At 65.1% G+C, this 57,671-nt stretch carries 39 protein-coding genes and 1 pseudogene (2 of these 40 cut by a window edge); 21 read left to right on the top strand and 19 right to left on the bottom strand.

Annotation, left to right across the window (positions count from 1 at the left end; translation table 11 throughout):
* Nucleotides 1-484, top strand: partial view of a hybrid sensor histidine kinase/response regulator gene (locus ACZ9GA_RS15185; protein WP_457361898.1) — the 3' end only. 701 nt of this gene lie to the left of the window's left edge; the window shows 484 of its 1,185 coding nt (coding positions 702-1,185); its start codon lies beyond the left edge, outside the window; the stop codon is at nucleotides 482-484.
* A 79-nt stretch (nucleotides 485-563) separates the two neighbouring features.
* The gene (locus ACZ9GA_RS15180; protein ID WP_027977629.1) at nucleotides 564-941 is read left to right on the top strand and encodes a response regulator; all 378 of its coding nucleotides are present in this window, start codon (nucleotides 564-566) and stop codon (nucleotides 939-941) included.
* Between the two features lie 123 nt (nucleotides 942-1,064).
* Here ACZ9GA_RS15180 and ACZ9GA_RS15175 read toward each other — a convergent pair whose 3' ends face one another.
* The 3 genes from ACZ9GA_RS15175 to ACZ9GA_RS15165 form a co-directional block, all read right to left on the bottom strand.
* Nucleotides 1,065-2,780 (bottom strand): ATP-binding protein, encoded by a 1,716-nt coding sequence (locus tag ACZ9GA_RS15175; protein WP_457361899.1) that lies wholly within the window; start codon nucleotides 2,778-2,780, stop codon nucleotides 1,065-1,067.
* The gene (locus tag ACZ9GA_RS15170; protein ID WP_457361900.1) at nucleotides 2,777-4,282 is read right to left on the bottom strand and encodes an ATPase domain-containing protein; all 1,506 of its coding nucleotides are present in this window, start codon (nucleotides 4,280-4,282) and stop codon (nucleotides 2,777-2,779) included. The genes ACZ9GA_RS15175 and ACZ9GA_RS15170 overlap by 4 nt, the downstream gene beginning before the upstream one ends.
* 86 nt (nucleotides 4,283-4,368) lie before the next feature.
* The gene (locus ACZ9GA_RS15165) at nucleotides 4,369-5,427 is read right to left on the bottom strand and encodes a tetratricopeptide repeat protein (RefSeq protein WP_457361901.1); all 1,059 of its coding nucleotides are present in this window, start codon (nucleotides 5,425-5,427) and stop codon (nucleotides 4,369-4,371) included.
* 514 nt (nucleotides 5,428-5,941) lie between these two features.
* On the opposite strand from ACZ9GA_RS15165, the gene ACZ9GA_RS15160 reads away from it, so the two are divergent.
* Complete coding sequence (locus ACZ9GA_RS15160; RefSeq protein ID WP_457361902.1) at nucleotides 5,942-7,210, top strand: hypothetical protein; 1,269 nt, start codon at nucleotides 5,942-5,944, stop codon at nucleotides 7,208-7,210.
* Between the two features lie 663 nt (nucleotides 7,211-7,873).
* On the top strand, nucleotides 7,874-8,140 hold the full coding sequence (locus tag ACZ9GA_RS15155) for a DUF3077 domain-containing protein (RefSeq protein ID WP_457361903.1): 267 nt from the start codon (nucleotides 7,874-7,876) through the stop codon (nucleotides 8,138-8,140).
* Nucleotides 8,141-8,672: 532 nt separating this feature from the next.
* On the opposite strand, the gene ACZ9GA_RS15150 is transcribed toward ACZ9GA_RS15155, so the two are convergent.
* The 4 genes from ACZ9GA_RS15150 to ACZ9GA_RS15135 form a co-directional block, all read right to left on the bottom strand.
* Nucleotides 8,673-10,094, bottom strand: a complete 1,422-nt coding sequence (locus tag ACZ9GA_RS15150; protein WP_457361904.1) for an efflux transporter outer membrane subunit — start codon at nucleotides 10,092-10,094, stop codon at nucleotides 8,673-8,675.
* Complete coding sequence (locus ACZ9GA_RS15145; RefSeq protein ID WP_455925952.1) at nucleotides 10,091-13,270, bottom strand: efflux RND transporter permease subunit; 3,180 nt, start codon at nucleotides 13,268-13,270, stop codon at nucleotides 10,091-10,093. The genes ACZ9GA_RS15150 and ACZ9GA_RS15145 overlap by 4 nt, the downstream gene beginning before the upstream one ends.
* A 13-nt stretch (nucleotides 13,271-13,283) precedes the next feature.
* A complete protein-coding gene (gene mexE / locus ACZ9GA_RS15140) occupies nucleotides 13,284-14,519 on the bottom strand; it encodes a multidrug efflux RND transporter periplasmic adaptor subunit MexE (protein ID WP_457361905.1) in 1,236 nt (411 codons plus the stop codon).
* Between the two features lie 629 nt (nucleotides 14,520-15,148).
* Nucleotides 15,149-15,979 (bottom strand): oxidoreductase, encoded by an 831-nt coding sequence (locus ACZ9GA_RS15135; RefSeq protein WP_457361906.1) that lies wholly within the window; start codon nucleotides 15,977-15,979, stop codon nucleotides 15,149-15,151.
* Nucleotides 15,980-16,284: 305 nt separating this feature from the next.
* Here ACZ9GA_RS15135 and ACZ9GA_RS15130 point away from each other — a divergent pair, with 305 nt between their 5' ends.
* The 5 genes from ACZ9GA_RS15130 (at nucleotide 16,285) to ACZ9GA_RS15110 (ending at nucleotide 23,705) form a co-directional block, all read left to right on the top strand.
* Nucleotides 16,285-17,475, top strand: a complete 1,191-nt coding sequence (locus ACZ9GA_RS15130; protein ID WP_457361907.1) for a GGDEF domain-containing protein — start codon at nucleotides 16,285-16,287, stop codon at nucleotides 17,473-17,475.
* 495 nt (nucleotides 17,476-17,970) lie between these two features.
* Complete coding sequence (gene lexA / locus ACZ9GA_RS15125) at nucleotides 17,971-18,585, top strand: transcriptional repressor LexA (protein WP_027977640.1); 615 nt, start codon at nucleotides 17,971-17,973, stop codon at nucleotides 18,583-18,585.
* Nucleotides 18,585-19,202 carry a translesion DNA synthesis-associated protein ImuA gene (gene imuA / locus ACZ9GA_RS15120; RefSeq protein ID WP_457361908.1) on the top strand — a complete coding sequence of 206 codons (618 nt, stop codon included), beginning with the start codon at nucleotides 18,585-18,587 and terminating at the stop codon, nucleotides 19,200-19,202. Before lexA ends, imuA begins: the two co-directional genes overlap by 1 nt.
* 7 nt (nucleotides 19,203-19,209) lie before the next feature.
* Complete coding sequence (locus ACZ9GA_RS15115; protein ID WP_457361909.1) at nucleotides 19,210-20,625, top strand: Y-family DNA polymerase; 1,416 nt, start codon at nucleotides 19,210-19,212, stop codon at nucleotides 20,623-20,625.
* Nucleotides 20,601-23,705 carry an error-prone DNA polymerase gene (locus ACZ9GA_RS15110; protein WP_457361910.1) on the top strand — a complete coding sequence of 1,035 codons (3,105 nt, stop codon included), beginning with the start codon at nucleotides 20,601-20,603 and terminating at the stop codon, nucleotides 23,703-23,705. Before ACZ9GA_RS15115 ends, ACZ9GA_RS15110 begins: the two co-directional genes overlap by 25 nt.
* A 1,035-nt stretch (nucleotides 23,706-24,740) precedes the next feature.
* Here ACZ9GA_RS15110 and ACZ9GA_RS15105 read toward each other — a convergent pair.
* From ACZ9GA_RS15105 to moaA, 6 genes are all read right to left on the bottom strand, one after another.
* Nucleotides 24,741-25,724 carry an ABC transporter substrate-binding protein gene (locus tag ACZ9GA_RS15105; RefSeq protein ID WP_457361911.1) on the bottom strand — a complete coding sequence of 328 codons (984 nt, stop codon included), beginning with the start codon at nucleotides 25,722-25,724 and terminating at the stop codon, nucleotides 24,741-24,743.
* Nucleotides 25,721-27,844, bottom strand: a complete 2,124-nt coding sequence (locus ACZ9GA_RS15100) for a TonB-dependent receptor (RefSeq protein ID WP_457361912.1) — start codon at nucleotides 27,842-27,844, stop codon at nucleotides 25,721-25,723. The genes ACZ9GA_RS15105 and ACZ9GA_RS15100 overlap by 4 nt, the downstream gene beginning before the upstream one ends.
* 10 nt (nucleotides 27,845-27,854) lie before the next feature.
* Nucleotides 27,855-28,625, bottom strand: coding sequence for an ABC transporter ATP-binding protein (locus ACZ9GA_RS15095; RefSeq protein ID WP_457361913.1), 771 nt, complete (start codon nucleotides 28,623-28,625; stop codon nucleotides 27,855-27,857).
* Entirely contained in the window at nucleotides 28,622-29,641 is a 1,020-nt protein-coding gene (locus tag ACZ9GA_RS15090) for a FecCD family ABC transporter permease (RefSeq protein ID WP_457361914.1), read from the bottom strand. The genes ACZ9GA_RS15095 and ACZ9GA_RS15090 overlap by 4 nt, the downstream gene beginning before the upstream one ends.
* 657 nt (nucleotides 29,642-30,298) lie before the next feature.
* Nucleotides 30,299-31,189, bottom strand: a complete 891-nt coding sequence (locus tag ACZ9GA_RS15085) for a LysR family transcriptional regulator (protein ID WP_457361915.1) — start codon at nucleotides 31,187-31,189, stop codon at nucleotides 30,299-30,301.
* A 198-nt stretch (nucleotides 31,190-31,387) separates the two neighbouring features.
* Nucleotides 31,388-32,386 (bottom strand): GTP 3',8-cyclase MoaA, encoded by a 999-nt coding sequence (gene moaA / locus ACZ9GA_RS15080; RefSeq protein WP_457361916.1) that lies wholly within the window; start codon nucleotides 32,384-32,386, stop codon nucleotides 31,388-31,390.
* 208 nt (nucleotides 32,387-32,594) lie between these two features.
* On the opposite strand from moaA, the gene ACZ9GA_RS15075 reads away from it, so the two are divergent.
* From ACZ9GA_RS15075 to ACZ9GA_RS15060, 4 genes are all read left to right on the top strand, one after another.
* Nucleotides 32,595-34,919: an FdhF/YdeP family oxidoreductase gene (locus ACZ9GA_RS15075; RefSeq protein ID WP_457361917.1), complete on the top strand. Its 2,325-nt coding sequence runs from the start codon at nucleotides 32,595-32,597 to the stop codon at nucleotides 34,917-34,919.
* A gap of 225 nt (nucleotides 34,920-35,144) precedes the next feature.
* Nucleotides 35,145-35,642 (top strand): sugar dehydrogenase complex small subunit, encoded by a 498-nt coding sequence (locus tag ACZ9GA_RS15070; RefSeq protein ID WP_457361918.1) that lies wholly within the window; start codon nucleotides 35,145-35,147, stop codon nucleotides 35,640-35,642.
* Nucleotides 35,635-37,233 (top strand): GMC family oxidoreductase, encoded by a 1,599-nt coding sequence (locus ACZ9GA_RS15065; protein ID WP_457361919.1) that lies wholly within the window; start codon nucleotides 35,635-35,637, stop codon nucleotides 37,231-37,233. Before ACZ9GA_RS15070 ends, ACZ9GA_RS15065 begins: the two co-directional genes overlap by 8 nt.
* Before the next feature lie 87 nt (nucleotides 37,234-37,320).
* On the top strand, nucleotides 37,321-38,502 hold the full coding sequence (locus ACZ9GA_RS15060) for an acetyl-CoA C-acetyltransferase (RefSeq protein ID WP_457361920.1): 1,182 nt from the start codon (nucleotides 37,321-37,323) through the stop codon (nucleotides 38,500-38,502).
* A 187-nt stretch (nucleotides 38,503-38,689) separates the two neighbouring features.
* On the opposite strand, the gene ACZ9GA_RS15055 is transcribed toward ACZ9GA_RS15060, so the two are convergent.
* Nucleotides 38,690-40,036 (bottom strand): MFS transporter, encoded by a 1,347-nt coding sequence (locus tag ACZ9GA_RS15055; RefSeq protein WP_457361921.1) that lies wholly within the window; start codon nucleotides 40,034-40,036, stop codon nucleotides 38,690-38,692.
* Nucleotides 40,037-40,449: 413 nt separating this feature from the next.
* Here ACZ9GA_RS15055 and ACZ9GA_RS15050 point away from each other — a divergent pair, with 413 nt between their 5' ends.
* Together ACZ9GA_RS15050 and ACZ9GA_RS15045 are read left to right on the top strand one after the other, a co-directional pair.
* Complete coding sequence (locus ACZ9GA_RS15050; RefSeq protein ID WP_457361922.1) at nucleotides 40,450-40,908, top strand: REP-associated tyrosine transposase; 459 nt, start codon at nucleotides 40,450-40,452, stop codon at nucleotides 40,906-40,908.
* A gap of 540 nt (nucleotides 40,909-41,448) precedes the next feature.
* Entirely contained in the window at nucleotides 41,449-42,528 is a 1,080-nt protein-coding gene (locus ACZ9GA_RS15045; protein ID WP_457361923.1) for a hypothetical protein, read from the top strand.
* Here the strand turns inward: ACZ9GA_RS15045 and ACZ9GA_RS15040 are convergent.
* On the bottom strand, nucleotides 42,525-44,147 hold the full coding sequence (locus tag ACZ9GA_RS15040; RefSeq protein WP_457361924.1) for an NADP-dependent glyceraldehyde-3-phosphate dehydrogenase: 1,623 nt from the start codon (nucleotides 44,145-44,147) through the stop codon (nucleotides 42,525-42,527). The genes ACZ9GA_RS15045 and ACZ9GA_RS15040 overlap by 4 nt on opposite strands.
* Nucleotides 44,148-44,510: 363 nt before the next feature.
* On the opposite strand from ACZ9GA_RS15040, the gene ACZ9GA_RS15035 reads away from it, so the two are divergent.
* Nucleotides 44,511-45,449, top strand: a complete 939-nt coding sequence (locus ACZ9GA_RS15035) for a site-specific integrase (protein ID WP_457361925.1) — start codon at nucleotides 44,511-44,513, stop codon at nucleotides 45,447-45,449.
* Nucleotides 45,450-45,649: 200 nt separating this feature from the next.
* On the opposite strand, the gene ACZ9GA_RS15030 is transcribed toward ACZ9GA_RS15035, so the two are convergent.
* Nucleotides 45,650-47,218, bottom strand: coding sequence for a DHA2 family efflux MFS transporter permease subunit (locus tag ACZ9GA_RS15030; RefSeq protein ID WP_457361926.1), 1,569 nt, complete (start codon nucleotides 47,216-47,218; stop codon nucleotides 45,650-45,652).
* Nucleotides 47,215-48,330 carry an HlyD family secretion protein gene (locus ACZ9GA_RS15025; RefSeq protein ID WP_457361927.1) on the bottom strand — a complete coding sequence of 372 codons (1,116 nt, stop codon included), beginning with the start codon at nucleotides 48,328-48,330 and terminating at the stop codon, nucleotides 47,215-47,217. Before ACZ9GA_RS15025 ends, ACZ9GA_RS15030 begins: the two co-directional genes overlap by 4 nt.
* A 171-nt stretch (nucleotides 48,331-48,501) precedes the next feature.
* Here ACZ9GA_RS15025 and ACZ9GA_RS15020 point away from each other — a divergent pair, with 171 nt between their 5' ends.
* The 4 genes and pseudogenes from ACZ9GA_RS15020 (at nucleotide 48,502) to ACZ9GA_RS15005 (ending at nucleotide 54,321) form a co-directional block, all read left to right on the top strand.
* On the top strand, nucleotides 48,502-49,803 hold the full coding sequence (locus tag ACZ9GA_RS15020) for a cation:dicarboxylate symporter family transporter (RefSeq protein ID WP_457361928.1): 1,302 nt from the start codon (nucleotides 48,502-48,504) through the stop codon (nucleotides 49,801-49,803).
* Nucleotides 49,800-50,675: an NAD(P)-dependent oxidoreductase gene (locus tag ACZ9GA_RS15015; RefSeq protein ID WP_457361929.1), complete on the top strand. Its 876-nt coding sequence runs from the start codon at nucleotides 49,800-49,802 to the stop codon at nucleotides 50,673-50,675. Before ACZ9GA_RS15020 ends, ACZ9GA_RS15015 begins: the two co-directional genes overlap by 4 nt.
* 992 nt (nucleotides 50,676-51,667) lie before the next feature.
* Nucleotides 51,668-53,314, top strand: a complete 1,647-nt coding sequence (locus tag ACZ9GA_RS15010; protein WP_457361930.1) for an arylsulfatase — start codon at nucleotides 51,668-51,670, stop codon at nucleotides 53,312-53,314.
* Nucleotides 53,311-54,321: pseudogene (locus tag ACZ9GA_RS15005) on the top strand (formylglycine-generating enzyme family protein). The gene ACZ9GA_RS15010 and the pseudogene ACZ9GA_RS15005 overlap by 4 nt, the downstream one beginning before the upstream one ends.
* 7 nt (nucleotides 54,322-54,328) lie before the next feature.
* Here ACZ9GA_RS15005 and dctA read toward each other — a convergent pair.
* The gene (gene dctA, locus ACZ9GA_RS15000) at nucleotides 54,329-55,627 is read right to left on the bottom strand and encodes a C4-dicarboxylate transporter DctA (RefSeq protein ID WP_457361931.1); all 1,299 of its coding nucleotides are present in this window, start codon (nucleotides 55,625-55,627) and stop codon (nucleotides 54,329-54,331) included.
* Nucleotides 55,628-55,696: 69 nt separating this feature from the next.
* Entirely contained in the window at nucleotides 55,697-57,052 is a 1,356-nt protein-coding gene (locus ACZ9GA_RS14995; RefSeq protein WP_457361932.1) for a class-II fumarase/aspartase family protein, read from the bottom strand.
* A gap of 115 nt (nucleotides 57,053-57,167) precedes the next feature.
* Between ACZ9GA_RS14995 and ACZ9GA_RS14990 the strand changes: the two genes are divergently transcribed.
* Nucleotides 57,168-57,671 carry the 5' portion of a GntR family transcriptional regulator gene (locus ACZ9GA_RS14990; protein ID WP_457361933.1) on the top strand. The gene runs 237 nt beyond the window's last position, so the window shows 504 of its 741 coding nt (coding positions 1-504); its start codon is at nucleotides 57,168-57,170; its stop codon lies off the right edge, out of view.

Here is a 57,671-nt window from a genome sequence, read left to right as displayed (position 1 = left end):
TGACGTGTCGCGCATCCGCACCGGCAAGCTGTCGATCCGCCCCAGCCAGTTCGACCTGACCCAGCTGGTGGCCAACCTGCTGGACAACTTCGCCCCGCAGATCAGCGCCGCCTCGTGCAGTGTCAGCCTTCATGCCACCGAACCGGTGGTGGGCACCTGGGACGAGTTCCGGGTGGAACAGGTGGTCTCCAACCTGGTGTCCAATGCCCTGCGCTATGGCGGCCACGGCCCCATCGAAGTCAGTGTCTACGCCCAGAAAGGCGCGGCACTGGTGGAAGTGCGCGACCACGGCATTGGCATCAGCAAGGAAAACCAGGCGCGCATCTTCCAGCAATTCGAGCGCGTGTCGGCCACCCACGTGGTGGCGGGGCTGGGCCTGGGGCTGTTCATTTCCGAGCAGATCGTGGTGGCCCATGGTGGGTCCATCACGGTGCAAAGCGCGTTGGGCGAGGGGTCTACCTTTACGGTCAGCCTGCCGATGTAGCAATTGCCCAACGGCACGCAACCTCTACTGGCGGCCACGGTCACATAGGCAGCCAACCAGAAAGTACATAGGCGTTACCATGAGTGAAGATGCACAAGACGTAGTCCTCATCGTCGAGGATGAACCCTCGATTTTGATGGTGTTGTCCGATTACCTGAAGGGCGAGGGGTACCACGTGCTGGAGGCCGAGAACGGCGCCCAGGCGTTCGAGATTCTGGCCCGCAAGCCGCACCTGGATTTGATGGTCACCGACTACCGCCTGCCGGGCGGCATCTCGGGGGTGCAGATTGCGGAGCCAGCGCTCAAGCTGCGCCCGGAGCTGAAGGTGATCTTCATCAGCGGCTACCCGCAGGAAATCATCGAATCGGGCAGCCCGATCGCGCGCAACGCGCCGATCCTGGCCAAGCCGTTTGACCTGGATACGTTGGGCGACAAGATTCAGCAGTTGCTGGTCTGAGGGTTTACGCCCACCACCGCGTCACCTGCATCGCGACCAAGGTCGGCTCCTACCACGGCCGGCGTAGGAGCCGGCCTTGGCCGCGATGCAGGCGACGCGGTGGCGGCTTGGAGCACTGGTGCCTCAGGCCTCGATCATCTCCCGCACCTTGGCCGTCAGCAGGTCAAAGGCAAAAGGCTTGGTAATCATCTGCATGCCCGGGTCCAGGAACCCACCGCGCACTGCCGCATGCTCGGCGTAGCCGGTGATGAACAGCACCTTGAGCCCGGGCCGCAGCTGCCGGCCGATCTCGGCCAGTTGCCGCCCGTTCATGCCGCCTGGTAGCCCCACGTCACTGATCAGCAGGTCGATGCGCTGGGGCGAATTGAGCAGGGGCAGGGCGCCCGCCGAGTCGGCGGCTTCGATCCAGGTGTAGCCCAGCTCACGTAGCACCTCGCACACCAGCACGCGCACGGCGCTGTCATCTTCCACGATCAGCACGGTTTCCCCCGAGCGGGCGCGCAGAGACCCGGTGGCGGGGGCGTCAGCTTGTTCCGGCAATTCGCCCTTGAAACGCGGCAAGTACAGGCTGACCGTGGTGCCCTTGCCAATGTGACTGTCAATCGCCACATGCCCGCGCGACTGCTTGGCAAAGCCGTAGATCATCGACAGGCCCAGGCCGGTGCCCTGGCCGATGGGTTTGGTGGTGAAGAACGGGTCAAAGGCGCGGTTGATCACGCTCTGGGGCATGCCACAGCCATTGTCGCGCACGCTCAGGCACACGTAGTCGCCCACCGGCAGGCTGCTCTGGCCGTGGGTGAAGCGCGTATCCAGGTGCTGGTTGTGCGTTTCCACTACCAGCTCGCCACCGTTGGGCATGGCGTCGCGGGCATTGATCACCAGGTTCAGCAGCGCGCTTTCCAGCTGATGCGGGTCGGCCTCGGCCACCCACAGGTCGCTGCCCAGTTGCATGTCCAGGCGAATGCTTTCGTCCAGGCTGCGTTGCAGCAGTTCATCCATCGCGACTACCAGACGGTTCACCTGCACCGCCTGGCTGTCCAGTGACTGGCGCCGGGAGAAGGCCAGCAACCGGTGGGTGAGGCCGGCGGCGCGATTGGCCGAACTCACGCCCAGCTCGATCAGGTTATCCAAATCCTGGGTTCGGCCGCGGGCCAGGCGCCGGCGGATCATTTCCAGGCTGCCGATGATGCCGGTCAGCATGTTGTTGAAGTCATGGGCGATGCCGCCGGTCAACTGCCCCACGGCTTCCATCTTCTGCGCCTGGCGCAGGGCCTCTTCATTCTGGGTGATCTGCGCGGTGCGCTCTTCTACCTGCTGCTCCAGGGTCTCGTTGAGCTGGCGCAGGCGCTCCTCGCCCAGGCGCCCGGCGGTGAGGGCGCTTTGCAAGCGTTGCTGGCTTTCGCTCAGGTCGTTGAGGCGGTCGCGGGCTTCGTACTGGCGGCGGCGCCCGCGGATAGCGGTGTTGAGCAGGCTGACCAGCGCCACGGGGTGGAAGGGCCGTTCCAGGAAGGTGACGTTGCCCAACTGTTCGCCCAGGCGCAGGGAGGGCGGGTGGTCCGGGCCGCCGTGGTGGGTCATCAGCACGATGGGCAGGTCGGACCAGGCCGGCTGCTCGCGCAAGTAGTGCAATAGCGGCGCGAGGTCCGCATGGGTGATGGCCTCTTCGGCGATCACGGCCATGCCGGCACCGGCCTGCAGGTGAGTGCACAGGTCCGCAAGGTCGGTGGCGGCCACGCTGGTGAAGCCGGCTTCGGTCAGGATCGACTGGGCCACCTGGCTGTCACGCCCCAGGGGCGCGAGTACTATCGCGCGTTCCGGGGCCAGGGCTTGTGTGCTCACGGTTGGGGGTCCTTGAGCAGCGGATTGCTTTCGCCCACGTACGTGGGCACGCCGCGCAATACACCCTGGAAGTCATGCAAAGGGTCGCCGATGGTCATGCCTTGGCCATTGATCTTGTATTCGCGGATGGTTGCCTCGTGGCCTCCATAGCGTTTCTTGATCACCGACATGGCCCGGCGCACCTCGCCCAGGGCCTCGAAGTAACGCAGCAGAATCACCGTGTCGGCCAGGTAGGTGAGGTCCACCGGTGCCTTCATGTCGCCCACCAGCCCTTGCTGGGCGACGGTCATGAACGTGGCGGCGCCGCGACGGTTGAGGAACAGCAGCAGCTCGTGGATGTGCATCACCGGCGAGCCTTCGTCGATCATGGCCGCCTGGTAGCCGTTGATGCTGTCGATGATCACGGTCTTGATCTGGTGTTCGTCAACCTTGCTGCGCACCCGGTGGGCGAACTCGCCGGGTGACAGCTCGGCGGCGTCCACCTGCTCCACGATCATCGCGCCGCTGGCCTGCATGGCTTCAAGATCGATGCCCAGGCAGCGCATGCGCTCAAACAACAGCCCCAGCTCTTCGTCGAAAATGAACAGCGCGACCTTCTCGCCACGGGCCACTGCTGCGGCGGCAAAGACCATGGCGATCAGCGATTTGCCGGTACCGGCTGGGCCCAGGATCAGGGTGCTGGAGCCGTTCTCGATACCGCCGCCCAGCAGCGCGTCCAGCCCGCCAATGCCGCTGCTCAGTTGCGAACGCTCGTATTGAGCGCGGTGTTCGGCGGCCACCAGGCGCGGGAACACCTGCACGCCGTCATGGTGGATGGTGAAGTCGTGGTAGCCGCCGCGGTACTTCTGGCCACGGTATTTGATGATGCGCAGCCGGCGGCGTTCGGCGCCGTAGTCGGGGGCCTTTTCTTCCAGGCGGATCACGCCGTGGGCGATGCTGTGCAGGGTCTTGTCCAAGGGTTCGCTGGTCATGTCGTCGAGCAGCAGCACGGTTGCGTTGTAGCGGGCGAAGTAATGCTTGATGGCCAGGATCTGCCGACGATAGCGCAGCGAACTCTGGGCCAGCAGGCGCACCTCGGACAGGCTGTCGAGCACCACGCGGTCAGGCTGTATGCGGCCCACCACATCGAAAATCTGCCGGGTGGCCTCGCCCAGTTCCAGGTCGCTGGAGTACAGCAGGCTCTGTTGTTGCTGGGCGTCGAGCAGCATCTCCGGTGGGGTCAGTTCGAACACGTTGATCTGTTCGTCCAGGGTCCAGCCGTGGGAGCTGGCGCCCTCGCGCAATTCGCGCTCGGTCTCGGACAGCGTTATGTACAGGCAGCGCTCGCCCGCTGCCGCGCCGTTGAGCAAAAACTGCAGTGCAACGGTGGTCTTGCCCGCGCCAGGCTGGCCTTCGAGCAGGAAAATATGTCCACGGCTGAGACCGCCGACCAGAATGTCATCCAGGCCAGTAATACCGGTGGCCGCTTTCGAGGTGATCAATGCGCAGTCCTCATGTGGCATTCAGGGCGCACAGGGGCCGGGCAAAAAAGCCGCTGCGCCTACTCTGGACAGCGGCCGGTGGTGGCAGTTCCGCCCTTTGTGGCGGGCTACAGCCCTTGTTGCAGGGCGGGGTCGTCGGGGTTCTGCTGCTCCAGTTCCGCCAGCAGCACCTGCACGTTCTGCAACTGCCCGGTCTGTTTCCAGTAGTCAATCAGCAAGATCCGCGCCTTGCGGTTGGCCGGTTGCCTGCGCAGTATCTCGTCCAGCTGGCGCTGGGCGGCGTCCACCTGGTCCAGCTGATGCAGGGTCACGGCCAGGTCGTAGCGGTAGCTGCTGTTGTCCGGCTCAAGTTCGGAGGCACGCGCCAGGGCCAGCAAAGCATATTCGCCCTGGCCGTGGCGGATCAGCCACTGACCCAGTTCATGTTGCAGCATGGCCGAGTCGGGGTGGGCGATCAGTTGCTCGGCCAGCAGTTGGCGGGAGGCGTCGTTCTGGCCCTGTTTCTCCAGCACCCGCACTTGCACGGCCACGGTTTCCAGGTCACCGGGTTCAAGGGTGCGGGCGTGCTTGAGCACCGTCAGGGCCTGGGTGTAGTCATCGTCGTACAGGTAGATTTTCGCCAGTTGCAGTTGCCCGTCGGCGTCGTCCGGGGTGCTGATCAGGGCCTGCACGTACTCATCCAGCACCGCCTCCAGGCGGGCGAAATACAGGCCCACGTCATCGGGTGACAGGCCCAGCAGCGCGCGGGCGGCGTGGAAGCGGATGTCCTGGTCGTCATCGTCCAGCAGCGGGCCCAGCAGCAGGCTGCGCTGGGCATCGGGCACCAGCCGCGCCACGGCATCGATGGCACCGTGGCGCACCAGCAGCTCCTGGCTGTCCTTGAGGTCGGCGGTCACCAGCTTCAGGGCCTGGGGGCTGGGGTAATTGGGCAGCTCGGCCAGCAGGCTGATGCGGCGGATGGGCGACAGGTCGCTGCGGCCCAGTTGCTGGTACAGCACCCGTGCGGCGCCGGGTTGGCCGTTGTGGGCGCGCTCAAGGGCGGTGGTAAAGCTGTGGCGCAGCGCCGGCTCCGAGGGTTTGGGCGTGGGGCGGGTGAGGTGCCAGCCGACCGCCACCACGACGAACAGGCACAGTAACAGGCACAGGTTGCGGAAAAGCTTGGGCATTGAGCAGTCCGTAGCGCAGCGGGCTTTTTGCAGGGGGTGTCAGCTTGGGACAGGAGGGGGGTGGGAGTCAAACGGGGGTGTTGGGGCTACCAGGTGCATGCCGATGTTTTTGGGGTATTCATGCGATCGCGCGCCGCCCGCGCGGCGCTTCGCGGCCACAGGCGGATGGCCGCTCCGCCGATCCTACCGTTTGTTTCGGGCCAGTTATGCCAGTGATATCTCCCGGGACCGCCTTGTTGGCACCCACGCAGACCGGCAGTGAAAAAACAAAGCGGTCCCGGGAGATGCCACTGACAAAATTGGCCCGAAACAAACGGTAGGAGCGGCCTGTGGCCGCGAAGCGCCGCGCGGGCGGCGCTCGATCTCAAGAACGCCAAAAAACCCAAGACATGCACCTACCAAAAACCCCAAAACATGCACTAAAGGCCCCCACCTGTCACTTCTCCCAGGTTACACCCCCCACGATTAACCCAATGATGTGAACTCCATTGAACCTCACCCAAGGAGGCACATCATGCCTACCCTCAAAACCCCAGGCACCCTGGACCCTGATTTCAACGCGGGCGCCGCGCAAACCATCTACCCCAGCGGCATCGCCGACGCTGCCCATTCGATGCTGCCGCTTGCCGATGGCGCCCTGCTGGTGGCCGCTGCCAGCAGCGCCTCCAGCAACTTCTCCATCAACCGCATTAACGCCGATGGCAGCCTCCCGGCCCCCGAAGCTTTCGGCAACCAGACCAGCCCACGTGGGTATGGCTACCTGCTGGACAGCTTTGACGCCAGCCGTCCAACACCGCAGTTGCTGGGCTACAGCAGCGGTGAATTCCATGTGCTCAGCCTGCAGACCGATGGTGTGCACCTGGCGCGCTACACCGCCGCCGGCCAGGCAGTGGCGCGTCACCGCATAGGGTTCGAGGCCTTGCCCGAAGGCGCCGTGGCCCAGGGGCCGATGTTCAGCGCGGCGCAGGGCGAACGGGTGTACAGCGCCTTTACGGTGAGGCTGAGCACGGGCGATACCCTGGCGGCGGTGATGTGCTTTACCGCCCAGGGTCAGTTGGACGCGGCGTTCAACGGCACCGGGCTGGCGCTGGTGCAGGTGCCGGATGCGGTGACCCGCAACGGCCAGGTGCGCGGCCTGGGGGTGCAGCGCCACGGTGCCAACGCCGGCAAGTTAGTGCTGGCGGGAGGTTGGACGGCCAGCAGCACCGAGGAGGGGGCGTTTGTCACTCGCCTGTCGGTTAATGGTGAACTCGATCTGGCCTTTGGCGAGGCAGGTTTCGCCTGGGTCGAGGCCGACCAGTACCGTTACCTGCAATTGGTCGTCGACCCTGCAGATACCCTCAAGGTCTGCGGCTCGGTGCGCGACCGTGGTACCTCGCCGCGCACCCGTGAGGTGGCCATGGCCTGGACAGCGCAGGGTAAGGTTGATCAGGCCTTCGGTGGCGGCCGTGTGCTGCTGGAAACCATCCCGGTTGCCGGTGCCGAGGCGCGGGGCAAGGTGGTGTTCGATGCCCGTGGTGACGGTGAGGGGTATCGGTTGGCGTGCGTGAAGTACTTCAACACCACCACCTTGCGCCTGGCGGCGCTCAATGGGGCAGGGCAGATGGATCAGGCCATGGGGCGGGTGCAGGTGCGGCCGGGGAATATGGGTAATGATGCGGGTGGGGTGATCAGGCACGATCCCGAGGGGCGGATGTTGGTGGGGTGGGGGGTGTCGGTGTTTCGGTTGTTGGGGGATGTTGGGGCTACCAGGTGCCTGCCTATGTTTTTTGGGTGTTCATGAGATCGCGCGCCGCCCGCGCGGCGCTTCGCGGCCGCAGGCCGCTCCTACCGTTTGTTTTCGGGCCAGTTTTGCCAGTGGCATCTCCCGGGACCGCTTTGTTTTTTCACTGCAGATCTGTGTGGGTGCCAACAAGGCGGCCCCAGGAGATGCCACTGACAAAACTGGCCCGAAAACAAACGGTAGGAGCGGACCGTGTCCGCGAAGCGCCGCGCGGGCGGCGCGCGGTCTCAAGGGCACCACACAAACCAAGGCATGCACCTCTACGCCCCACCACAAATCCTGTAGCCGCTGCCGCCAGGCTGCGCTGGCCCGTGTGAACCCTGGAGATTTTCAGTGATGCACAGGGCCAGCGCAGCCTTCGGCAGCGGCTACGGGATTGGTTACATTTCTGTAGGACCTGGCGTAGGACAATTCTGATTTGCTCGGGTAGGCTTGTCCGGCCCGGGTCATGGCAATAACCTCCCTCGTGCCACTGTTTCCACGGTGGTCGGGTTTGGTAGCCCGGGCCTTTGATGTATGCGCATCTCCACTTGTGGTGGCTGTGCGCAGGGCACCTCGCGTGCGCCGGTTTTTCTTCGTTGGCCCGGTCTACCAACCTGCGTACAGCTGCCTCCCATCGTTTGGTAGCGATGTAGCGGCTTTTATTTCCAACGAGGATCTACCATGACATTCGAAGTCTTTTGCACCGCCACAACCCCTTTCGGCACCCACGGCGCCACCTCCGAACCCTTCTACACTGTACGCGCCGGCATCCCCTTGGAAGACGCCTTGTCGCAAATCTCCCTGCTGCTCAAATGCGCCGGCGAATCGGCCTATGAACTATGCGATTGCGAAGTGCAGGAGCGCGGCCTGCTGTGGTCGGCGCTGCATCAGATCGAAGCTGCGAAGGCGCTGACGGATGCGTTGATTGGCGGTGTTTCGGTGAATTGATGGTTTAACACCTGCAGGCCACCTAAACCTTGAGCCAGGCCAACAAGGCTAAAACCTCGGTGTGTCAGGCCATGGTGCGTTGCAACCAACGTGGGAGCGGGTTCTACCCGCGAAGCGCCGCGCGGGCGGCGCGCGGTCTCAAGAACGCCCCAAAAACCCAAGCCATGCACCCAAAGGCCCTAACGCAATCCCGTAGCCGCTGCCGCCAGGCTGCGCTGGCCAGTGTGAACCCTGAAGATCTTCAGCGAGGCATAGGGCCAGCGCAGCCTGGCGGCAGCGGCTACGCGATTGCGTTATGGCCGCCAGGTGCATGCCGTTGGTTTTGCAGTGTTCTTGAGATCGAGCGCCGCCCGCGCGGCGCTTCGCGGGTAGAACCCGCTCCCACGTTGGTTGCAACGTACCATGGCCTGTTGGACCGAGGTTTTAGCCTTTGTTTTTTCGGCTCAGGATATGCGTCACCCCACAAAAAAACCCCGCACAAAGGCGGGGCAAAAAAGGTCAGCCTAAAACCAACCAAAGGAGCTCTTTCATATCACTTGACCGACGCCACCGCCTGGCCCTTGTCCGGCACCTGCCAGCCGCCACCGAGGGCTTTGTAGATGGCCACGATGCCCCGGTACTGCTCAATCTCTGCCTGTGCCTGCGCGTCTTCCGCGCTCAACCGCTCACGCTCGGCATCCAGCAACACCAGATAATCCACCGTACCTTCACGGTATTGAATCGACGCAAGATCCGCCGCCGCACGGCTGGCTTCACTCTGCTTGTTCAACGACGCCAGACGCTGTTGCACCTTGCCGTAATCGCTGAAGGCATTTTCCGACTCTTCCAGCGCCAGCAACACTTGCTGCTCATAAGTGGCCAAGGCGCCCTCGGCATCGGCATTGGCACCCCGGATGCGCGCCTTCACGCTACCCAGGTTGAACGCAGCCCAGGTAATGCTCGGGCCCAACGACCAGGCATTGGCCGCCGCCGAACCAATCTGCGAGCCGCGTGCTGCGGTAAAGCCCAAAAAGCCCGACAGGCTGACCCGTGGGAACAGGTCGGCCGTGGCCACGCCCACATTGGCCGTGGCCGCCGCCAGTTTGCGCTCGGCGCTGCGCACGTCCGGGCGGCGGCGCAGCAGTTCGCCCGGATCACCGATGGGAAGGGCCTTGGAGATGGCCGGCAGTTTCGCCGGGCTCAGGTCCACGCTCAGCTGGTCGGGGCGCTCGCCCAGCAAGGTGGCGATGCGGTTGCGGGCACGCACTTGCTGGGCCTGCAGTTGCGGCACGGTGGCTTCGACGCCGGCCAGGCGCGCGTCGGCGCGCACCACGTCCAGTTCGTTGCCAACGCCGGCATCGCGCAGGCTGACGGTGATGGTGCGCGACTCTTGCTGGGTCTTGAGGTTGGCCCGGGCAATGTCTTCGCGCAGTTGCGCACCGCGCAGGTCGCCGTAGGCGTCCACCAAATCCGCGATCATGGTCACCTGCAACTGCTGCAGGTCGGCGCGGGCGGCGTCTTCCTGGGCGTCGCTGGCTTCCAGGCTGCGCTGGATGCGGCCGAACAGGTCCACTTCCCAGGCCATGTCCAGGCCCAGGTCGTAACGCTCCTGGTTGACCCGGTCGGTGGTCTGGCCGGGCACCTGGCCCTTGCCCACTTCGCTGCTGGCGCGGCTGGTCACTACGGGGAAGCGCTCGGTGTTGACGTCATCGCGGATGGCGCGGGCGGCTTTCAGGCGGGCAAAGGCCACGCGCAGGTCGCGGTTGCCTTGCAGTGATTTGCCCACCAACTGGTTCAGGGTGGGGTCATCAAACTGCTGCCACCAGATGGCGTCGAAATGACCGCGGTCGTATTGGGCGTCCTGGGCGGCGGCGATGTTGGCCGCCGCCGTGTCCGGGGTCTTGTAGTCCGGGCCCACGGTGCAGGCCGCCAGGGCCAGCACCAGCAGGCTGGGCATGAAGTGTTTCAGGCTCATGCTGGGGTCTCCAGGGTCAGAAGCTGGGCGGCCTTGCGGGCCTTTTTCTTTTCCACGCGGTTGCGGATCAGCACGAAGAACACCGGGGTCAGCAGCAGGCCGAAGAAGGTCACCCCCAGCATGCCGGAGAACACCGCCACGCCCATGGCATGACGCATTTCGGCACCGGCGCCGTGGGACAGCACCAGCGGCACCACGCCCATGATGAACGCGAACGAGGTCATCAGGATCGGCCGCAAGCGCATGCGGCAGGCTTCCAGCACGGCGGCCAGCGGGTCCAGGCCTTCTTCCTGTTTGTCCTTGGCAAACTCGACGATCAGGATCGCGTTTTTGCACGCCAGCCCCACCAGCACGATCAGGCCGATCTGGGTGAAGATATTGTTGTCGCTACCGGCGATGATCACGCCGGCGATGGCCGACAACAGCGTCATGGGCACGATCAGGATCACCGCCAGCGGCAGGCTCCAGCTTTCGTACTGGGCGGCCAGCACCAGGAAGGCCAGCAGCACGCACAGCGGGAACACGAACAGCGCGGTGTTGCCCGAGAGGATCTGCTGGTAGGTCAGCTCGGTCCACTCGTAGGTCATGCCGTTGGGCAGCTCGGCCTTCAGCAGTTTTTCAACCGCCGCCTGGGCCTGGCCCGAGCTGTAGCCGGGGGCTGCGTTGCCGCTGATTTCGGCGGTGACGAAGCCGTTGTAGTGCATCACCCGGTCCGGGCCCGAGGTGTCGCTGACCTTGATGAAGGTGGCCAGGGGGATCATCTCGCCCTGATTGTTGCGCACCTTCAGCTGGCCGATCTGCTCGGGCTCCAGGCGGAACTGCTGCTCGGCCTGAACGTTGACCTGGTAGGTGCGGCCAAAGCGGTTGAAGTCGTTGGCGTACAGCGAGCCCAGGTAGATTTGCAGGGTGTCGAAGATGTCGCTGATGGCCACGCCGTGGGTCTTGGCTTTTTCACGGTCGATGGCGGCATCCACCTGCGGCACGTTGACGGTGTAGCTGGTGAACAGGCCTGCCAGTTCCGGCACGCTGCGGCTCTTGTTGATGATGTTCTGGGTTTCGGTGTACAGCGCGTCGTAGCCCAGGTTGCCACGGTCTTCGATTTGCAGGCGGAAGCCGCCAATGGTGCCCAGGCCCTGTACCGGCGGCGGTGGGAAGATGGCCATGTAGGCGTCCTGGATGGCGGCGAACTTGCCGTTCAGGGCGCCGGCGATGGCGGCCGCCGACTCGCTGGGGTCACGGCGTTCGTCGAAGTCTTTCAGGGCCACGAAGACGATGCCGTTGTTGGGGCTGTTGGTGAAACCGTTGATTGACAGGCCCGGGAAGGCGATGGCGTTGGCCACGCCCGGCTGCTTCATGGCGATGTCCGACATCTGCTTGATGACGTCTTCGGTGCGGTCAAGGCTTGCGGCATCGGGCAGTTGTGCAAAGGCTACCAGGTACTGCTTGTCCTGGGCCGGGACGAAGCCGGTCGGGGTGTTGGCAAAGCCCAGCCAGGTCATGCCGATCAGGCCGGCGTACACCACCAGGGCGACGCCGCTGCGGCGGATCACCCGGCGCACGGTGCCCACGTAGCCATGGCTGGCCTTGACGAAAAAGCGGTTGAACGGCGCGAACAGCCAGCCGCCCAGCAGCTTGTCGAGCACCTTGGAGAAGCGGTCCTTGGGCGTGTCGTGGCCTTTGAGCAACACGGCCGCCAGGGCCGGCGACAGGGTCAGCGAGTTGAACGCCGAAATCACTGTGGAGATGGCAATGGTCAGGGCGAACTGCTTGTAGAACTGCCCGGTCAGACCGCTGATGAAGGCCGCCGGCACGAACACCGCACACAGCACCAGCGCCGTGGCAATGATCGGCCCGGTCACCTCGCCCATGGCGCGCTTGGTGGCGTCCACGGGGTTGAGGCCCAGCTCGATGTTACGCTCGACGTTCTCCACCACCACGATGGCGTCGTCCACCACGATACCGATGGCCAGCACCAGGCCGAACAGCGACAGCGCGTTGAGCGAGAAGCCGAACAGGTGCATCACCGCAAAGGTACCGATCAGCGACACCGGCACGGCCACCAGAGGGATGATCGAGGCGCGCCAGGTTTGCAGGAACAGGATCACCACCAGCACCACCAGAATCAGTGCTTCGAACAGGGTGTGGATCACCGCCTCGATGGAGCCGCGCACGAAGATGGTCGGGTCATAGACGATGCTGTAGTCCATGCCTTCGGGGAAGCTCTTCTTGAGTTCGGCCATCTTGGCCCGCACTTCATTGGAGATATCGATGGCGTTGGAACCCGGGCGCTGGAAGATCGGGATGGCCACCGCCGGCTGGTTGTTGAGCAGCGAACGCAGGGCGTACTGGCTGGAGCCCAGTTCGACGCGGGCGATGTCCTTCAGGCGGGTGATTTCGCCGTCGGCACCGGTGCGGATGATGATGTTCTCGAACTCTTCCTCAGTGACCAGACGGCCCTGGGTGTTGATCGACATCTGGAAGCTGGTGGCGCTGGGCGAGGGCGGCGAGCCCAGTTGCCCGGCGGCCACTTGGCGGTTCTGCTCGCGGATGGCGGTGACCACGTCGGTGGCGGTCAGGTTGCGCGAAGCGGTCTTGTTCGGGTCCAGCCACACGCGCAGGGAGTAGTCGCCCATGCCGAACAGTTGCACGTCGCCGATACCGCCCAGGCGCGCCAGCTCATCCTTGATGTTGAGGATGGCGTAGTTGGACAGGTACAGCATGTCGTAGCGTTTGTCGGGCGAGGTGAGGTGCACCACCATGGTCAGGTCGGGGGAGGCCTTGTCCACGGTGATACCGATGCGCGTCACCTCTTCCGGCAGCTTGGGCTCGGTACGCGTCACTCGGTTTTGCACCTGCACCTGGGCATTGTCCAGGTCGGTGCCCAGGGCGAAGGTGATGGTCAGGGTCAGCTTGCCGTCGGCGGTGGACTGCGAGGACATGTACAGCATGTTCTCGACACCGGTGATGGCCTGCTCCAACGGCGCGGCCACGGTTTCACCGATGACCTTGGGGTTGGCGCCGGGGAAGTTGGCGCGCACCACCACGGTGGGCGGCACCACTTCGGGGTATTCGCTGATGGGCAACTGGAACAGCGAGATCGCGCCGCCGATCAGGATCAGCAGCGAGAGCACGGCGGCGAAAATCGGCCGCTGGATAAAGAATTGGGAAAATTTCATCGGTCTGTTCCTGTTAGCCGCGTGGCGTGGCGACGCTGGCCAGGTTCACGCTGGCAGCGGCGGCGGGCTTGTTGCTGGCTTGCAGCGCGCGCAGCTGTTCGGCCAGGGCGGCGAGGGTAGCGGGGCTGGCCATGGGCGCGTCCTGCGGGTCGACCTGGGCGCCGGGGCGCACGCGCTGCAGGCCGTTGATGACGATGGTGTCGTCCTTGGCCAGGCCCGAGCGCACGATACGCAGGCCTTCCAGTTTCGGGCCCAGTTCCACGGTGCGGTAGGCGGCCTTGTGGTCCTTGTCCACCACCAGCACGTACTTCTTGCCCAGGTCGCTGGCCACGGCTTCGTCCTTGATCAGCACGGCGTCGTAGGTGCCGCTGCCCACCAGTTTCAGGCGTGCGTACAGGCCCGGGGTGTAGCTGCCGTCGCGGTTGTCGAACACGGCGCGGCCGCGGATGGTGCCGGTCTTGGGGTTGACCTGGTTGTCGACGAAGTCCATCTGGCCCAGGTGCGGGTTGCCGTCTTCGTTGGACAGGCCCAGGTACACCGGGGTGGTGGCGCCGCGCTCGCCCTTGCGTGCCAGTTGGCTGTACTTGAGGTACACGCGCTCGTCGGCGTCGAAGTAGGCGTACACCTTGTCGGTGGACACCAGGCTGGTCAGCGGCGTGACGTCGGCAGTGACGATGTTGCCGGCGGTGATTTCGGCGCGGCTGACGCGGCCGGTGATGGGCGCGGTGACGCGGGTGAAGCTCAGGTTCAGTTTGGCCAGGTCCAGTTGCGCCTGGATGGCGGCCACGGCGGCGCGCGATTCCTGGGCGGTGCTGGTGCGGGTTTCAGCCAGCTCGGTGGAAATGGCGTTGCTGGCCCGCAGGCGTTCGCCGCGCTGGGATTCACTTTCGGTGCGGGTGGCGGTGGCGCGGGCCTGTTGCACTTGCGCTTCCAGGCGGCGCACCTCGGCTTCGAACGGCCGTGGGTCGATCTGGAACAGCAGGTCACCCTTCTTCACCAGGGCGCCTTCGGTGAAGGCCACCTGGTCGATCTGCCCCGACACACGCGGGCGTACTTCAACGGTTTGCGGCGCCTCCAGGCGCCCGGTGAACTCATCCCACTCGTTGATCGGCTGTTCCAGCACCTTGGCCACGGTGACCTTGGGCGCGGCTGGCGCCTGGGCCACCTCGGGGGCACGCCCGCAAGCACTCATCACCACGACCGCGAGGGCGGCCAGAGGGAAGCGTAGATGTTTGATTGACTGTTCCATGGGGCACGTCCACCACTGTATTGAGAATGGGCGGAGTGTGTGCGTTGGGGGGTGGTATCGACGAATCGAATGGGGCGAAGGTATATATCATTCACAATGATATTAGAGTGCCCTGGAGGCTCTGGGATGGGGGTTTCGTAAGCTTGCTATCGATTTTGCTGATGGGGCTTGCATTATCCCCAGCCATGCACCAAGGCTAAGACCTCGGTGTGTCAGGCCATGGCGCGTTGCAACAAATGTAGGACCGGCCTCTGGCCGGGAAGCGCCGCGCGGGCGGCGCACGGTCTCAAGAACGCCACAGCAACACCGACATGCACCTCCACCAGACGCCGCCGACCCTGTAGCCGCTGCCGCCAGGCTGCGCTGGCCTGTGTGAACACTGGAGATCTTCAGCGGGGCTTAGGGCCAGCGCAGCCTGCGGCAGCGGCTACAGGGATTGCGTCAGGGCTGCTAGGTGCATGTCGTGGGTTTTGGGGCGATCTTGAGATCGCGTGCCGCCCGCGCGGCGCTTCCCGAGGTTCCCAGGATGGCCTGCCCCGTCGGTCCCACATCTGTTTCGGGCCAGTTATGCCTGTGCCATCTCCTGGTCCGCCTTGTTTGTTTGGCTTGAGAGGGCGGTGCGGCGGTTTTTAGAAGCCTGTTCCTGCTGACACCGCTTCCCATTCGTCGATCTCTGCTTCCAACGCTTTGAGCTTCGCACGCACCAGTTGCAGCGCATCCTGGCCTAGCAATAAGTGCCGTGGCGCCTTGTCGGCATTTATCAACGTCAACAACGCCTGCGCCGCCTTCTGCGGATCCCCCGGCTGATGCCCGCTGCGCGCTTCGCGGGTCTGGCGGATGGGGTCGAACAGGGCGTCGTAGTCAGCAATGCTGCGATGGGTACGCACCATCGACCGCCCCGCCCAGTCGGTGCGGAACGAACCCGGTGCCACGGCCGTCACTTTCACCCCAAGCGGCTCCACCTCCTGGGCCAGGGATTCGGAAATGCCCTCCAGGGCGAACTTGCTGCCGTGGTAATAGGCAATGCCCGGCAGGGTCATCAGGCCGCCCATGGAGGTGATGTTGATGATGTGCCCGCTGCGCCGCTCGCGCATGGCGGGCAGCACCGCTTTGATCATGGCCACGGCGCCGTAGACGTTGACGTCGAACTGGCGCTGCAACTCTTGCAGCGGCGACTCCTCCAGGGTGCCCTCGTGGCCGTAGCCGGCGTTGTTGACCAATACATCTATGGCGCCGTGGCGGGCGAGCAGGGCGCTGATGGCCGGCGCGATGGCGGCGAAGTCGCTGACGTCCAGCAGCACGCCGTGGGCGAGGGTGGGGTGCAGTTGTTCGAACTCGGCCTTGGCCTGGGCGTTGCGCAGGGTGCCGATAACGGTGTGCCCGGCGGCCAGTGCCGCCTGGGCAAAGGCACGGCCGAAGCCCGAACTGACGCCGGTGATCAGGAAGGTTTTTGTGCTCATGGCCTGTCTCCTGGAAAAGGGTGTAGCAAGGCTAGACCCGGCGGGCTCCGTTGCGTAGACCTAAACCTGCGACGCTTATGCCTGATCCTGTCCTCTTGAAAACCGCGATGCAGGCGACGACGCCCTGTAGCAGCTGCCGAAGGCTGCGTCATGCTCAACACGGTGCATCAGGCATACCGTGCCGCCCGTGACGCGACCTGTCGGCCGCTGCTACAAATGGGAGCAGCTACAGTTGTTGGTTGTAAAAGCTTGCAACCAAGATGGCTTATTGCTATCTATCGATGAGGCAGTGTCGCGGGGTGCGTGTGAACAGGTTTGAAAGTCTGACCCAATTGGTCGACAACAGTGACAGTGTCTATACCCGTCAGCGCTTGCGCGGGTTCCCCTGGTTGCGTTTCGAGCCTGCGCTGGAGCAGGAATATCGCGAAATCAACTACCAGGGTTTTCAGCGTACCCGCAACGGCTCGGCGCTGTTGCTGATGGTGGCGCTGCTGGGCTTTCTGAGCCTGGATTTCTTTTACGCCTACGGCGCGCACTTTCCCGTGGCGTCGTATTTTGCCATCGGCACGCGTGTGCTCACGATCGTGTTTGTGCTGTTCGGCTACCGCCAGGTGCGTCAGGAATCGCAGGTCGCCACCGGGCAGCGCTGGATAGTAGCGGTGCTGGGGGTCACCAGCGCCACCTCGGTGGGCATCATGCTGCTGTACGCCCATTACCACCGCGAATTTCAGTTGCCGCTGCTGCTGGACGCGGTGACGCTGCTGTTCATCACCGTATTGTTCCCGGTGGGCCTCAGCGTGCACGTGGCCATGGTCATGGCGCTGCTGATCGCCCTGGTCAGCTGGACCCTGACGCCGTGGGTGGCCGGGCCCTTGCTGGACCAGCAATACGCGGCCTTCATGCCGATCCAGGTGTCATCGCTGGTGGCGCTGATGGCGCTGCGCTACTTCCACGAGCGCTCGTTTCGTACGCTGTTCCTGTTGCGCGGCTCGCTGCATGCCATGGCCAGCACCGACGCCCTGACCGGGCTGTACAACCGCCGTGCCTTCGAAACCCTGGGCCGTCGTGCCTTGGCGCAGTCGACCCGCGAGGCGCACCTGTGCGTGCTGATGCTGATCGACGTCGACCACTTCAAACACTACAACGACCAGCACGGCCACCCGGCCGGCGACCGTGCCCTGCAGGCCATTGCCGAACGCCTGGGGCGCTTCCCGCGCCGGCCGCTGGACCTGGCGGCGCGGTTGGGCGGTGAGGAATTCGTGTTGTTCTTCGCCGACGTGGACCGTGACTTTGCCCGGCGCATTGGTGACGAGGTGCGCACGGCGGTGCAGGCGCTGGGTATCGTGCGCGAGCATGCCGATGATGTGCTGACGGTCAGCGTCGGCGTGGCCCTGGCTGTGCCGGGGTGCACCCCGGATGAGCTGTATCAGCGGGCGGACCAGGCGATGTATCGGGCCAAGAAGGAAGGGCGCAACCGGGTTTGCGTGGGGGCTTGAAGCGGCCCCTGCGGTGCCATGCCCTGCACCAAGGCTGACAACGCCGATCCCACAGGCCATGGCACGTTGCAACAAATGTAGGAGCCGGCCTTGGCCGCGATGCGCCGCGCGGGCGGCGCGCGATCTCAAGAGCGCCAAAAAAACCCAAGACATGCACCCAGATGCCCTGACGCAATCCTGTAGCCGCTGCCGCCAGGCTGCGCTGGCCTGTGTGAACGCTGGAGATCTCCAGTGAGGCATAGGGCCAGCGCAGCCTCACGGCAGCGGCTACGGTTCGTGGTGGGGCGTAGAGGCGCATGCCTTGGGGCCTTGTGGCGTCCATGAGATCGAGCGCCGCCCGCGCGGCGCTTCCCGAGGTTCCCTCGGTCCCACATCTGTTTCGGGCCAGTTATGCCTGTGCCATCACCTGGTCCGCCTTTGTTTGTCTGGCATGAGATCTCGGGCGCCCCCCACACGACCAACCGCACTTGCACCCCCATCCCGCATAGAGTACAAATGTACTCCATGACAACACTATCCCCCAAACGCAGCGCCATCCTCACCTTTATCCGCGATCGCATTGCCGATCACGGCCAGCCGCCGAGCCTGGCGGAAATCAGCGAGGCCTTCGGGTTTGCCTCGCGCAGCGTGGCGCGCAAGCATATCGTGGCCTTGACCGAGGCCGGTTTCATTGAAGTCACGCCCAACCAGGCGCGCGGCATTCGCCTGGCGCGCAGCCAGCGGCGCCCCGAGTTGCTGGAAATTCCGGTGCTGGGCCGGGTGGCGGCGGGGCGGCCCATCGACCCCGACGTGGGCGTGCACGACCACATGGTGTTCGATGCGCGCATGTTCGCGCGCACGCCGGACTTCCTGCTGCAGGTGGCCGGTGACTCGATGATCGGCGACGGCATTCTCGACGGCGACCTGGTGGGCGTGAAACGCCAGCACGATGCCCGCAACGGCCAGATCGTGGTGGCGCGCCTGGACGGCGAAGTGACCATCAAGCGCCTGGAACTCAAAAGCAACAGCGTGCGCCTGATGCCGCGCAACCCCGACTATGAGCCCATCGTGATCGACGCCGAGCAGGAGCTGGTGATCGAAGGCATCTTCTGCGGCCTGGTGCGTCGCTGATGGGCGCGGTGGTCAGCCTCGAAGGCCTGCTCGACGAGCGGCGGGTATGGAAGGGCCGCGCCCAGACCCAGCCCGTGGCCGCCCAGCCCACCGGGCATGGCGCGCTGGACCGGGCCTTGCCCACCGGCGGCTGGCCACCGGCCGCCCTCAGCGAAATCCTCATCCCCTGTGCCGGCAGCGGCGAGCTGCGCCTGCTATGGCCCACCTTGGCGCGCCTGACCCAGGCCGGCGAGCGCATCGTGCTGGTGGCGCCGCCGTTCATTCCCTACCCGGCGGCGTGGGAGGCGGCGGGTGTCGACCTGCGTCAGCTGTCGGTCATCGACGCCCAGGGCACCGAAGCCCTGTGGGCGGCCGAGCAGTGCCTGCGCTCGGGCAGTTGCGCGGCGGTGCTGTGCTGGCCGCAAACGGCGGACGACCGTGCCCTGCGGCGCTTGCAGGTGGCGGCCGAAACCGGCCAGACCCTGGCCTTCGCCTGTCGCCCCCGGCAGGCGGCCAACAACCCCTCGCCGGCGGCGCTGCGCATTGCCATCGACCTGCGCCCGGCGCAATTGCGCGTGCTCAAGTGCCGCGGCGGGCTGGCGCCGGCCGCGCCGCTGGCCTTCAGCGCGAGCGCCTGAGGTTGCCATGCTCTGGGCCTGTATCCTGTTTCCACAGCTGGCGCTGGACAGCGCCCGGCGCCGTCGCGAAGACCCCGACGCGCCCCTGGCCCTGATCAGCGGCCCCACCCAGCGCCGGGTATTGCAGGCCGTGAACCCGGCCGCCCGGGCCCTGGGCCTGCGCCCGGGGCAAACCCTGACCGCCGCCCACGCCCTGAGCCGCGACTTCACCACCCAGGAACACGACCCGGCCGACATCGAGCAATGCCAGCAGTTTCTGGCCGCGTGGGCCTACCGCTTCAGTTCTCAGGTCAGCCTGCATTACCCCCGTGCGCTGTTGCTGGAAGTCGAATCCAGCCTGGGCCTGTTCGGGCCCTGGCCGCAGTTCGAGGCGCGCCTGCGGACCGAACTGGTGGCGCTGGGCTTCAGCCACCGCATCACCCTGGCGCCCAACCCGGTGGCGGCGCGCATGCTCGCCAATGCCCATGACGGCCTGGCGGTGCTCACGCCTGGGCAACTGCCGGCGGCCCTGGCGCCGTTGTCCATCGAGCGCGTGGGGTTGGCGCGGGACACCGCCACGGCGTTTGCGCGCATGGGCCTGCGCCATGTGGGGCCGGTGCAAGCCTTGCCGCGCGACACCGTGGCCCGGCGTTTCGATGCCGGTGTGCTGCAGCATCTGGACGCCTTGAGCGGGTTGCGCCCACTGGCCTTGCAGTTCTACACCCCGGCGGACTTTTTCGAGCAGCGCATCGAACTCAATTTCGACGTGGAATCCCATCAGGCCCTGCTGTTTCCCCTGCGCCGCCTGATCAACGACCTGGCCGCCTACCTGGGCGGTCGCGACAGCGGCGTGCAGCGCTTCACGGTGCACCTGGAGCACGCCGAAGGCGAGGACACCCTGGTGCCCGTGGGCCTGCTGGGCGCCGAGCGCGATGCCGGCATGCTTTTCGAACTGGCCCGTGGCCGCCTGGAGCCGGTGCAGGTCAAGCGTCCGGTGCGCAACGTGCGCCTGGTGGCCCGCGACCTGCCGCGCTTCGTGCCCACCCACCAGACCCTGTTCGACCAGCGCCCGCAGCAGTCCCAGCCCTGGGAGCAATTGCGCGAGCGCCTGCGCGCACGGCTGGGCGACGAGGCCATCAGCGGCCTGGCGGCCCGCGCCGATCACCGCCCCGAACGGGCCTGGCTGGCCGACACGCTGCTCAAAACCGTGCCCACGCCCGACAGCGCGCCACGCCCAGGCTGGCTGCTGGCCGAACCCCAGGCCTGGACCGACTGCGACCTGCGGGTGCTGGCCGGCCCCGAACGCATCGAATCGGGCTGGTGGGACGGTGGCGACGTGCGCCGCGACTATTACCTGGTGGAAACCGCTAGCGGCCAGCGCGCCTGGGCCTACCAGGCGGTGGGCGACGAGGGGCGGCTGTGGCTGCAGGGCTGGTTTGCATGAGCACTGCCTACGCCGAGCTGCACTGCCTGTCCAACTTCAGTTTCCAGCGCGGCGCCTCCAGCGCCCAGGAACTGTGCGAGCGCGCCAAACGTCATGGTTACGAAGCGCTGGCCATCACCGACGAGTGCACCCTGGCCGGCATCGTGCGCGCCTGGCAGGCGGCCAAGGCCTGCGAGCTGCCGTTGATCGTGGGCAGCGAGATGCGCATCGACAACGGCCCCAAGATCGTCCTGCTGGTGGAGAACCTGGCGGGCTACCAAAGCCTGTGCCAGCTGATCACCCTGGCCCGACGGCGCGCGGCCAAGGGCGAATACCAGGTGCTGCGTGAGGACTTCGCCCAGGTGTCGCTGGATGGCCTGCTGGCCTTGTGGGTGCCGGACAACACCAGCGACCTGGCGCCGGGGCACTGGCTGCGTGGGGTATTTGGCTGCGAGCGGCTGTGGCTGGCCGTGCAACTGCATCGCGGCGCCGATGACGCCACGCGCCTGCTGCAGTTGCAGGCCCTGGCCGGGCAATTGGGCCTGCGCGCGGTGGCCTGCGGCGACGTGCACATGCACGCCCGCGGACGCCGGGCGCTGCAGGACACCATGACCGCCATCCGTTACCACACCACCGTGGCCGAGGCCGGCCATCGCCTGTTCGCCAACGGCGAGCGGCACCTGCGGCCGTTGGCAACGCTGGCCGAGTTGTATCCCAGGGAGTTTTTGGACGAGTCAGTCTATATTGCCCGGCGCTGTGCTTTTCATCTGGGCCAATTGCAGTACCAGTACCCCCGCGAGCTGGTGCCCGAGGGCCGCACGGCCAGCCAGTGGCTGCGCCAACTGAGCGAGGAGGGCATGCGCTGGCGCTGGCCCCAGGGCGTGACCGCCAGCGCCCGCCAGCAGATCGACAAGGAACTGGAGTTGATCAGCGAGCTGGGCTACGAAAGCTACTTCCTGACCGTCCACGACATCGTGCGCTTTGCCCGCGAGCGCGGCATCCTCTGCCAGGGCCGTGGCTCGGCCGCCAATTCCGTGGTGTGTTTCGTGCTGGGTATCACCGAGCTGGACCCGGGGCGCATGAACATGCTGTTCGAGCGCTTCATCTCCAAAGAGCGCAACGAGCCGCCGGACATCGACGTCGACTTCGAGCACGACCGCCGCGAAGAAGTGCTGCAGTACGTGTTCAACCGCTACGGCCGCCGCCGCGCCGCGCTCACCGCCGTGGCCAGCAGCTACCGCGGCGCCGGGGCGATGCGCGACGTGGCCAAGGCCCTGGGCCTGCCCCCCGACCAGGTCAACGCCCTGGCCGATTGCGTGGGCCGCCACAGTGACCGCGTGCCGCCGGTGGGGCATTTGGGTGAAGCCGGTTTCGATGTGCAAAGCCCGGTGCTGCGCCGGGTGCTGGCCCTGACCAGCGAGCTGATGGGCTTTCCGCGCCACCTGTCCCAGCACCCTGGCGGCTTCGTCATCAGCGAACACCCGCTGGACACCCTGGTGCCGGTGGAAAACGCGGCCATGGCCGATCGCACCATCATCCAGTGGGACAAGGACGACCTGGACGCCGTGGGCCTGCTCAAGGTCGACGTGCTGGCACTGGGCATGCTCAGCGCGCTGCGGCGCACCTTTGACCTGATGCGCCGCCATCGTGGCCGCGACCTGACCCTGGCCACCATCCCTTCGGAGTGCCAGCAGACCTACGCCATGATCAGCCGCGCCGACACCGTGGGCGTGTTCCAGATCGAGTCACGGGCGCAGATGGCCATGCTGCCCCGGCTCAAACCGGATAAGTTCTACGACCTGGTTATCCAGGTGGCCATCGTGCGGCCCGGGCCGATCCAGGGCGACATGGTTCACCCCTACCTGCGGCGGCGCAACAAGCAGGAACCGGTGGACTATCCGTCCGAAGCGCTGAAAAAGGTCTTCGAACGCACCCTGGGCGTGCCGCTGTTCCAGGAACAGGTGATGGAACTGGCCATCGTCGCCGCCGACTACAGCCCCGGCGAGGCCGACCAGTTGCGCCGCTCCATGGCTGCCTGGAAACGTCACGGCGGCCTTGAGCCGCACCAGGTGCGCCTGACCCAGGGCATGCTGCGCAACGGCTACAGCGAGGCCTTTGCCCAGCGCATCTTCGAGCAGATCAAGGGCTTTGGCAGCTACGGCTTCCCCGAGTCCCACGCCGCCAGCTTCGCGCTGCTGACCTACGCCAGTTGCTGGCTCAAGTGCCACGAACCGGCGGCCTTCACCTGCGCGCTGATCAACAGCTGGCCCATGGGCTTCTACAGCCCCGACCAGCTGCTGCAGGACGCCCGCCGGCACCAGTTGCAGACCCGCGCCGTGGACGTGCGCCACAGCGACTGGGACTGCACCCTGGAACCCGATGGAGAAGGGCAGCCGGCCATTCGCCTGGGGCTGCGGATGATCCGGGGGCTGCGCCAGGAAGACGCCCAGCGTATCGAGCAGGCCCGCGCCGTGCGGCCGTTCGAGGACGTCAGCGACCTGTGCCTGCGCGCCGGCCTGGACCAGCGTGCCCGCGCCTTGCTGGCCGACGCCAATGCCTTGCAGGGCCTGGCCGGCCACCGCTTCCAGGCACGCTGGGCGGTGGCCAGCGTCGAGGCGCAGCTACCGCTATTCGCCGACCTGCCCAGCCGCCAGGACACCCCCGTGGCGTTGCCGGTGCCCAGCGTCGGTGAAAACCTGGTGGCCGACTACGCCACCGTCGGCACCACCCTGGGGCCCCACCCACTCACCCTGCTGCGCCCGCAACTGCGGCGCCTGCGCTGCTGCAGTTCGCAGGACCTGGCGGGCATCGACCATGGCCGGCACATCAGCGTGGCCGGCCTGGTCACCGGCCGCCAACGCCCGCAGACCGCCAGCGGGGTGATCTTCGTCACCCTGGAAGACGAGTTCGGCATGGTCAACGTAGTGGTCTGGAACGACCTGGCCGAGCGCCAGCGCAAGGCGCTGGTGGGGTCGCAGTTGTTGCAGGTGCATGGGCGGCTGGAGTCGGAGAGTGGGGTAAGGCATTTGATTGCGGGGAAGTTGACGGATTTGACGGGGTTGTTGGGTGGGTTGGATACGCGCAGTCGTGATTTCCAATAACCCGTAGCCGCTGCCGCAGGCTGCGCTGGCCCTGTGCCTCGCTGGAGATCTTCAGGGTTCACGCTGGCCAGCGCAGCCTGGCGGCAGCGGCTACGGTGCAGGTAGTGCGTAGCCGCTGCCGCAGGCTGAGCTGGCCCTGTGCCTCCCTGGGGATCTTCAGGGTTCACCCTGGCCAGCGCAGCCTGGCGGCAGCGGCTACGGTGCAGGTAGTGCGTAGCCGCTGCCGCAGGCTGCGCTGGCCCTGTGCCTCGCTGGGGATCTTCAGAGTTCACCCCGCCCAGCGCAGCCTGGCGGCAGCGGCCACGGTGCAGGTAGTGCGTAGCCGCTGCCGCAGGCTGAGCTGGCCCTGTGCCTCCCTGGGGATCTTCAGGGTTCACCCTGGCCAGCGCAGCCTGGCGTCAGCGGCTACGGTGCAGGTAGTGCGTAGCCGCTGCCGCAGGCTGCGCTGGCCCTGTGCCTCCCTGGGGATCTTCAGGGTTCACTCTGGCCAGCGCAGCCTGGCGGCAGCGGCTACGGTGCAGGTAGTGCGTAGCCGCTGCCGCAGGCTGCGCTGGCCCTGTGCGTCGCTGCAGATCTTCAGGGTTCACTCTGGCCAGCGCAGCCTGGCGGCAGCGGCTACGGTGCAGGTAGTGCGTAGCCACTGCCGCAGGCTGCGCTGGCCCTGTGCCTCGCTGGAGATCTTCAGGGTTCACTCCGCCCAGCGCAGCCTGGCGGCAGCGGCTACGGTGCAGGTAGTGCGTAGCTGCTGCCGCAGGCTGCGCTGGCCCTGTGCCTCGCTGGAGATCTTCAGGGTTCACTCCGCCCAGCGCAGCCTGGCGGCAGCGGCTACGGTGCAGGTGGTGCGTAGCCGCTGCCGCAGGCTGCGCTGGCCCTGTGCCTCGCTGGAGATCTTCAGGGTTCACTCCGCCCAGCGCAGCCTGGCGGCAGCGGCTACGGTGCAGGTAGTGCGTAGCTGCTGCCGCAGGCTGCGCTGGCCCTGTGCCTCGCTGGAGATATTCGGGGTTCACTCTGGCCAGCGCAGCCTGGCGGCAGCGGCTACAGTGGCCGTTGCCCCGCCAGAATTTGCTGGGCTTGGGCCTGCGTCAGCAAATAATCAAAAAACCGCCGATAAAACCCCACCGTCCGCTGCACCATATCCACATCCCCAAACCGCTGCGGATGCAGCTGCTGCCCGGCCCAAACCAACTGCAACCCCACCTCGGTACCATACCGGTCCCACGGGAACACCCCGGCCGGATTGCGCAGCACTTTCACCCCCTGCAACTGCGCCAGCAACGGCACCTGCTTCAAGTCACCCGCATCCGCCGCCAGCACGATCACGTCCGGATGCCACGCCAGCACCTGTTCGGCGTCCACCACCTGCAGATTGCCCTTCAGCCCGGTCGCCGCATTGCGCCCGCCGGCCAGCCTGATCCAGGTGTCGATCAGGGTGTCGGCGCCATCCACCTTCAACGGGTTCAGTGAGGCGATGTGCAGCACCCGTGGCCGCTGTTGCTCGGTGAGGTCGGCCGTGCGCCGCTGCACGTCTGCCACCTGGCCATCGAGCCAGGTGTTGTAGTCATGGGCACGTTGCCGAGCGGTGTCGCTGTCCAGCGCCTGGGCGGTGATGTCCAGGCTGTGCTCAAGGCCGGGCAGGTCGTTGAAGCCCATGCGCACCACGGCAATGCCGGCCTGTTCGTATGCCAGGGCCTGGCGGTCGCCGGTGCTGGTAAACACCAGGTCAACCTTGTCAGCCAGCAGCGACTCGACGTTGAAGGCGTTGCCGGTGACGGCCTGCGCCTGGTTCAGCGACGGCTGCACCTTGAACATCCACGGCTGGCGGTCGGGGTGGTTGACGGTGGCGACGATGCGGCCGCCCGCGCCCAGGGTCAGCATCAGCGCATGATGGGCGAACCAGCCATCGGCGATGCGCTGGGGGTGGGCAGGCACTTGCACGGTGTGGCCGGCGTCATCCACCACCGGCACCGCCAGCGCGGCCTGGCTGGCCAGCGCCAAGGCCAGGGCGAGCAGACGCTTCACAGGTCCACCTGGATCGACGCCTGCAGCATGCGTGGCGCGCCCAGTTGGGCACTGGCGTTACCCACGCCGCTGTAGCCGTTGAGGGCGCCGGGCACGATGTTGGTCCAGTAGCGCTCGTTGGTCAGGTTGGTGACTTCCAGGCGGTACACGGTGTTGCGCTGCATCAGGTGCGTGGTGAAGCTGGCGCCCAGGTCGAAGGTTTCGTAGCTGCTAACCCAGTGGGTGTCGGTGTCATCCGTGGGCCGGGCGCCGACATAACGGGCATTAAGATTCAGCGCCAAGCCTTTGATTTGCGGCACTTGATACTCGGTCAACAGGCTGGCGGTATAGCGTGACAGGCCGACGATACGGGTGTTGTTGGTGCTCGCGGAGTCGCTGTCGACCAGCTTGGGGTCCAGCCAGGTGATGCCGCCGAACATCCGCACATTGGTGCTGACCTTGCCATCGGCCATGAATTCGACGCCGCGGTTGCGTTGCTCACCGCCGATGGCGTAGGTCTTGTCATCCTGCAAAAACGCATAAGGGCGCTTAATCTGGAAGGCAGCCAGAGACAAGTTGACGCCGTTCAAGGCCAGCTTGCCGCCGATCTCCCATTGCTTGCTGCGGTAGGGCGCCAGGATAGTGTTGACGTTGTTGCTGCCGGTGGGCGCAGTGTCGCCCTGTTGCAGGCTGTCGGCGTAGGTGACGTACAGGGTCAGGTCGTCGACCGGCTTGTACATCAGGCTGCCGGCACCGCTCAGGCCGTGGTCGTTGGAGCCGCTGGTGGTGGCGCCGGTCTTGCCGTAGTTGTGCACCGACATTTCGCTCTGGCTGCCGGTGAGCATCAGGCTCCACTGCGGGGTGAAGGTCAGGGTGTCGCCGAAGATCAGCGATTGCTGGGTGGCGGTGGCCGAGTGGTAGCGGTCGGTGAAGTCCGGGTAGTCGGGCTCGACAAAGTTGGTCGGGTCGCTGAGGCTGGCGCTGCCGCTCATGGTCGGATTGGCGCCCACCGGGTTGAAGTTCTTCCAGTCAAAGCCGCTGACACCCACGGTCAGGTCATTGCGGACCGCCCCGGTCCACACGCTGCCGTTGAGGTTGGCCAGGTAGCTGTTGATGGTGAAGCGGCTGGCGGTGGCGGTGGAGACGCTGGGGGCGTAGGTGTTGCCGATGGCGGCCAGGGTATTGGTCACCCCCGTGGACTCGCGATCGGCGATCTGCCGCAGCAGCCCCACGTCCAGCTTCCAGTTGCCATCAAAATCATGCTTGAAGTGCACACTGGCGGTGTCGGTGGTGTCGTTGTCGCCGGCGTAGTTCTGCCCCAGGTTGCTCTTGGTGGGGTCGGGCGCGTGGGGGAAGCTGGCGTTGGTGGCCAAGGCGAACTTGCCCGGCAGGCCCTTGGCCAAATAGTTGTAGTGGCTGAAGTTGGTCTCGATGACGCTGCTGTCGCTGAGCTGGAAGTCCAGCGCCAGGCTGACCAGCTGGCGGCGCAGGGTGCTGCCGGGGCTGTAGCTGTGGCCCTGTTCATCCATCAGGTTGAGGCGGTATTTGATCTTGCCTTCGGGGTCGAAAGGGCCGCTCAGGTCGGCGGCTTTCAGCCAGCTCAGGCCCGTGCCCACGCCCAGGGTGACGCGGTTCAGGCGCTCATCGGTGGGGCGTTTGGAGATGAAATTGAAGGTGCCCGCCGGGTTGGCCGGGCCATACAGGGAGCCGGCCAGGCCGTTGAGCACCTGCACGTTGTCGAACTGCTCGGCGGGATAGTCGGTGGTCGACACCACATTTAGACCGTCCAGTCGCGAGTTCTGCACCACGCTGCCCTGCATGCCGCGGCTCTGCGGGCGCGCGCCGTCGCCTTGCACCGAGGGCAGGTAGCGCAGGATGTCCTTGACGCTCTTGAGCTGCTGGTCCTGGATCAGGTCGTGGGGCACCACGTTGATCGAGTAGGGCGTGTCCAGCAGGCGCCGTTCGCCCAGGGGGCCAAGGTTCGCGCTTTTCTCCCGCGCTACCCGGGCATCGTGTTCGGCCGGGGTTTCCGAGACGCCGTTGACGTTCACCGCACCCAACTGCACGGGGGCGGTGTCGGCCGCGTGGGCAAGGTTGACGGCCGCGGCCAGCAGCAGCGGGGCAAACGGGAGGTGCTTCATGCAATCAGTCTCACAAGGGGGCGAAGAATCGGTGGTGGTCACTGTCGATCTGGCGCACGGGCACGCCGTACAGGCGTTGCATCAGCCCAGCATCGATGACCTGATGCGGTGGGCCGTCGGCGATCAGTTGGCGTTGGTGCAGCACCCAGGCGCGGTTGGCGCCGGCCAGGGCCTGTTCGGGGCGGTGGCTGGTGGTGAGGATGGCCAGGCCGCTGGCGGCCAGGTGCTGCAGGCGCTCAAGCAGGCGCAACTGGTGGCCGAAATCAAGGCCGGTGACGGGTTCGTCCAGCAGGATCATCCGTGCCTGCTGCACCAGCGCCCGGGCGATCAACACCAATTGGCGCTCGCCGCCCGACAGTTCGGTGTAGGTGCGCAGGGCCAGGTGGTCGATGCCCAGCTCGTGCAGGGCGCGGTCCACCGCGGCCAGGTCGTCGGCATCAGGGGCACGGCCCAGACCGGTGATGGGCAGGCGGCCCTGGGTGACGATCTGGCGCACGCTGTAGGGGAAGCTCGGTACATGGTTTTGCGGCACGTAGGCCAATTGCCGCGCGATGCTGCGCCGGTCCAGGGCCGCCAATGGCTGACCGTTCAAACGCACCTGGCCGGACGCTGGTTTGACCAGGCCCAGCAGGATTTTAAGCAGCGTGCTTTTGCCCGCACCGTTGGCGCCCAGCAAGGCGATGCAGTCGCCGGGCTGCACGCTGAGGCTGATGCCTTCCAGCAGGCTGCGCCCGTTCAGGTGGTAACCGAGGCCCTCGGCCTGCAACAGCGGCGCGCTCATAACCACCCCCGACGTACCCGGTGCAACACCAGCACAAAGGCCACGGCGCCCAGCAGTTCGGTAACGATGCCCAGCGGAATCTCCCCGGCCCCCAGGCTGCGGGCCAGCGCGTCGGCGGCCAGCAGAAAGCAGGCGCCAATGCCGGCGCTGACCGGCAACAGACGGGCATTGCCCGGGCCCACCAGCAGCCGGGCCAGGTGCGGCACCAGCAGGCCGACCCAACCGACCATGCCGGCGATGCTCACGGTCAGTGCGCTGATCAGCGTGGCCAGGATAATCACCCCGTAACGAATGCGCCGCACCGGCACCCCCAGGCTCAGGGCTTCGTCGTCGCTCAACGACAAGGCATCGATGGCGCGGCCCAGCAGGCACAGCACGGCGATGGCCAGGGCCAACAGTGGCGCAGTCAGTTTCAGCGACTGCTGATCGACCGCGCTGAGGCTGCCCAGCAGCCAATAGACGATGGTGGGCAACTGGTTGAGCGGGTCGGCCATGTATTGGGTGATCGACAGCAGCGAGGTGAACAGCGCATTGGCGACGATGCCGCCCAGTACCAGCATGAGGATGGAGCTCATGCCGAACAGGTTGGCGATGCTCACCCCCAGCGCCACCGCAGCCAGCCCGGTGACGCAGGCCAGCGCGGGAATCCACACCCCGTGCAGGTTGCCGACGATCCCCAGCGCCGCGCCGAATGCGCAGCCGCTCAATACGCCTAGCAGCCCCGGTGACACCAGCGGGTTGCGGAACACCGCCTGGTACGCGGCACCCGATACCGACAGGCCTGCGCCCACCAGCACCCCGGCAATGACCCGCGGCAGGCGGCTGTCGATGACCAGGCTGTGCAGCAGGCTGTATTGATCGGCGGGCAAGTGCGCCCAGCCCAGGCTGGCGCCGAGGAAGGTCAGCAGCTGTGACAGGGGCAGGGGATATCGTCCGATGGTCAGGGCCACCAGGCTGGCGAGGATTACGGCGGCCAGGCTGAGAGCAGCGGGGTAGAGCGGTGCGGCACGGGGCATTGGTGGGGTTCGATGGGTGGCGTTGTAACCAAAATTATATAGCGCCACAGCGTTTTGAACCAGAATGGACATTGTGAATAAAGTTTCATATTTGCCGAGATCCATCGCCAGGCACCAAAGGCTAAAACCGCGGTGTGTCAGGCCATGGCGCGTTGCAACAAACTGTGGGACCGGGTTCTACCCGGGAAGCGCCGCGCGGGCGGCGCGCGATCTCAAGAGCGCTGCAGAACCCCCGACATGCACCTTTTAGTTACACCCCCCCACTTTTTGTGGGACCGGATGGCCGGCCCCCCGGTCCCACATGGGGAAAGGTGTGGTGTACCTGCGAGGTGCATGTCGGGGGGTGAGGTGGTGTTCTTGAGATCGAGCGCCGCCCGCGCGGCGCTTCCCGGGTAGAACCCGGTCCCACAGTTTGTTGCAACGCGCCATGGCCTGACACACCGCGGTTTCAGCCTTGTGTGTTCGCGTGGGATTTTTGGGGGGGAGGAGGGAGCGCCCAAACAAAAAAGGACCATCACATCAGGGGGGAGCAGATGTGATGGTCCAATAGGGGCGTCGAGCAGTTGGCAATCTCGACGGCCAGCAATGTAACAGTGGCTCTGTTTGTTAGCTACCTATCAAACTGAAAGGGTGTTTTCCTGCACCCGTAACAATGCTTCAGCGACCCGGCATCAGAAACGTCCGCGCCTGGGCAAAGCACTTCTCGGCAATCGCCGAACGCGGCTCGGTACGCCGCATGATCAGCCCCAGCGGCGCCAATACTTCGGCATCCGGCAGCTCCAGCACACCGATGTGCTCGCTCAACCCCTCGAAACCACCGTCCAACGGCATCACCGCGCAACAGAACCCGGCCTGCAACGCCTGGATCAGCTGGAAGGTGGAGTCGCTTTCCAGCACCGGCCGCGGTGTCAGGCCACGGCTGCGAAAGCTCAGGTCCACCGATTTACGGAAGTGCATACCATTGAGGATCATGCCCAACTGCAGCTCGGCCGCCTCTTCCCAGCTGATCTGGTCGCTGGCAAAGGTGAAGTAGCGCTTGTCGTACAGCACCCCGATGCGCGTGGACGACAGCTCGAAGTATTCGAAGTGGCTGGCGTTGACCTGGTCCAGGTAACAGATACCCAGGTCGGCGTGGTTGTTGGCCAGGGCGGCGAAGATGTCGTCGCTGGTCATGGTCGAGACGCTGAAACCCAGCTCGGGGAATTCCTTGGCCAGGGTCTGGATGAACTGCGTGGTGTTGAAGCTGCTCAGCGGCACCACAGCCAGGCGCAGGTCGCCGATCAGTTGCCCGCGACAGGCCGCCGCTTCGGCGTACAGGCCATCGTGGGCGGCGATCAAGGTGCGCGCCCAGGCCAGCACTCGCTCGCCGGCAGGGGTGAAGCCCTCGAAGCGCTGGCCACGGTTGACCAGCACAATGTTCAGCTCGTCCTCCAGGTTGCGCAGGCGCATGGACAGGGTCGGCTGGGTGATATTGCAGCGCGCCGCGGCCTGGCCGAAGTGGCGGGTCTGGTCCAGGGCGATGAGGAACTTGAGCTGTTTGATGTCCAAGGTAATACCGGGGTCAGCAAGTGGGGCAGGGGGACAGGGTCGATGATAGCGGTGGGGTAGACAAGTAACTTTACCTGGCACTACGCGAGAACGTGTCGTTCGCATCGCGGCCAAGGCCGGCTCCTACCACGGACGGCGTAGGAGCCGACCTTGGTCGCGATGCAGGCGACGCGGTTTCAAGGCAGCTCCTGCTACCGGTCAGCCGCCAGTCATGTTCATGAAACGCACCACCTGCACATCATCATTGAGCTGAAAGTCATGGCGCCACGGCTTGAGCTTCATGGCGTCAACAATGGCCTGCTCGACTTTATGCGGCTGCCCGGGATGAGCACGCAGCACCGCCTTCAGGTCCACGCCATGCTCGTTGCCCAGGCACAGCAGCAACCGCCCTTCGACCGTGACACGTACCCGGTTGCAGGTGGCGCAGAAGTTATGACTGTGCGGCGAGATGAAGCCCAGGCGAATATGCGGCGCCTCGGCCAGCCGCCAGTAGCGCGAAGGCCCCTGGGTGGATTCGGCGGAATCGATCAGCGTGTAGCGCTGGCTGATCACCTCGCGCACCTGGGAGCTGGAAAAGAACGCCTCGGCGCGGCTGTGTTCGCTGATCACGCCCAGGGGCATTTCCTCGATGAAGGAAATATCCACGCCGCGCTCGATGGCGAAGGCCACCAGGTCGTTGATTTCGTGATCGTTGCGGCCTTTCATCACCACGCAGTTGAGTTTGGTGTGGGTGAAGCCTGCGGCATTGGCGGCATCGATGCCGTCTATCACCGTGTGCAGATCGCCGGTGCGGGTCAGCTCTTTGAAGCGCGCGGGGTCCAGGCTGTCGAGGCTGATGTTCAGGCGTTTGACGCCCGCGTCCTTGAGCGGCTGGGCCAGTTTGCCCAGTTGTGAGCCGTTGGTGGTCAGGCACAGTTCGCGCAGGCCGGGCAGGGCGGCGATGCGCTGGCACAGCTCGACAATGCCCTTGCGCACCAGCGGTTCGCCACCGGTGAGGCGGATTTTGCGGGTGCCCAGCGCGACGAAGCGCTCGGCCAGCTCGCCAATTTCTTCAAGGCTGAGAATGCGCTGGCGTGGCAGGAAGGTCATGTCTTCGGCCATGCAGTACACGCAGCGAAAATCGCAGCGGTCGGTCACCGACAGGCGCACGTAATCCACGCGCCGGGCGAAGCCGTCTACCAGGGTCCGATCAGACATGCATACCTCGTTGAACAGGTAAATCGTGTGTCCAGAATAAGGGCGCGGCGGGGGCAGGTCTAATTACTTCGAGTGAAGATGTGATCGAGCGCATCTATCAAGGTGTGATAGATGCGCTCGATCACGCGTTCATTAATAGCAATTGGACAGCTGACAGGGGCGGGCATAGCCTGAGATTCTGAATTCACTGCCGAAAACGGAGCGCCCCATGTCCACGCACGAACGCTACAAACCCTACAAAGGTGCCGCCGCCGGTTGGGGCGCTCTGGTGGCGGTAACGCGTAGTTGGCTGGGCAGCAAGAAGGCGCTCACCAACATCCGCGCCATGCTGAAAACCAACCAGAACGGCGGTTTCGACTGTCCGGGCTGCGCCTGGGGCGAGTCGCCGGAAAACGGCATGGTCAAGTTCTGCGAGAACGGCGCCAAGGCCGTCAACTGGGAAGCCACCGGCCGCCTGGTGAACCCGGCGTTCTTCAATAAGTACACGGTGTCGGCACTGGCCTCGCAAAGCGACTACTGGCTTGAATACCAGGGCCGCCTGACCCACCCGATGCGCTACGACGCTGCCACCGATAAGTATGTGGAAACCAGCTGGGAAGACGCCTACGCGCTGATCGCCAAGCACCTCAAGGCGCTGCCATCGCCGGACATGGCCGAGTTCTACACCTCGGGCCGCGCCAGCAACGAGGCGGCGTTCCTGTACCAGTTGTTCGTGCGTGCCTACGGCACCAACAACTTCCCTGACTGCTCCAACATGTGCCATGAAGCCAGCGGCGTCAGCATGAAAGAGACCCTGGGCGTGGGCAAGGGCACCGTGGTGTTCCATGACCTGGAGCACGCCGACGCCATCTTCGTGATCGGCCAGAACCCCGGCACCAACCACCCGCGCATGCTCGAACCGCTGCGCGAAGCGGTGGAGCGCGGTGCCCAGGTGATCTGCATCAACCCGCTCAAGGAGCGCGGCCTGGAGCGCTTCCAGCATCCGCAGCACCCGCTGGAAATGCTCGGCAACGGCTCCAAGCCCACCAGCTCGGCCTACCTGCGCCCGGCGCTGGGCGGCGACATGGCGCTGTTCCGCGGCATGGCCAAGTTCCTGCTGCAGTGGGAGCGTGACGCCCAGGCCAACGGCGAGCCGGCCGTGTTCGACCATGCCTTCATCGCCGAGCACACCACGGGGATGGACGCCTACCTGGCTGAAGTCGACGCCACGCCGTGGCCGCACATTATCGAGCAGTCTGGCCTGAGCCTGGCCGACATCGAGCTGGCCGCCAGCATGTACCGCAAGGCCGAACGCGTGATCATGTGCTGGGCCATGGGCCTGACCCAGCACAAGCACTCGGTGCCGACCATTCAGGAAGTGATCAACGTGCAGTTGCTGCGCGGCAACGTCGGCCGCCCCGGCGCCGGCCTGTCGCCGGTGCGTGGCCACAGTAACGTGCAGGGCGACCGTACCATGGGCATCGACGAGAAACCGTCGAAAGCCCTGCTGGACGCCATCGAAAAACGCTTCAACTTCACCGTGCCCCGCGAAGTGGGCCACAACGCCGTGCAGGCCATCGGCGCCATGGAGCGCGGCGAGGCCAAGGTGTTCATCGCCCTGGGCGGCAACTTCGCCCAGGCCACCCCGGACACCCCGCGCACCCACGCGGCGCTGCGCAATTGCGACCTGACGGTCCATATTGCCACCAAGCTCAACCGCAGCCACCTGGTGATGGGCCGTGATGCCCTGATTCTGCCGTGCCTGGGCCGTACCGAGATCGACGTGCAGGTCAATGGCCCGCAAGGCATCACTGTGGAAGACACCTTCAGCATGGTGCACCTCTCCCACGGCCAGCTGAAGCCGCGCTCGCCGGCACTGCGTTCCGAACCGGCGATCATCGCCGGCATCGCCGCCGCCACCCTGGGCAACCACCCGGTGGACTGGCACTGGCTGGTGGGCGACTACAGCCGCGTCCGCGACCTGATCGCCGACACGCTGCCGGGCTTCACCGACTTCAACAAGCGCCTGGAGCACCCGGGCGGCTTCCACCTGGGCAACACCGCCGCCCAGCGCGTGTGGAAAACCGCCAGCGGCAAGGCGCAGTTCACCGCCAGCCTGCTGCCCGACGACCTGGTCAATGCCGGGGTGCGCAGGATGAACATTACGCCGGACCTGATCCTGCAGACCATGCGCTCCCACGATCAGTACAACACCACGCTGTATGGCCTGGATGACCGTTATCGCGGGGTGTATGGCATGCGTGACGTGGTGTTCGTCAACGAAGCGGACATTCGCAAGCTGGGCCTGGAGCCTGGGCAGAAGGTTGACCTGGTGGCGCTGTGGGACGACAACCGCGAGCGTCGGGTCAAGGGCTTCACCGTGCTGGCCTACGACATCCCTGAAGGCCAGGCGGCTGCCTACTACCCGGAGACCAACCCGCTGGTGCCGCTGGAAAGCTATGGCGACCGTACCTTCACACCGACCTCGAAGTTCATCGCCATCAAGGTGGAGAAGGCCAGTGACAGCGGGTTGATCACCACCGCCGTGGCCTGACCCTTACGCAGGCTTGTTTGTGGGGTGCCCTTGAGGGCCTCTCGCGAGCAAGCTTTGCTCCCACAGTGTTGAACTAACCACAGATGTAGGCCTTTACACTGTGGGAGCAAAGCTTGCTCGCGAGAGGCCAGCAGCCTCAACCCAAAATCCGGGTCATTAGCCCGAGTGCCGTGAATTTCTCCGCCGCGCCGTGTTCCAACAGCGATGCCCCGGAGAATGGACGCCATGGACCACCCCCGCCGAACCCTGCTCAAGGCCCTGCTGGGCGCCTGGACGGCCGCGCAGATTCCCTTTGCCCTGGCCGCACCCATCGATAACCCTGCCCAAGGCGACTTCCTTGCCCTGTCCGCGCTGATCGCCGGCCAACAGGCACTGGACGCTGGGTTGGCCGCTGCGTTGCAGCAAGCGCTCACCGACCTGCATCCAGGTTTCACCGATCAGGTCAATCAACTGCTGGCCCTGATCGAAGCCCGTCATCTGGACGCGGCCATCCTGCAAGCCACCCTCGACACCGAGCAATCCCCCCTGGCCGCCATCCCCCGGGCCATCGCCCGTGGCTGGTTCATGGGCGTCGTCGGCAGCGGCGCCCAGGCGCGCTGCATTGCCTATGAACAGGCCCTCAATGCGCAGATGGTCCGCGATGTACTGCAGCCGCCCAGTTATGCCCTGGGCGGCTACGGCAGTTGGACCGCCAAGCCCTCGGGGAGCGCGTCCCATGGCTGATGCCCTCAGCGCCGACGTGGTAGTCATCGGCAGCGGCATCGTCGGCGCCACCGCCGCGCGACGCCTGGCCCAGCGCGGCGCTTCGGTGCTGATCCTGGAAGCCGGTGGGGAGATCGAGCACGCCAAAGTGGTAGAGGCATTCCGCGCCTCACCGCGCAAACACGACTGGCTGGCGCCTTACCCTTACCACGATTGGGCCCCGCACCCGATCTACCAGCCTGAGCCCAACGGTTACCTGGACCAGGCCGGCCCGTACCCCTACGAAACCCAGTACATCCGTGGCGTGGGCGGCACCAGTTGGCATTGGGCCGCCCAGGCCTGGCGCCTGCTGCCCAACGACTTCCACATGAAGAGCCTGTACGGCGTGGGCCGCGACTGGCCCATCAGCTACGCCGAGCTTGAGCCGTTCTACCAGGATGCCGAAACCCTGATGGGCGTCAGCGGCGCCGCCAACACCGGCTCGCCGCGCAGCCAGCCGTTGCCCATGGCGCCGGTGGCCGAGCCCTACGCCATGTCGCGCATTCGCGAACGCCTGGCGCCGGCCTACAGCGTGGTGGGCAATACCGCCGCGCGCAACAGCCAGGTCTACGATGGCCGCCCGCCGTGCTGTGCCAGCAACAGTTGCCAGCCGATCTGCCCGATCAATGCCCAGTACCACGGCGGCATCGCCATCCAGCAGGCGCTGGCGGCCGGGGTGCGCCTGCAGACGCGGGCCGTGGTCTATCGCCTGGAGCACGACGCACAAGGCCGCATCGTTGCCGCGCACTATTACGACCCGGACAAGCAGAGCCATCGGGTCACCGGCCAAACCTTCATCCTCGCCGCCAACGGCATCGAAAGCCCCAAGCTGCTGCTGATGTCGGCCACCGACCGCTACCCCCATGGGTTGGCCAACGGCTCGGGCCAGGTGGGCCGCAACCTGATGGACCACCCCAGCACCTCCCTCAGTTTCGACGCGGATGAAGAGCTGTGGCTGGGTCGCGGTCCGCAAAGCCCCAGTTCCATCAACACCCTGCGTGACGGTGACTTTCGCCGCCACCGCGCCGCGTACCGGCTGGACTTCACCAATGTCTCGCGCGTGGACACGGCCACCGAGGCGCTGCTCAAGGCCGGCGTGTACGGCGTCGAGTTCAAGACCCAATTGCGCCACCGGGCGGCGTTCGAAATGAGCGTCAAGGACGTGCTGGAGCTGCTGCCGCACCCCGACAACCGCGTCACCCTGAGTGATCGCCGCGACAAGCTTGGGTTGCCCACGCCGCGCCTGCACTACGCCATCGACGACTACACCCGGCGCGGCGCCGAGGCCTCGCGGCAGGATTTTTTGAAGATTGCGCAGATGATGGGTGGGACCAACCTGCGCCATAGCAAGGAAGGGGCGTTTTCCAATAACCAGCACATTACCGGCACGTTGGGCATGGGCAGTGATCCGGCGACCTCGGTGTGTGATGGCGTCGGTCGCGCCCATCAGCATGACAATCTATTCTTGTGCGGCACCGGCGTAATGCCCACCTCGGCCACGGTGAATTCGACCCTGACCGCCGTAGCGTTGTCGTTGCGCAGTGCCGGAGCGATCATTGATAAGCAAAGCTGAACAACTGCTTTGAAAAACAAACTTATCAAAACAATCCGGATCCCCGACAATCCGTCGACGCTCCCCCAATAACAATGAGGTTCCCCCATGCAAGACGTCGTCATCGTCGCCGCCACCCGCACCGCGGTCGGCAGTTTCCAGGGCTCGCTCGCCAACATCCCCGCCGTTGACCTGGGCGCCGCCGTCATCCGCCAGCTGCTGGCCCAGACCGGCCTTGATGGCAGTCACGTGGACGAAGTCATCCTCGGCCAGGTACTGACCGCCGGTTGCGGCCAGAACCCCGCGCGCCAGGCGGCGATCAAGGCCGGGCTGCCGGTGGCCGTGCCGGCCATGACCCTGAACAAGGTCTGCGGCTCGGGCCTCAAGGCCCTGCACCTGGGCGCCCAGGCTATCCGCTGCGGCGACGCCGAGGTGATCATCGCTGGTGGCCAGGAGAACATGAGCCTGGCCAACTACGTGCTGCCGGGCGCGCGCACCGGCCTGCGCATGGGCCACGCCAGCATGATCGACAGCATGATCAGCGACGGCCTGTGGGATGCCTTCAACGATTACCACATGGGCATCACCGCAGAAAACCTGGTGGAAAAGTACGGCATCAGCCGCGAAGCCCAAGATGCCTTTGCCGCACAGTCCCAGGCCAAGGCGGCGGCCGCCATCGAGGCGGGGCGCTTCGTCGACGAAATCACCCCCATCCTGATTCCCCAGCGCAAGGGCGACCCCGTGGCCTTCGCCACCGACGAGCAGCCGCGTGCGGGCACGACCGCCGACAGCCTGGCCAAGCTCAAGCCCGCCTTCAAGAAGGACGGCAGCGTGACGGCCGGCAATGCCTCATCGCTCAACGACGGCGCTGCTGCGGTGATGCTGATGAGCGCCGCCAAGGCCCGGCAACTGCACCTGCCGGTGCTGGCGCGCATTGCTGCCTACGCCAATGCTGGGGTAGACCCGGCGATCATGGGCATCGGCCCGGTCAGCGCGACGCGCCGGTGCCTGGACAAGGCGGGTTGGACGCTTGCGCAACTGGACCTGATCGAGGCCAACGAAGCGTTCGCGGCGCAGGCGTTGTCAGTGGGCAAGGAGTTGGGCTGGAATGCAGACAAGGTCAACGTCAATGGCGGCGCCATTGCCCTGGGCCACCCCATTGGTGCGTCGGGCTGCCGGGTGCTGGTGACGTTGCTGCATGAGATGATCAAGCGCGATGCGCAGAAGGGCTTGGCGACCTTGTGCATTGGTGGTGGGCAGGGCGTGGCGTTGGCTTTAGAGCGGGTTTGAAGCTTTCCCGAGCTTCGCTCGGTCCCACACCCTTCGCGGCAGTGGTGTCAATGATGCAAAGCTCTTAGCTTTCACTAGCACCGCAGGCTGACCTGCGGTGCTACCAAAGGCTGAGTGCTTTGCCTGTCTGACACCACTGCCGCGAAGGGTGTGGGACCGAGCGAAGCTCGGGAATCAGGCACCGCAATTAGTCAGCACGCGTCGCATGCGCCCAGCGATAATCCAACCGCGGCACCCGCACTTTGATCTTGCGCGTGGCCTGGGTCAGCACCGGTTCATGCACCGGTTCCGGATCACGCAGGAACACCATCATCACCGCGCTCAGCGCATACAGCCCCGAAAACGCCCACACCACGCCTTCCAGCCCGAAGCGATCGCTGAAGATCGCCACCACCGCAGGCCCCACCCAGGTCGAGGCACCCGCGCCCAGGCTCAGCACCGACAACGCCGCGGCCTTGTTCTGGGGCGCCAGCGCCGGTGCCAGCGCCGACAGCGGCACAAAGCACGCCAGCGTCAGGCCATAGAACGCGCCGAACACCGAGGCCAGCAGGAAGTTGTGCGGGAACGCCTGGGGCATGAAGAAGAACAGCGGCGTGCTGATGGTGCTGCCCACCGCCCCCAGCCAGAGGATGGTGTTGCGGTAGCCGATGCGCGTGCTGACGATGCTCGAACCCATGTTGCCGATGATGTTGAACACGAAGACGATGGTCAGCAGGCGCAGCCATTGCTCCAGGGTGAAGCCCACGGTATGCATGAAGAAACCGGGCAACACCACCAGGAAGCCGAACATCGACGCGGTGTTGATCACCCGCACCAGGCCCGCCAGAGTGACCTTGGGCTGATGCCACATGATGGTGATGTTCTTGGCCATGGACACCATCGGTTTTTCACCCTCCGGCGCCAGGCGGCGCATGCCGTGGGCTTCACGCATGCCCACCAGGCCGATCACGCCGCCGATGACTACCAGCCCAAACGACAGCCAGAAGGTCTGCAAGGCGCCGATGATCGGGATGCTGATGCTGGCCACCAGCGACCCCAGGGTTGGCAGCCCGGCGGCGTAGGCCACCCAGAACCAGCCCACCGCCAGGCCCATCTTGCGCGACGGCGTGGCAGCGGCGATCCACACCAGGAAACCGTAGGCGAACAGCGGGTAGCCGAAGCCGCGCAGGCCGTAGGTCAGCAGGATCATGGGGTAGCTGAGTTTCTGCAGGCCGTAGATCAAAAACAGCGCTTCGAACACGCTCCAGATGATCAGGCCCAGGGTCATGACCCGCTTGGGCCCCCACAGGTTGGACAGGGCGCCGGCCAGCCACGACGAGATACCCACCGTGACCCCGTACAGGGTAAAGATCATGGCAATGTGGTGTTCAGGCAGGCCGCGCTGGGCCAGGAAGGGCGAGAGGTACCCCAGTTCGACGCCGTCGCCGATCATGAAGATCAACAGCCCGACGAAGCCCCAGAACAAGGGGTAGGGAATGCCGATTTTGTCGCATAGGCGGGCGAGGGGAGAGTGCGGAGTGGATTGATCGCTCAATGTTCCGTTTCCTTGTGTGCAGCAGGTGCTTGGGCGCACCGATGAATGGCCTCGAGGAGGTTGAAGGGCAGGGTTGCAAGAAGACCGCGGAAGTGACCGTGCAGGATCGACGAAATACACGTGCGATGCTGGCCGAATTTCTAGGTTTTATCGGGTTTTGCCGGGCTTGCCTTTTTAGTTATCGCATCTGCGCACCGATCGCGCAACCGTTTGCGCAAACCCTGCCTGCGACATCACGCCCGGTTGCAAGGCCTCTGGCCACCATGATCCGCGGCCCAAAGGCGCCACAAAAAACCTGTAGCAGCGGCCGACAGGCCGCGTCCCGGCCACCACGAAACGTCCGGAATCACTCCCAGGCTGGCCCCTCACCCGAGACATCCTTACCGTCTCGATTTCACCCAGGGAAGGGCCTCATGAAACCTGCACACAAGGCATTCGCACTTCGAACCGGCCGCTACAGTGAACCCGGCCGAATCTATTTGGTGACCACCGTTACCGAGGGCCGGCTGCGGCATTTCGATGATTGGCGCACGGGTCGGCTGGTCGCCCAGCAAATGCGCTTGATCCATGAAGCGCAATGGGTGGAGTCGTTGGCTTGGGTGATTATGCCCGACCATCTTCACTGGATATTTGCATTGGGGGACAAATCCCTGGGCGAAGTCATGTGTAGGCTCAAGGCCAGAAGCAGCCTGGGTGTGAACTCATACTTGGGGCGTAAAGGACGTATATGGCAAAAGGGCTTTCATGACCGAGCCCTGCGCAAGGAGGACAACCTCAAGCAAATGGCCCGCTACGTCATTGCCAATCCGCTGCGTGCAGGGTTGGTCAACCGTATTGGGGACTACCCATTGTGGGATGTCGTGTGGATATAGCCGCTGACGTCGCCTTCGGCAACTGCTACAGGAGGCCGCGTCACAGGCACCGCAATTCTGCGGGCCTACCGCTGACGTCGCCTTCGGCAACTGCTACAGGGGCCGTGTAGCAGCGGCCGGGAGGTCGCGTCACAGGCACCGCGACTCTGCCGGCCTATCGCTGACGTCGCCTTCGGCAACTGCTACAGGGATCGTGTAGCAGCGGCCGGCAGGTCGCGTCACAGGCACCGCGATTCTGCCGGCCTACCGCTGACGTCGCCTTCGGCAACGGCTACAGGGATTGTGTAGCAGCGGCCGGCAGGTCGCGTCACAGGCACCGCGATTCTGCCGGCCTACCGCTGACGTCGCCTTCGGCAACTGCTACAGGGGGTGTGTAGCAGCGGCCGACAGGTCGCGTCAGGGGCATCGCGATTCGGCAAGTAAAATGGGCGTGGTTACTTCATTTGCCAGCAGCAAGCAGGCACCTGTCAGATTTGACAGGTGACAACACTCAACGCGAAGCCCACGCTCGACTGGAAGAAGCATCATTAGGGATCAGCCATGAACACATCCATCGATCTGCATGATTTTGTCTCCGGCATCCGTGACATCGCGTTACCTGCACCCTTCATCGAAGGCATCAGCGGCAGTGTCATTACCCGCGAGGATCTGGAGCGCGGTTTGACCGTGGTTATCCCGCCATTCGACGGCATGCGGCCTGGCGATCAGTTTCTGGCCCAGCTCGAAGGCTGGGACAGGGCGGTGGGGGTGCTGTCGACCGTGGCCGAAAACGGCGAGGCCCGCGCCTTCTTCACCCCGCAGCAAGCCCTAACGCTGGCGGGCCAGGAAGTGGCCGCGCTGTACGCATGGGTGGGCCGGCCCGATCTTTCACCGTCCACGTTCTACGACGTGGCGCTGCGCATGTGGCCGGCCGTGATCGAGCAGGCGCAGGTCAATCGCTTGCCTTCCGGGGCGGTGTACGGGCCCCTGACCGTCACCGTCAGCCCCTGGGTGGGCATCGAGGCGGGTGATGTGTGCTCGGTCTACCTCTATGGGCGAGGCGCGGCCGGCGTCTGGGCCTCCCATCACGTGATCACACCGCAGGAGGCCGGCCAGGACCTGACCCTGGACCTTACCGCCGGGCTGCTGGTTGCGCATCAGTTTGGCTGGGTGCACCTGTGCTACTCGGTAGTGGCGCTGGGCGTGGAGACGTGGGGCCCGCAAACCACGTATTGGGTGGACAGCGACGTCGCACCGCTGAAAGTGGGAGGGTGGGCGCCGTATGATCGCCTGGCAGGGGATGCGGCGGGGGGCGAGGAGAAAGTGGCGATAGTGCTGGACCCCTACCAGTCACGCCAGGTGGGGGACAGCGTGCTCATCAGCATCAGTGCATTGGAATTCGAGAGGCACATAACCCATCGACATGTAAAGTACCGGCACACCGTGACGGCGGCCAATATTGACAGCCCTGTCACGCTGAGTCTGCCGCCTGACTCACCGGTGTTCGTCACGGGGGCCTACAGCGTCAAGGCGATTATCGAGCACCAGGACGGTACGCTGGCCGCCTCGCCACTGATCGATCTGATTGTACCGCAGGAGGGTGCCGGGCCAGCCCGCAGGCCGGCCCGGGGGCTGGATTAGAAGATGTAATCGGTGGTCAGGAAGTTCGATTTGCGGTCATGAATGATGTCGCTGATCAGCGTCTTGTTGGCGTCCTGGAACTTGGTGGCCACCAGGGTGCGAATCGAGAAGGTGCGCAGGGCATCGAACACCGACAGGGTGCCTTCGGCCGAGTTTTTGCGGCCGTTGAACGGGTAGGTGTCCGGGCCGCGCTGGCACTGGGCGTTGATGTTGATGCGGCCCACCTGGTTGGCGAACAGGTCCACCAGCTTGCCCACCTGGGTGGCGTCGGTGCCGAAGATGCTCGCCTGCTGGCCGAAGTCCGACTCCAGCACGTAGTCGATCACGGTTTCCAGGTCGCGGAAGGGCACGATCGGCACTACCGGGCCAAATTGCTCTTCCTGGTACACACGCATTTGCGGGGTGACCGGGAACAGCACGGCGGGGTAGAAGAAGTTGCCGCGAATGGCGCCGCCATCGGCGTTCACCACTTTGGCACCCTTGGACTCGGCATCGGCCACCAGGCCCGACAGGTACTCGGTCTTGCCCGATTCCGGCAGCGGCGTCAGCGACACGCCTGGCTCCCACGGCATGCCGGACTTCAGCGCCGCCAGCTTCTGGTTGAATTTCTCGATGAAGCTGCCCACCACGTTTTCGTGCACGAACAGGATCTTCAGCGCGGTGCAGCGCTGGCCGTTGAACGACAGCGAGCCGGTAATGGCCTCGTTGACGGCGTTGTCCAGGTCCACCTCGGGCAGGATGATGCCCGGGTTCTTGGCGTCCAGGCCCAGGGCCGAGCGCAGGCGGTGCGGCTTGGGGTGCAGTTTCTTCAGGTCGCTGGCGGCCTTGTGGGTGCCGATGAAGGCGAAGATGTCGATCTTGCCGCTGGCCATCAGCGCACTGACGGTCTCGCGGCCGCTGCCGTAGATGACGTTGATGACGCCGGCCGGGAAGCTGTCGCGGAAGGCTTCCAGCAGCGGACGGATCAGCAGCACGCCGAACTTGGCCGGCTTGAACACCACGGTGTTACCCATGATCAGCGCCGGGATCAGCGTGGTGAAGGTTTCGTTGAGCGGGTAGTTGTAGGGGCCCATGCACAGGGCAACGCCCAGTGGCACGCGGCGGATTTGGCCCAGGGTGTCCTGTTCAAGTTCGAAGCGGCTGGACTTGCGGTCAACGTCCTTGAGGGCGTTGATGGTGTCGACGATGTAGTCGCACGTGCGGTCGAACTCTTTCTGCGAATCCTTGAGGTTTTTGCCGATTTCCCACATCAACAGGTTGACCACCGCATCGCGCTGTTCGCGCATGCGCGCCAGGAAACCTTCCACGTGGCGGATACGCTCGGCCACACGCAGGTTGGGCCAGGCGCCGCGGCCCTTGTCGTAGGCACGCACGGCGGCGTCCAGGGCGGTGAGGGCGGTGTCGGCGTCGAGCAGCGGCGTGCTGCCCAGAATCACCTGCTGATCACCTTCCGGGGTGTTCAGGTGGATTGGGCTGCGCACGGTGGCCAAGGGGCCATCCCAGCGACGCAGCTCACCGTCGACCAGGTAGTCGCGTTGCTCGACCTGACCGCTCAGGCGGTACTGCTCGGGGATATCCGCTGCTGTGGGGTACAGACTGCTCAGTGGATCTTGGCTCATGACGCTACCTCCATGGATGACCGGGACAAAGGAATCAGCATAGCGCTATTGCGGGTGGGCTGAAACGTGTCAGCACCAAATTTGGTCGGGTTTTCATTTGGTTGGCTGAAAATGGTGCTGGCCTTTTCCCGGGCAGAGCCCGGTCCTACACCGTTCGCGGCAGTGGTGTCAGGCACGCAAAGCTTTTAGCCTTTGGAGGTAACACCCATGATCGTGCCATATCTTGAAGGGCGGTGAGCTTTGCCTCACTGATTCAACTGCCGCGAACGGTGTAGGACCGGGCTCTGCCCGGGAAAAGGCCACCGCAAAACTCCAGACTGGTACCATGCCCCACCCCAACACCCCATCGAGGAACCCCGCGTTTTGCCTGATACCCCCGCCCTAGAGCCCCTGCCAGATGTCCGCAACCCCCTGGTCCAATACCTGGCCCGCCTGGTGCCCTCCAGCCAGCTGACCATGAAATACGTGCTGCAGGACGCCGCCGATCGCCTCGGTTTTGCCGACACCGACATGCGCGACGTGCCCTGGCATGTGCTGGAGCCCGGCCACATCACGGGCCTGGTGGCCGCATTGCGTCAGGACGGTTATGCGCCCAACACCTCGTCGCTGTACGTCAACGCCATTCGCGGGGTGATGAACGAAGCCTGGCGCCTGAGCCTGATCGACCAGGACCACCTGTTGAAAATGCGTTCGGTGAAACCGGCCGCCGGCACCCGCCTCAGCCAGGGCCGCAACCTCAAGCGCACGCTGATCCGCGAGCTGATGGACGTCTGCGCCGCCGACCCGCGCCCCCAGGGGCTGCGTGATGCGGCGGTGATCGCCATCCTGTACGGCTCGGGCATGCGCAAGTCCGAATCGGTGAACCTGGACCTGGCCCAGGTCGACTTCCAGGAGCGCAGCCTGCAGGTCACCGGCAAGGGCAACAAGCAGTTGGTCAAGTACGCTCCGGCCTGGGCGTTCGAAAAGCTTGAAGCGTGGCTGGCCTACCGCCGCGAGCACTTGGGGGAGGGCGAGACGGACGACAGTTTCCTGTTCAACCGCATCCGTCGTGGCAGCCATATCACCCGCGAGCGCATCACCAAGCACGCCATCTACTACATCGCCCGCCAGCGCGGCACGCAGGTGGGGGTGAAGATCATGCCCCACGATTTTCGCCGCTCGTTCATCACGCGGGTGATCGAGGAGCATGATCTGTCGATTGCGCAGAAACTGGCGCACCACACCAACATCCAGACCACCGCCAACTACGACGTGCGCGACGACAACGAGCGCCGCCGCGCGGTGGATCGCTACGACCTGTAGCAACTGTCTTGAAACTGTGTTGCCTGCATCGCGACCAAGGTCGGCTCCTACGCGGTCCGTGGTGGGAGCCGGCCTTGGCCGCGATGCAGACGACGCCGTCCCGTAGCAGCTGCCGAAGGCTGCGTCATTGGCGCCGCCGTGTGTCAGGCATTGCGCAGCGCCCAGGACGCAGCCTTCGGCAGCTGCTACAGGTGTTGGTATCAGTGGCCCTGCGCTGAAGGCGCCGGTGGTGCGCTGACCTTGCGCATCAGCGGCACCATCGCCGTGGCCACCACAAAGCACACCATGATCGCCAGGAACGCATCCGAGTACGTCTGCGTCTGCGCCTCGCGATAGGTCAGGTTCCACAGCTGGCGCAGCGCCCCGGCATTGCCGTCCAGACCTTGCTGCGCCAGGTTGCCCGCCACCTCGACCAGCCAGTGGTTGAGGTTTTCATTGGTGCTGTTCAAGTGCTCCGCCAGCCGGGTGAAGTGCAGGTTGGTGCGATCATTCAAAATGGTCGCGCAGGCCGCAATGCCAATCGCACCGCCCAGGTTGCGCATCAGGTTGAACAGCCCCGAAGCCTGCTTCAACCGCGACTGCGCCAGCGCCCCCAGGGTCAGGGTCACGGTGGGCGGCACCGCCAGTTGCTGGGCCATGCCGCGCAGCGCCTGGGGCAGCAGCAGTTCCTTGGCGCCCCAGTCATGGGTGATGGGCGAGAAGTCCCACATCGACAGGGCGAACAGGCCGAGGCCGGCCATCATGATCCAGCGCAGGTCCACGCGGTTGGCGAGGAAGGCATACAGCGGGATCGACAGGATCTGGAACACCCCGGTGGAGAACACCGCCAGGCCGATGTCCAGGGCGCTGTAGCCACGGATGCGCCCCAGGAACAGCGGCGTCAGGTAGATGGTGGCGAACAGGCCGATGCCGGTGACGAATGAAAAGAAACAGCCCAAGGCGAAATTGCGTTCACCCAGGGCGCGCAGGTCCACCACCGGGTTGCTCACCGACAGCGTGCGGCCGATGAACGCCAGCGCCGCCAGCCCCGAGATCCACGCCGTGGCCAGGATGGTGCTGTCGCTGAACCAGTTCCAGCGTGGGCCTTCTTCCAGGGTGTATTCCAGGCAGCCCAAAAACAGCGCCATGAACACCATGCTCAGGTAGTCGGCGCCCTTGAGCAGGCTAAGGTCCGGTTCGTCGATGCGCACCAGCATCGGCACCGCCACGGCCACGAAAACGCCGGGCACCAGGTTGATGTAGAACAGCCAGTGCCAGGAGTAATGGTCGGTGATCCAGCCACCGATGGTTGGCCCCAGGGTCGGGGCCAGGGAGGCGATGGCGCCGATGGTGGCGGCGGCGATGACCTTCTGTTTGCCGGTGAAAAAGAAAAACGCCGTGGTGAATACCAACGGGATCATCGAGCCCCCGAGAAACCCTTGCAGGGCGCGGAAGGCGATCATGCTCTGGATGTTCCACGCCGCACCGCACAGCAGGCTCGCCAGGGTGAAGCCCACCGCCGAGGCGCAGAACAACCAGCGCGTGGAGAACACCCGCGACAGCCAGCCCGACAGCGGGATGACGACGATCTCGGCAATCAGGTAGCTGGTTTGCACCCAAGCGGTTTCATCGGCGCCCGCCGACAGACCGCCGCCGATGTCGCGCAGCGAAGCGGAGACGATCTGGATGTCCAGCAGGGCGATGAACATGCCCACGCACATGGCGGCGAAAGCGAATACCTTCTGCCCGGTGGGCATCGAGGCAGCATCAAAGGGCAGGGCGCGGCTCATGGCGCGCTGGCCTGGGCTTGATGGGCATCCAGTTCGCCGCGGGTGTCGACCTCGGCGGTCACCGACAGGCCGGGGCGCAACTGCCCCAGCTGGCCGTCGACCGGGTCAAGCAGCACCCGCACCGGCACCCGCTGGACGATCTTGGTGAAGTTGCCGGTGGCGTTCTCCGGCGGCAGCACGCTGAACTGTGCCCCGGTGGCTGGCGCCAGGCTGTCCACATGACCATGGAAGACCTTGCCCGGCAGCACGTCGGCGCGTACCTCCACGCGCTGGCCCGCCTGCATGGCTGCTAGCTGGTCTTCCTTGAAGTTGGCGTCCACCCACAGGCCGCTGGCGGGCACCACGGCCAGCAACTGGGTACCGGCGGCGGCATAGGCACCGGCCCGCGCCCGGCGGTTGCCAATAACCCCGTCCACCGGGGCGCGCAGCTCGGTGTAGCCCAGGTTGAGGTTGGCCATGTCGAGGTCAGCGTTGGCCTGTTGCAGGGCGGCACGGGCCTGCTGCTTCTGGGTTTCGATCACCTGCACCTGGCGCTGGGCGGCCAGCAGTTGCGCCTGGGCGCGGACGCTGTTGGCCTGGGCGGTCTTGAAGGTGGCGTCGACCTGCTGGGCGTCCTGCACCGACACGGCGGCAGTGCGCGACAGGGTCTGGTAGCGCAGGTTGTCGTTGCGCGAGCGCACCTGCTCGGCCCTGGCCACGGTGATGCCGGCGCTGGCCTGGTCGATCACCGCCTGTTGCAGGTGTTCGGTGGCGTCCAGGTTGGCCAGTAACGCTTGCTGTGCAGCCACGGCGCCCTGGGCCTTGGCCACGGCGGCGCGGTAGTCGCGATCGTCGATCTTGACCAGCAGGTCGCCGGCCTTGACCCGCTGGTTGTCGGTGACCCGCACCTGGACGATATAGCCCGAGACCTTGGGGCCCACCACGGTCACGTCGGCGCCGATGTAAGCGTCATCGGTGCTTTGCAGAAAACGCCCGGTGGTCCACCAATGCGCGCCATAGACAGCCAGCAGAATCAGCGCAGCCAGGACGCCCAAGGTCAGCAGTAGACGCTTGCGGGTGTTGCCCGGGGCAGGGGTGGTAACGAGGGGGTCGGCAGCAGTGAGACTGGTCATGGCGGGGTCCATGGGGTAGATGATGGTCGTAATATTATGACTGTAATATAAAGCCGTCCAGCCCTGTTTTTCCATAAACAAAACGCATGCCCCTTACAAACGAATGCATTTTTCTGGCGGATCCATCCATGCGAGCCTCAAAACACATAAAAACAACAATTGAGGTACGCCATGAAATGGCTTGGAAAGCTATACATCCAGGTGCTGATCGCCATGGCCCTGGCCATTGCGCTGGGCCTGCTGGCACCCGAGGTAGCGGTGCAGATGAAGCCCCTGGGCACCGCGTTCATCGCCCTGCTGAAAATGCTGCTGGGGCCGATCATCTTTTTCACCGTGGTCCACGGCATCGCCCACATAGGCGACTTCCGCCGCTTGGGCCGCATCGGCATCAAGACCTTGCTGTACTTCGAAGTGGTCAGCACCCTGGCCATGCTCACCGGCTTCGTGGTGGTGTCGCTGGTACGCCCCGGCGATGGCCTGCACCTGCACATGGCCGACACCCTCACCGGCGAGGCCGCAGGGCAGAGTGCAGCCTTGGCCGCCGACAGTTTCAGCCTCAGCCACTTCATGCTCTCGATCATCCCGCGCACGTTGGGCGCGGCCTTCGTGGATGGCGAGATTCTGCCGGTGCTGTTCGTCTCGGTGCTGGTGGGCGTGGCCCTGGCGCAGTGCGCCAAGCCTGACTGGGTAGGCCTGCGGCTGCTTAACGAAGGGCAGACCGTCATCTTCAAATTGCTGGGCTACATCATGCGCCTGTCGCCGCTGGGGGCGTTCGGCGCCATGGCGGCGGCGGTGGGCAGCTATGGGCATTCGACCCTGCTGTACCTGCTGCGCTACATCTTCACCTACTACGCCAGCGTGCTGATTTTCATCTTCCTGATACTGGGCAGCGTGGCGGCGTTGGCGGGGTTCTCGCTGATCAAGATCCTGCGGGTGATCAAGGAGGAAGCCATCATCGCCATGGGCACTGCCTCCAGCGAAGCGGCGTTTCCGCGCCTGGTGGACAAGCTCAAGCAGGCCGGCTGCGATGAAGCGGTGGTGGGTTTCGTGCTGCCGGCCGGCTACAGCTTCAACATTGATGGTGCCTGCCTGTACATGGCGTGCGGCCTGGGCTTTCTGGCCCAGGCCACCGACACCTCATTGTCGCTGGGCCAGCAGTTGAGCCTGCTGGGCGTGATGCTGCTGACCTCCAAGGGCGGTGCCGGCTCGGCCGGCGGTGCGGTGATCAAACTGGCCGCCACGTTGCAGACCGTGCGCGTGCTGCCCATGGGCGCCGTGGGCCTGCTGTTCGGCATCGACCGGGTGCTGGCCATCGCCACTTCCACCACCAACGTCATCGGCAACAGCGTCGCGGTGTTCGTGATTTGCCGGTGGGAAAAACTCTTCGATCGTCAGCGCTTCGACGCCTACCTCAACCACCCGGAACGCGCCCAGTCGGCGCCTGTTGCCACCTTGCCAGAGAGTTCGAAATGACAGACCAACCCCTTCGCATTGCCCTGATCGGTTTCGGTGAAGCCGGCGGGATTCTGGGCCAGGACCTGGCCGCCCAGGGCCTGCACGTCAGTGCCTATGATCGCCTGGGCGAACCGCTGCGCGCCAAGGCTACGGCCGCGGGCGTCGCGTTGTGTGCCAGCGCCGCCGAGGCGGTCGAGGGTGCCAACCTGATTTTCAGCGCCGTGACCGCCGGTTCTGCCCTGGGGGTGGCCCAACAGGTGGCCGCGTTGATGACGGCCGAGCAGGTGTTCATCGACATCAACTCCGTGGCGCCCAACACCAAGCGCACTGCCTGTGCGGCGGTGCAGGCGGCGGGTGGCAGTTACGTCGACGCCGCGGTGATGGCGCCGGTGCCGCCGCAGCGTTTGCAGACGCCCATCCTGCTGGGCGGCGAGAAGGCCGAGCAGGTGCGTGCCTGGCTGGCGCCGTTGGGGTTTAACGTGCGTGTGGTGGCCGAGGAGATCGGCGTGGCCTCGGCGATCAAGATGTGCCGCAGTGTGATGATCAAGGGGTTGGAGGCGTTGACGACGGAGTGCTTGTCGACGGCGCGTCAGTATGGCGCCGAAGATGCGGTGTTGGCTTCGTTGCACAAGAGCTTTCCCAGTATGGGGTGGGATGCGGAGTTGCCGCATTACCTGATCAGTCGGGTGGCGGAGCATGGGCGGCGGCGGGCGGAGGAGATGGAGGAGGTGGCCAAGACGGCTGCTGATGTTGGCGTGACGCCGCACATGAGTCAGGCGATCGTCGCTACCCAGCGGGGGTTGGTGGAGCGCATGGCGCAGCAGGGTATGACTTATGGCGATACGTTGCCGTTTGACTGGACACGCTTGGTGGACAACTTGGCACCGTAGCCGCTGCCGAAGGCTGCGCTGGCCGGCCGAACCAACGAAAATCTTCAGCAAGGCAGCTGTTTATACCCAGCCCTCAAGTACACCGCGAACCGCTTTTGCTTCCGTGAGGCCTTTGATCTTGATTGTGTGCCCCCGTTAGAGCCCAGGGCCGACCGGAGACGTCGATCAAGCGGCCTTCAGCGTAGCTGAAGGAGACGGAACCGGAGGCGCTTCTATTCCGGGCCGTCGTCCGCTTGGTCGACGTCGGAGGGAGGGGACCCGGAGCGAAGCGTAGGGACCGGGCTCGGGGGCAAGACCTTTTTGGTTACTTTTTGGGGCGTTTGCCAAAAAGTGACCCGCCGTAAGGGCGGAAAGGTGATTCGGCATCACCCGAGATAATGGATATGCTCACGGTCTGCGGATCCCGCTTTTTCGTTCGCGGGCATATCCATTGCTGCGGGTGCGACCACCGACGGTTCCGCTTTTACAGCGGGTCACTTTTGGCAGTCGCCCCAAAAGTAACCAAAAGGTCTCGGCCCCAGCTCGGCCCCTACGCTGCGCTTCGGGTCCCCTCCCTCCGGCGTTGCCCACGCGGCTAAACGGCACCCGCTATAGAAGCGGGCGGGCTGCCGTTTCCTTCGGCTGCGCCGAAGGGCCCTGCGGGCAGCCGCGTGGGCAACGCCTCCAGTCGGGCCTGAGCTTAACGGGGCCAAGATCAAGATCAAAAGCAAGATCAAAAGCAAGATCAAAAGCAAGATCAAAAGCCAGATCAAAAGCCAGAGCCAGAGCCAGAGCCAGAGCCAGAGCCAGAGCCAGAGCCAGAGCATCAGCAACAACAACATGGACCGACTGCGGACCTATCCACCAAACAAATACCTCCCATCCACCAATCGAATTTCTCCCCTGCTAGCAACACAGGCAATCTTGCACCTGCCACCCCCACCTCAAAACAATAACAACCAGACCGTCCCCCAAACACACGGGCAACAACGGTCCTGTTCAAGGAGCGAACCTTGGCTAACATCCTGCCTGTACTACGTCGCCTATCATCCGCAATCCTTCTGCTACCCCTGGCCGCCCTGGCCACCGAACCCCCACGCCCCAACATCCTGCTGATCCTGGCCGATGACCTGGGCTACTCCGACCTGGGCGCGTTCGGCGGCGAAATCTCCACCCCCAACCTCGACAAACTGGCCCATCAAAACCTGCAACTGACCAACCTCTACGCCGCACCCACCTGTTCACCCACCCGCTCGATGCTCATGTCCGGCACCGATAACCACCTCGCCGGGCTGGGCACCATGGCCGAGAGCCTGCAGCCGTTCCAGCAAGGAAAACCCGGCTACGAGGGCTTCCTCAACCAGCAGTCACAGTCCATCGCGCAACTGCTCAACGACGGCGGTTACGCCACCTTCATGGTCGGCAAATGGCACCTGGGCCTTGCGCCTGAACAAGGGCCGAGCCGAAGGGGCTTCGAGCACTCGTTCTCGATGCTCGAAGGCGGCGCCGCGCACTTCAAGCCGGCCGGGGTCAACCCGAGCAAGATCGAGCAGGTGCACTACGTGGAAGACGGCAAGCCGGCACAGTTGCCGGACGATTTCTATTCCACCGATTTCTACACCGACAAGATGCTCAGCTACCTCAAGCAGAACCAGGGCAGCGGCCGGCCGTTTTTTGCCTATACCGCGTTTACCTCGCCCCACTGGCCGTTGCAGGCGCCGGCGGCTTACCTGGACAAATACCGTGGCCACTACGACCAGGGTTACGACACCACGCGCCTGGCACGCATCGAGCGCTTGAAGCAACTGAACCTTATCCCGGCCGACTTCGAGCCAGCACAGACCCTGCCCGCCAACCCGCAACTGCCCACCTGGGACCAGCTGGACGCCCAGGCCAAGCAGGTGGAGGCGCGCAAGATGGAGATCTACGCGGCCATGGTCGACAACCTCGACCACAACGTCGGGCGTCTGCTGGATTACCTGGCCAGCAGCGGCCAGTTGGACAACACCCTGGTGATTTTCATGTCCGACAACGGCGCCGCCGCCGAGCGCCACGAGCAGTTCTTTCCCAAGGGGCCGAACACCGATAACAGCCTGGCCAACCTGGGCAAGGTCAATTCGCAGATTGATTACGGCGCGCGCTGGGCAGAGGTCAGCGCGGCGCCGTTCCGTCTGTTCAAAGGCACCACGGCTGAAGGTGGCATCAGCGTGCCGGGCATCGTCAAGATGCCGCGCAATCTGCATCGCCAAGGCATCGAGCGCGACATTGCGCGGGTCGATGACCTGGCGCCGACGTTCCTGACATTGGCCGGCATCGCCGACCCGGGCAGCCAGTACAAGGGTGCGCCCAAGCACCCCATCACCGGCGTCACCCTGGTGCCGATGCTCGAAGGGCAGGGCCCGGCGCACCCGGCGCAGTCGGCGCTGGCGGGGGAGTTGTTCGGCAACCTGTATTACCGCCAGGGCGACCTGAAATTGCTGGCGCTGCATCCGCAAGCCACCTTTGGCGGCGGCTCGCAGCCACTGGTGTGGCACCTGTACAACATCGCCAACGACCGTGGCGAGGTGCATGACCTGGCGGATCAACAACCGGCGGACATGGAGCGCCTGCGCGCCGCCTGGCAAAGCTATGCCCGGCAAGTGGGCGTTGTGGCGCCATGAGCGGCCATCGACGCATCGCCGCCGTGATCACGGCGGTGGCCGCAGCCGCGTGCATCGGCGGCTACGCCAGCGTGGCCGGCACCCGGCTGGGCAGCCCCCGTGGTTGTGCCAGCTACGCCGGGGTGCCGCCCGGCTGGCCGCAATTGCCCCACGGCGGCATGCAGTTGATCCGCGGCGGCACCTACACGCCCGGCAGCCAGCAGGGCTACCGCGATGAGTGGCCCAGCGGGCAGGTCACCGTGGGCGACTTCTGGATCGACCGCACCGAGGTCACCGTCGCGCAGTTCGCCGCGTTCGTGGCCGCCACCGGCTACATCACCGATGCCGAACGCCAGGGCGGCGGAGCGTTGTTTCGCATTCCCACCCAGGAGGATGCGCAAACCTCGACGTTGCCTTGGTGGCATTTCGTCAAGGGTGCCGACTGGCGACACCCGTAAGGCCCTGAGGGCGGCGAGGGCCCAAGCAACCTGCCGGTGTCGCTGGTCACCCTCAACGATGCCCAGGCCTATGCCCAGTGGCTGGGCAACGAACTGCCCACCGAAGCGCAATGGGAGTACGCAGCCCGAGGGGGCAGGGCGCAGGATGAGTTGAGCGAGACGCCGGTGGACGATAAAGGTCATCCCACGGCCAATTACTGGCAAGGCGTGTTCCCGGTGGTCAACACCGCCGAGGACGGCTATGTCGGCCCGGCACCGGTGGGCTGCTTCGCCGCCAACGGCTACGGGCTGTACGACATGATCGGCAACCTGTGGGAGTGGACGCGCGACCTGTACACCGGCGCCGTGCAGGGCCACGCCAATGGCGACCCGGCGAAGCTGGGCTTCCTGCCGTTGTTCAACACGCATCAGCAGGTGATCAAGGGCGGCTCGTTCCTGTGCGCGGCCAATTACTGCATGCGTTATCGCGCTTCGGCCCGCGAGCGTCAGGAGGCCGAGCTGGCCACTGCGCATGTTGGCTTCCGCACTGTTCGCGAGGTGGGCCGGACGGTGTTGGTCGCCCGGCCCTGAGCCACCCTCACAGCACGGCGTTGGGCTGCCGGCCGAGTACGCGGGTGTACTCGGCGCGGGCGGTCTGCTCGGTGAACTCCCCCGCCCATTTCGACACCACCACCGTCGCCACGCTGTTGCCAATGGTGTTGCAAGTAGCGATGGCCATGGACATGAAGCGGTACACGCCAAACAGCAGCGCCAAGCCTTCCACCGGTAGATGGCCGATGGCGGTGACGGTGGCGGCGAATACCACGAAGCTGCCACCCGACACAGCGGCAGCCCCCTTGGAGGTCACCAGCATGATCAGCACGATGCCCAATTGCTGTTCCCAACTCAGCGGCACGCCATAAGCGTTGGCGATGAACAGCACGCACATGGACATGTAGATCGAGGTGCCGTCCAGGTTGAACGCATAGCCGGTGGGCAGCACCAGGCCAACGCTCTGCTTGGAGCAGCCGAACTTCTCCAGCTTCTGCAACAAGCGAGGCAGGGCGCTTTCCGAGGAGGCGGTGCCCAGCACGATAAACACCTCATCCTTGATGTACTTCAAGAAGCGCCACAGGCTGAACCCGGACAATCGACACACTGCGCCCAGCACCACGAAGATGAAGAACGCCACGCCCACGTAGAACATCAGCACCAGGTTGGCCAGTGACATCAGCACCGCGCTGCCGTTGCTGCCCACCGCGTAGGCCACCGAGCCGAAGGCGCCCAGCGGGGCGAATTTCATGATCAGGTTGATGAACTCGAAGAAGCATTCCGAGACCCGGCTCAAGCCGTCCTCGATCACCGCACGGCGCTCGGCCTTCAGCGCCAGCAGGGCGAAACCGAACAGCACCGCGATCACCAGCACCTGCAACAGCTGACCACCGGCGAAGGCGCCGACGAAGTTGTCGGGGAACACCCCGTACAGAAAGTCCAGGGTCGAGGTCGGTGCATGCCCCTTGGCCACGGCGGCACTGGCCGCGGCTGCCGTGACGCTGCTGGCGTGGGCGTCGTGCATGCCCGAACCGATGTGCAGCAGGTTGCCCCACAGCAGGCCCACGGCCAGGGCAAAGGTGGACACCACTTCGAAATAGATCAGCGCCCGCAGGCCAACCTTGCCCACGCGCTTGATGTCGCCGGCCGAGGCAATGCCGTGCACCACGGTGAAAAACACCAGGGGTGCGACGGCGGTCTTGATCAGCTTGAGGAAAATATCGCCCAGTATCTTGAAGCTGGCGGCCAGCTCCGGGGCAATGAAACCGACCGCGATACCCAACGCCATGGCCGCGACGACCTGGAACGTGAGGTCCTTGTAGAACGGTTTTTTGGAGGTAGACATGTCTGCACTCTCATTGTTGTTATTGAACAGCAGAAAGGGCCCGCTCACCGGCAAGCCCGTGCAGCGTGATCAGCGTTTGACGGCACCCTCGCGCGCCAGGGCGATGTCCACCATCTGCGGGGCCAGGCCCAGGTAGTTGGCCGGGTCGGTCAGGCGCTTGAGCGCCTCCACGTCCAGCTCGGCAGTGGCCTCGCCCTGGGCCAGCAGTGCGTCGAGCAGGCTGGTGCCCTGGTCGTTGGCCATGCGGCAGGCGGCGTACACCACGTCGTGGGCCACCTGGCGGCCCAGCGCCGGGGCCAGCCCCATCATCACCGCCTCGGCCACGATCAGGCCTTGGGTCATGTCGAGGTTTTTGCGCATGCGCTCGGTGCGCACTTCAAGCCCGGCCAGCATGAACTTGGCCTGGCCCAGGGACGCGGCGCTGAGGGCAAAGGCCTCGGGGATGGCAATCCACTCCGCCTGCCATGGGCCAGTGGAGCGCTCGAAGTCCTGGATCATCGCGTCCAGCATCAGCCCGGCCTGCTGGCGCACACCCTTGGCGGCGGCGTACATCAGCTCGCAGGAAATCGGGTTGCGCTTCTGCGGCATGGTGCTGCTGGCGCCACGGCCCTTGACGAAGGGCTCGTACACCTCGCCCAGCTCGCTGGTCATCATCATCATCACGTCCAGCGCCACCTTGCCCAGGGAACCGGTAACCAGGCCGAGGAAGTTCAGGGTTTCCGCCAGGCCGTCACGGGCCACGTGCCAGGTAGCCTGCGGCACGCCCAGGCCCAGCTCGGCCATCAGCGCCTGCTGCACTTCCAGGCCCTTGTCGCCCAGGGAGGCGAGGGTGCCGGCGGCGCCGGCGAACTGGCCCACCTCGACGCGCGGGCGCAGCTGCACCAGGCGTTCGGCATGACGATCGAACATGCTCAGCCACACCGCGCACTTGTAGCCGAAGGTGATCGGCAGGGCGTGCTGCAGGTGCGTGCGGCCGGCCATGGGCGTGTCGCGATAACGCTTGGCCAGGTCGGCCAGCAGCCCGCGCACGGCCTGGATATCACGTTCCACCAGGGCCAGGGCGGCACGCACCTGCAGCACCACGGCGGTGTCCATGATGTCCTGGGTGGTGGCGCCCCAGTGCACATAGCGGCCGGCTTCGCCGCAGATTTTCGACAGTTGTTCCACCAGCGGCAGAATCGGGTAGCCGACGATCTCGGTCTCGTGCTGCATCAGCGCCAGGTCCAGGGCTTCAAAGGTCGACAGGGCGGCGATCTGTTCGGCGGCCTCGCCCGGGATCACCCCGCAGCGGGCTTCGGCGCGGGCCAGCGCCACTTCCACTTCGATGTAGCGCTGTATCAGGGCTTGGTCGGAGAACACGTTGCGCATCTCGGCGGTGCCGAACATGTCGCGGAACAGGGCGGAGTCGAAAACGGTGCTGGACATGGGGAGATCCTGAAATGTTGTTATTGACCGGACATAATTAATATGTCCGGACATAATTCTTGCGCTCTCACTGATACACTGTCAACTCGAAAAACGGCCAGGGCTGACAGAAGGTATGAGCGGGACGCGCTACGCGGTGGTGGCAAAGGACTTGATGGACGGCATCGCCAGTGGGCGATACCCGGTGGGCTCACTGCTGCCCACCGAATTCGAGCTGTGCGAGTTGTACGAAGTCAGCCGCCATACCGTGCGCGCGGCCATCACCCAATTGCAGACCCAGGGCATGGTCTCGCGGCGCAAAAAGGTCGGCACCCGCGTCGAGGCTGCCTCGCCCCGGGGCGGCTACTCCCAGTCCCTGGCCACGGTGGCCGACCTTGCGCACCTGGCCGACACCCACGTGCGCAGTATTCAGGAGGTGTCCCACTTCGTCGCCGACACCGCCCAGGGCCAGCGCCTGGGGCTGGTGCCGGGCGAGCATTACTTCTGCGTGTCGAGCATCCGCGTGGACCGCGCCAATGCCCTGGCGCCGCTGTGCTGGACGGATGTGTATGCCCATGCGCAGTACGACGCGGTCATCGCCCTGGCCGAGCAGCACCCGGACCAGTTGATTGCCGGCTTG

It is taken from the genome of Pseudomonas sp. TE3644 (genome assembly GCF_056278815.1).
This window is presented reverse-complemented; position numbering and strand designations above follow the sequence as displayed.

Excerpts from the sequence above, each read along its gene's own strand:
- ACZ9GA_RS15180 (WP_027977629.1), top strand. The coding sequence starts at position 564 with ATGAGTGAAGATGCACAAGACGTAGTCCTCATCGTCGAGGATGAACCC.
- ACZ9GA_RS15170 (WP_457361900.1), bottom strand. The coding sequence starts at position 4,282 with ATGCCACATGAGGACTGCGCATTGATCACCTCGAAAGCGGCCACCGGT.
- ACZ9GA_RS15165 (WP_457361901.1), bottom strand. The coding sequence starts at position 5,427 with ATGCCCAAGCTTTTCCGCAACCTGTGCCTGTTACTGTGCCTGTTCGTC.
- ACZ9GA_RS15160 (WP_457361902.1), top strand. The coding sequence starts at position 5,942 with ATGCCTACCCTCAAAACCCCAGGCACCCTGGACCCTGATTTCAACGCG.
- ACZ9GA_RS15155 (WP_457361903.1), top strand. The coding sequence starts at position 7,874 with ATGACATTCGAAGTCTTTTGCACCGCCACAACCCCTTTCGGCACCCAC.
- ACZ9GA_RS15150 (WP_457361904.1), bottom strand. The coding sequence starts at position 10,094 with ATGAGCCTGAAACACTTCATGCCCAGCCTGCTGGTGCTGGCCCTGGCG.
- ACZ9GA_RS15145 (WP_455925952.1), bottom strand. The coding sequence starts at position 13,270 with ATGAAATTTTCCCAATTCTTTATCCAGCGGCCGATTTTCGCCGCCGTG.
- mexE (WP_457361905.1), bottom strand. The coding sequence starts at position 14,519 with ATGGAACAGTCAATCAAACATCTACGCTTCCCTCTGGCCGCCCTCGCG.
- ACZ9GA_RS15135 (WP_457361906.1), bottom strand. The coding sequence starts at position 15,979 with ATGAGCACAAAAACCTTCCTGATCACCGGCGTCAGTTCGGGCTTCGGC.
- lexA (WP_027977640.1), top strand. The coding sequence starts at position 17,971 with ATGTACTCCATGACAACACTATCCCCCAAACGCAGCGCCATCCTCACC.
- imuA (WP_457361908.1), top strand. The coding sequence starts at position 18,585 with ATGGGCGCGGTGGTCAGCCTCGAAGGCCTGCTCGACGAGCGGCGGGTA.
- ACZ9GA_RS15115 (WP_457361909.1), top strand. The coding sequence starts at position 19,210 with ATGCTCTGGGCCTGTATCCTGTTTCCACAGCTGGCGCTGGACAGCGCC.
- ACZ9GA_RS15100 (WP_457361912.1), bottom strand. The coding sequence starts at position 27,844 with ATGAAGCACCTCCCGTTTGCCCCGCTGCTGCTGGCCGCGGCCGTCAAC.
- ACZ9GA_RS15095 (WP_457361913.1), bottom strand. The coding sequence starts at position 28,625 with ATGAGCGCGCCGCTGTTGCAGGCCGAGGGCCTCGGTTACCACCTGAAC.
- ACZ9GA_RS15090 (WP_457361914.1), bottom strand. The coding sequence starts at position 29,641 with ATGCCCCGTGCCGCACCGCTCTACCCCGCTGCTCTCAGCCTGGCCGCC.
- moaA (WP_457361916.1), bottom strand. The coding sequence starts at position 32,386 with ATGTCTGATCGGACCCTGGTAGACGGCTTCGCCCGGCGCGTGGATTAC.
- ACZ9GA_RS15075 (WP_457361917.1), top strand. The coding sequence starts at position 32,595 with ATGTCCACGCACGAACGCTACAAACCCTACAAAGGTGCCGCCGCCGGT.
- ACZ9GA_RS15070 (WP_457361918.1), top strand. The coding sequence starts at position 35,145 with ATGGACCACCCCCGCCGAACCCTGCTCAAGGCCCTGCTGGGCGCCTGG.
- ACZ9GA_RS15065 (WP_457361919.1), top strand. The coding sequence starts at position 35,635 with ATGGCTGATGCCCTCAGCGCCGACGTGGTAGTCATCGGCAGCGGCATC.
- ACZ9GA_RS15060 (WP_457361920.1), top strand. The coding sequence starts at position 37,321 with ATGCAAGACGTCGTCATCGTCGCCGCCACCCGCACCGCGGTCGGCAGT.
- ACZ9GA_RS15050 (WP_457361922.1), top strand. The coding sequence starts at position 40,450 with ATGAAACCTGCACACAAGGCATTCGCACTTCGAACCGGCCGCTACAGT.
- ACZ9GA_RS15045 (WP_457361923.1), top strand. The coding sequence starts at position 41,449 with ATGAACACATCCATCGATCTGCATGATTTTGTCTCCGGCATCCGTGAC.
- ACZ9GA_RS15040 (WP_457361924.1), bottom strand. The coding sequence starts at position 44,147 with ATGAGCCAAGATCCACTGAGCAGTCTGTACCCCACAGCAGCGGATATC.
- ACZ9GA_RS15030 (WP_457361926.1), bottom strand. The coding sequence starts at position 47,218 with ATGAGCCGCGCCCTGCCCTTTGATGCTGCCTCGATGCCCACCGGGCAG.
- ACZ9GA_RS15025 (WP_457361927.1), bottom strand. The coding sequence starts at position 48,330 with ATGACCAGTCTCACTGCTGCCGACCCCCTCGTTACCACCCCTGCCCCG.
- ACZ9GA_RS15020 (WP_457361928.1), top strand. The coding sequence starts at position 48,502 with ATGAAATGGCTTGGAAAGCTATACATCCAGGTGCTGATCGCCATGGCC.
- ACZ9GA_RS15015 (WP_457361929.1), top strand. The coding sequence starts at position 49,800 with ATGACAGACCAACCCCTTCGCATTGCCCTGATCGGTTTCGGTGAAGCC.
- dctA (WP_457361931.1), bottom strand. The coding sequence starts at position 55,627 with ATGTCTACCTCCAAAAAACCGTTCTACAAGGACCTCACGTTCCAGGTC.
- ACZ9GA_RS14995 (WP_457361932.1), bottom strand. The coding sequence starts at position 57,052 with ATGTCCAGCACCGTTTTCGACTCCGCCCTGTTCCGCGACATGTTCGGC.